At 34.7% G+C, this 57671-nt stretch carries 48 protein-coding genes (1 of these 48 running past the window's edge); 15 read left to right on the top strand and 33 right to left on the bottom strand.

Features of this window, described 5'->3' with window-relative positions:
* The 18 genes from VFM92_RS13915 to VFM92_RS13830 form a co-directional block, all read right to left on the bottom strand.
* On the bottom strand, positions 1–2235 hold the 5' portion of the coding sequence (locus tag VFM92_RS13915; RefSeq protein ID WP_325122838.1) for a hypothetical protein. 1131 nt of this gene lie to the left of the window's left edge; only the first 2235 of its 3366 coding nucleotides appear in the window; its start codon is at positions 2233–2235; its stop codon lies off the left edge, out of view.
* A gap of 65 nt (positions 2236–2300) precedes the next feature.
* Entirely contained in the window at positions 2301–5948 is a 3648-nt protein-coding gene (locus tag VFM92_RS13910) for a sensor histidine kinase (RefSeq protein WP_325122837.1), read from the bottom strand.
* Between the two features lie 98 nt (positions 5949–6046).
* Entirely contained in the window at positions 6047–6319 is a 273-nt protein-coding gene (locus VFM92_RS13905; RefSeq protein WP_325122836.1) for a hypothetical protein, read from the bottom strand.
* 47 nt (positions 6320–6366) lie between these two features.
* The gene (locus tag VFM92_RS13900; RefSeq protein WP_325122835.1) at positions 6367–6954 is read right to left on the bottom strand and encodes a DUF420 domain-containing protein; all 588 of its coding nucleotides are present in this window, start codon (positions 6952–6954) and stop codon (positions 6367–6369) included.
* Positions 6955–7590, bottom strand: a complete 636-nt coding sequence (locus tag VFM92_RS13895) for a hypothetical protein (RefSeq protein WP_325122834.1) — start codon at positions 7588–7590, stop codon at positions 6955–6957. It lies immediately after the preceding gene.
* 62 nt (positions 7591–7652) lie between these two features.
* On the bottom strand, positions 7653–7979 hold the full coding sequence (locus VFM92_RS13890; RefSeq protein ID WP_325122833.1) for a cytochrome C oxidase subunit IV family protein: 327 nt from the start codon (positions 7977–7979) through the stop codon (positions 7653–7655).
* 13 nt (positions 7980–7992) lie between these two features.
* The gene (locus VFM92_RS13885; protein WP_325122832.1) at positions 7993–8739 is read right to left on the bottom strand and encodes a cytochrome c oxidase subunit 3; all 747 of its coding nucleotides are present in this window, start codon (positions 8737–8739) and stop codon (positions 7993–7995) included.
* 23 nt (positions 8740–8762) lie between these two features.
* Complete coding sequence (locus tag VFM92_RS13880) at positions 8763–9359, bottom strand: cytochrome c oxidase subunit 3 (RefSeq protein ID WP_325122831.1); 597 nt, start codon at positions 9357–9359, stop codon at positions 8763–8765.
* Positions 9360–9361: 2 nt separating this feature from the next.
* A complete protein-coding gene (gene cyoE / locus VFM92_RS13875) occupies positions 9362–10264 on the bottom strand; it encodes a heme o synthase (RefSeq protein ID WP_325122830.1) in 903 nt (300 codons plus the stop codon).
* Positions 10251–11351, bottom strand: a complete 1101-nt coding sequence (locus tag VFM92_RS13870) for a COX15/CtaA family protein (protein WP_325122829.1) — start codon at positions 11349–11351, stop codon at positions 10251–10253. Before VFM92_RS13870 ends, cyoE begins: the two co-directional genes overlap by 14 nt.
* Positions 11332–13200, bottom strand: coding sequence for a cytochrome c oxidase subunit I (locus VFM92_RS13865; RefSeq protein WP_325122828.1), 1869 nt, complete (start codon positions 13198–13200; stop codon positions 11332–11334). The genes VFM92_RS13870 and VFM92_RS13865 overlap by 20 nt, the downstream gene beginning before the upstream one ends.
* An 18-nt stretch (positions 13201–13218) precedes the next feature.
* The gene (locus VFM92_RS13860; protein WP_325122827.1) at positions 13219–14265 is read right to left on the bottom strand and encodes a cytochrome c oxidase subunit II; all 1047 of its coding nucleotides are present in this window, start codon (positions 14263–14265) and stop codon (positions 13219–13221) included.
* 24 nt (positions 14266–14289) lie between these two features.
* Entirely contained in the window at positions 14290–15657 is a 1368-nt protein-coding gene (locus tag VFM92_RS13855; RefSeq protein ID WP_325122826.1) for a quinol:cytochrome C oxidoreductase, read from the bottom strand.
* Positions 15658–15682: 25 nt separating this feature from the next.
* Positions 15683–16327 carry a cytochrome c gene (locus tag VFM92_RS13850; protein WP_325122825.1) on the bottom strand — a complete coding sequence of 215 codons (645 nt, stop codon included), beginning with the start codon at positions 16325–16327 and terminating at the stop codon, positions 15683–15685.
* 13 nt (positions 16328–16340) lie between these two features.
* Positions 16341–16865, bottom strand: a complete 525-nt coding sequence (locus VFM92_RS13845; RefSeq protein ID WP_325122824.1) for a DUF3341 domain-containing protein — start codon at positions 16863–16865, stop codon at positions 16341–16343.
* A gap of 2 nt (positions 16866–16867) precedes the next feature.
* Entirely contained in the window at positions 16868–18241 is a 1374-nt protein-coding gene (gene nrfD, locus VFM92_RS13840) for an NrfD/PsrC family molybdoenzyme membrane anchor subunit (protein WP_325122823.1), read from the bottom strand.
* Positions 18242–18259: 18 nt separating this feature from the next.
* Entirely contained in the window at positions 18260–21361 is a 3102-nt protein-coding gene (locus VFM92_RS13835) for a TAT-variant-translocated molybdopterin oxidoreductase (RefSeq protein ID WP_325122822.1), read from the bottom strand.
* Positions 21362–21395: 34 nt separating this feature from the next.
* Complete coding sequence (locus VFM92_RS13830) at positions 21396–22664, bottom strand: c-type cytochrome (RefSeq protein ID WP_325122821.1); 1269 nt, start codon at positions 22662–22664, stop codon at positions 21396–21398.
* Positions 22665–23206: 542 nt separating this feature from the next.
* On the opposite strand from VFM92_RS13830, the gene VFM92_RS13825 reads away from it, so the two are divergent.
* The gene (locus VFM92_RS13825; protein WP_325122820.1) at positions 23207–24157 is read left to right on the top strand and encodes an aldo/keto reductase; all 951 of its coding nucleotides are present in this window, start codon (positions 23207–23209) and stop codon (positions 24155–24157) included.
* Positions 24158–24505: 348 nt separating this feature from the next.
* Positions 24506–26170: a sodium:calcium symporter gene (locus VFM92_RS13820; protein WP_325122819.1), complete on the top strand. Its 1665-nt coding sequence runs from the start codon at positions 24506–24508 to the stop codon at positions 26168–26170.
* Between the two features lie 158 nt (positions 26171–26328).
* On the opposite strand, the gene VFM92_RS13815 is transcribed toward VFM92_RS13820, so the two are convergent.
* Complete coding sequence (locus VFM92_RS13815) at positions 26329–26607, bottom strand: hypothetical protein (protein WP_325122818.1); 279 nt, start codon at positions 26605–26607, stop codon at positions 26329–26331.
* Between the two features lie 210 nt (positions 26608–26817).
* Between VFM92_RS13815 and VFM92_RS13810 the strand changes: the two genes are divergently transcribed.
* The 4 genes from VFM92_RS13810 to VFM92_RS13795 all read left to right on the top strand — a co-directional run bounded on the left by VFM92_RS13810 (position 26818) and on the right by VFM92_RS13795 (position 33969).
* Positions 26818–29874 (top strand): CHAT domain-containing tetratricopeptide repeat protein, encoded by a 3057-nt coding sequence (locus tag VFM92_RS13810; protein ID WP_325122817.1) that lies wholly within the window; start codon positions 26818–26820, stop codon positions 29872–29874.
* A gap of 65 nt (positions 29875–29939) precedes the next feature.
* Complete coding sequence (gene recJ, locus VFM92_RS13805) at positions 29940–31649, top strand: single-stranded-DNA-specific exonuclease RecJ (RefSeq protein WP_325122816.1); 1710 nt, start codon at positions 29940–29942, stop codon at positions 31647–31649.
* Positions 31650–31716: 67 nt separating this feature from the next.
* On the top strand, positions 31717–32448 hold the full coding sequence (gene lptB, locus VFM92_RS13800) for an LPS export ABC transporter ATP-binding protein (RefSeq protein WP_325122815.1): 732 nt from the start codon (positions 31717–31719) through the stop codon (positions 32446–32448).
* Between the two features lie 3 nt (positions 32449–32451).
* Entirely contained in the window at positions 32452–33969 is a 1518-nt protein-coding gene (locus tag VFM92_RS13795) for a GH3 auxin-responsive promoter family protein (RefSeq protein ID WP_325122814.1), read from the top strand.
* A 63-nt stretch (positions 33970–34032) separates the two neighbouring features.
* On the opposite strand, the gene VFM92_RS13790 is transcribed toward VFM92_RS13795, so the two are convergent.
* From VFM92_RS13790 to VFM92_RS13770, 5 genes are all read right to left on the bottom strand, one after another.
* A complete protein-coding gene (locus VFM92_RS13790; protein ID WP_325122813.1) occupies positions 34033–34638 on the bottom strand; it encodes a porin family protein in 606 nt (201 codons plus the stop codon).
* Between the two features lie 186 nt (positions 34639–34824).
* Complete coding sequence (locus VFM92_RS13785; protein ID WP_325122812.1) at positions 34825–35421, bottom strand: thioredoxin family protein; 597 nt, start codon at positions 35419–35421, stop codon at positions 34825–34827.
* A 24-nt stretch (positions 35422–35445) separates the two neighbouring features.
* Positions 35446–35841 (bottom strand): TlpA disulfide reductase family protein, encoded by a 396-nt coding sequence (locus VFM92_RS13780; RefSeq protein ID WP_325122811.1) that lies wholly within the window; start codon positions 35839–35841, stop codon positions 35446–35448.
* 120 nt (positions 35842–35961) lie between these two features.
* Positions 35962–37119: a hypothetical protein gene (locus VFM92_RS13775; RefSeq protein ID WP_325122810.1), complete on the bottom strand. Its 1158-nt coding sequence runs from the start codon at positions 37117–37119 to the stop codon at positions 35962–35964.
* Complete coding sequence (locus VFM92_RS13770; protein WP_325122809.1) at positions 37116–37997, bottom strand: outer membrane beta-barrel protein; 882 nt, start codon at positions 37995–37997, stop codon at positions 37116–37118. Before VFM92_RS13770 ends, VFM92_RS13775 begins: the two co-directional genes overlap by 4 nt.
* A gap of 109 nt (positions 37998–38106) precedes the next feature.
* Here VFM92_RS13770 and VFM92_RS13765 point away from each other — a divergent pair, with 109 nt between their 5' ends.
* Both VFM92_RS13765 and VFM92_RS13760 read left to right on the top strand, forming a co-directional pair.
* The gene (locus tag VFM92_RS13765; protein WP_325122808.1) at positions 38107–39138 is read left to right on the top strand and encodes an RluA family pseudouridine synthase; all 1032 of its coding nucleotides are present in this window, start codon (positions 38107–38109) and stop codon (positions 39136–39138) included.
* Positions 39139–39178: 40 nt separating this feature from the next.
* A complete protein-coding gene (locus tag VFM92_RS13760; RefSeq protein ID WP_325122807.1) occupies positions 39179–39715 on the top strand; it encodes a hypothetical protein in 537 nt (178 codons plus the stop codon).
* Positions 39716–40194: 479 nt separating this feature from the next.
* Here VFM92_RS13760 and VFM92_RS13755 read toward each other — a convergent pair whose 3' ends face one another.
* Positions 40195–41352 (bottom strand): 1-acyl-sn-glycerol-3-phosphate acyltransferase, encoded by a 1158-nt coding sequence (locus VFM92_RS13755; protein ID WP_325122806.1) that lies wholly within the window; start codon positions 41350–41352, stop codon positions 40195–40197.
* Between the two features lie 180 nt (positions 41353–41532).
* On the opposite strand from VFM92_RS13755, the gene VFM92_RS13750 reads away from it, so the two are divergent.
* From VFM92_RS13750 to map, 4 genes are all read left to right on the top strand, one after another.
* Positions 41533–41760, top strand: coding sequence for a hypothetical protein (locus tag VFM92_RS13750; protein WP_325122805.1), 228 nt, complete (start codon positions 41533–41535; stop codon positions 41758–41760).
* 177 nt (positions 41761–41937) lie between these two features.
* Positions 41938–42240, top strand: a complete 303-nt coding sequence (locus tag VFM92_RS13745) for a hypothetical protein (RefSeq protein ID WP_325122804.1) — start codon at positions 41938–41940, stop codon at positions 42238–42240.
* Positions 42241–42333: 93 nt separating this feature from the next.
* Positions 42334–42732, top strand: coding sequence for a BT0820 family HAD-type phosphatase (locus VFM92_RS13740; RefSeq protein WP_325122803.1), 399 nt, complete (start codon positions 42334–42336; stop codon positions 42730–42732).
* Positions 42729–43520, top strand: a complete 792-nt coding sequence (gene map / locus VFM92_RS13735) for a type I methionyl aminopeptidase (protein WP_325122802.1) — start codon at positions 42729–42731, stop codon at positions 43518–43520. Before VFM92_RS13740 ends, map begins: the two co-directional genes overlap by 4 nt.
* A 125-nt stretch (positions 43521–43645) precedes the next feature.
* Here map and VFM92_RS13730 read toward each other — a convergent pair whose 3' ends face one another.
* From VFM92_RS13730 to VFM92_RS13720, 3 genes are all read right to left on the bottom strand, one after another.
* On the bottom strand, positions 43646–44041 hold the full coding sequence (locus VFM92_RS13730; RefSeq protein ID WP_325122801.1) for a VOC family protein: 396 nt from the start codon (positions 44039–44041) through the stop codon (positions 43646–43648).
* A gap of 338 nt (positions 44042–44379) precedes the next feature.
* Positions 44380–45435 (bottom strand): lysylphosphatidylglycerol synthase transmembrane domain-containing protein, encoded by a 1056-nt coding sequence (locus VFM92_RS13725; RefSeq protein ID WP_325122800.1) that lies wholly within the window; start codon positions 45433–45435, stop codon positions 44380–44382.
* Positions 45432–46178 carry a segregation and condensation protein A gene (locus tag VFM92_RS13720; RefSeq protein ID WP_325122799.1) on the bottom strand — a complete coding sequence of 249 codons (747 nt, stop codon included), beginning with the start codon at positions 46176–46178 and terminating at the stop codon, positions 45432–45434. The genes VFM92_RS13725 and VFM92_RS13720 overlap by 4 nt, the downstream gene beginning before the upstream one ends.
* Positions 46179–46447: 269 nt before the next feature.
* On the opposite strand from VFM92_RS13720, the gene dxs reads away from it, so the two are divergent.
* Both dxs and VFM92_RS13710 read left to right on the top strand, forming a co-directional pair.
* Positions 46448–48373, top strand: a complete 1926-nt coding sequence (dxs, locus tag VFM92_RS13715) for a 1-deoxy-D-xylulose-5-phosphate synthase (RefSeq protein WP_325122798.1) — start codon at positions 46448–46450, stop codon at positions 48371–48373.
* The gene (locus tag VFM92_RS13710; RefSeq protein WP_325122797.1) at positions 48370–49140 is read left to right on the top strand and encodes an alpha/beta hydrolase; all 771 of its coding nucleotides are present in this window, start codon (positions 48370–48372) and stop codon (positions 49138–49140) included. The genes dxs and VFM92_RS13710 overlap by 4 nt, the downstream gene beginning before the upstream one ends.
* A gap of 72 nt (positions 49141–49212) precedes the next feature.
* Here VFM92_RS13710 and VFM92_RS13705 read toward each other — a convergent pair whose 3' ends face one another.
* The 5 genes from VFM92_RS13705 to VFM92_RS13685 form a co-directional block, all read right to left on the bottom strand.
* Positions 49213–50400 carry a hypothetical protein gene (locus VFM92_RS13705; RefSeq protein ID WP_325122796.1) on the bottom strand — a complete coding sequence of 396 codons (1188 nt, stop codon included), beginning with the start codon at positions 50398–50400 and terminating at the stop codon, positions 49213–49215.
* Positions 50401–50519: 119 nt separating this feature from the next.
* Positions 50520–51542 (bottom strand): UDP-glucose 4-epimerase GalE, encoded by a 1023-nt coding sequence (gene galE / locus VFM92_RS13700; protein ID WP_325122795.1) that lies wholly within the window; start codon positions 51540–51542, stop codon positions 50520–50522.
* A complete protein-coding gene (locus tag VFM92_RS13695) occupies positions 51542–52534 on the bottom strand; it encodes a UDP-glucuronic acid decarboxylase family protein (RefSeq protein WP_325122794.1) in 993 nt (330 codons plus the stop codon). Before VFM92_RS13695 ends, galE begins: the two co-directional genes overlap by 1 nt.
* A gap of 6 nt (positions 52535–52540) precedes the next feature.
* The gene (locus tag VFM92_RS13690) at positions 52541–53839 is read right to left on the bottom strand and encodes a UDP-glucose/GDP-mannose dehydrogenase family protein (protein ID WP_325122793.1); all 1299 of its coding nucleotides are present in this window, start codon (positions 53837–53839) and stop codon (positions 52541–52543) included.
* Positions 53840–53959: 120 nt separating this feature from the next.
* Positions 53960–56347 (bottom strand): TonB-dependent receptor, encoded by a 2388-nt coding sequence (locus tag VFM92_RS13685; RefSeq protein ID WP_325122792.1) that lies wholly within the window; start codon positions 56345–56347, stop codon positions 53960–53962.
* Between the two features lie 94 nt (positions 56348–56441).
* On the opposite strand from VFM92_RS13685, the gene VFM92_RS13680 reads away from it, so the two are divergent.
* Positions 56442–57095, top strand: coding sequence for a MarR family winged helix-turn-helix transcriptional regulator (locus tag VFM92_RS13680; RefSeq protein WP_325122791.1), 654 nt, complete (start codon positions 56442–56444; stop codon positions 57093–57095).
* The last annotated feature ends 576 nt before the right edge of the window (positions 57096–57671 follow it).

Here is a 57671-nt window from a genome sequence, read left to right as displayed (position 1 = left end):
TTGCTGGATACTTCTTCTGAGTAAATTCATAGAAAGCGTATTCGTTACATCTATTTGAATAGTTGACTTTAACTGAGTATTCTGAGCATTTTCTAATTCAGTCATTTGCCCTTCGAAAGGTCTTTTATCAGAGCGAAATTCATGCGATAAACTAAAATTCCATTTTCCAGAATCTTCTTTGTTGATATACAATTGATGACTATCATAAAACTGGAAACTACCGCTAAGCTCACCATTATTTCGGATTTGATGTTGTTGAGTTCTGAAACTATAGCCAGGCATTAATTTATATTTAGCGAATTTAATATCGACTAAAGCCTTTTTCCAATCGGTATTGAAATGACCATTTTCACTTTCCATCATGAACCCATTAATATTGATTCTTACATCTCCTTCAATTTGATAATTGATAATATGCTGATAACCGTTCCCTATATTTTCTTTATTTCTTAATGCCAAATCATAGCTTAATTCTTGTTTGTTGGTTTTAACGGTAGCCCCAAGATTCACTAAATGCTCTTCTCCTGCCTTGAAAACTTCTGATTCGTCCATTCCCCAATTTCTATTAAAATCCAAAGCTCGGAATGGCTGAACAGGTGTAAAGGCAGAATCTAAGTACTCATATTTAATGAAATAATTAATTTTAGCATTCTCGATGAAATTGATAATCTTAGGGGAGGATTGAAATCCTAAGGACATCGCATTTCCTTTCCACTGTGTATTATTTTTATTAAATCGATTGCTGACAAATTCGGATCCTGCATATTCAAAACTGATATTAGAATTATCCTTAAGATGGTAGTTCAATCCGATGTTAATCAATCTCTGATTTTGAGGTAAAGACATTTTCTTAACAGGCTCATAATTTCCTTGCGGAACATCATCTATCGGTGCAATCCATTCATAAACCACATCATTTTCTGCAGAATTTGATATTCTATAATTCCCATTATTCTCGCCCACCATTGTAAAATTTAGTTGATAATGAGCAACTTCTGGATTTTCGGATGACATGAAAATTTGAAAAAGTTTATTATTCACCACTGTGTCTATCTTGGCATATCTTGATTGATGAGGAGCAAACCCCAAACTATCGATTGCAGGTATTTCAGCATAACGTGAATTCCCTTCTAAGGAAGAAAGTGCGTCCATATCTGCCTGGCTTAAACTTTCAACTTGATTATCTGGCTTATCGACTTGCTGAAAGTAACCAATATTCAAATCCAAATTACCGATTGATTGCTCGTGCTTTAAGGTGGTGACATTTCGGTTATATTGCCTGTCGGAATATTCGAACTCAATTTGAATGACACTATATTTTGAAATATAATGATTTGAATTAAATATAATTTCCGCTGCATTATAATCTACCACATAGTCATGCTCCAAACCTCTTTGCAGTTGCTCTCCATCCAATAAAACTTTTTCAGAACCCGCTATGATGAAAATAAAAGGTTCATTTTGTGGTCCTTCAATCCTATAAGGACCTAAAACACCCTCCAACGGTTCGATATTTTGGACTCCAGTTTTGGTTCTAGCGAAGGAGCTTACCAATTGGGTATTTGATTGGGTAGAATCAAATGAAAGATTAGAAGATGAAACTCCTAAGCCTTGCACTTGTCGGTTATACTTCAAAAAGTTAAGTTGATTGCTCGATTGAATGTTTAAATCACCAGCTTCCAAGCCCCAGTTTTCATGAATTAATTGAACATTCACCCTATCAAAATCTTGTAAGCGTTGAGTATTTCCTTCAGGTTCGAATGGCATTTGCTGATCAGTCATTCTGGCTTGCAGCTTTAAATCATCGGAAATATTCCCAGAAATAGTTAAATCCATAACAGAATGCATCATGGCTGATTGCTGTCCTCCTGCAGAAACAGATCTCATAAAAGCACCTGAAATTTCTATTCCTCCTAATCCTAAGAACTCTTGCGTAGACTCCTGCGCTAAAACATCTGAATTAATTTTATCCGTGAAAATCGCAGTACTATCAAAAAGATGTTCTGGAACTGCAGTAGCAACTATTTCTTGATTTTTAGCTATGTAATTAAAACAAACAGTTAGAAATTGCTCCTTTTCGGATTTCTCTATTTTCAAAAATCCATCTAAATATTTATGTGGAATTCTATTTCCAATATAATTTTTAACAGTAATAGAAGCAGGAATAATAATTACGGAATCAGGCAAAGAAAGAGCAGAATAATTCGTTTGAAAACAATGATTTTGGGCATTCATTAACGATGGACTTAACAAAATGCCCAATACAACAATAAGAATATATTTTTGTACGCCCCTCAATGCTATTTCAATCTCTTTAATTCTATGTAAAAAGTAGTACCTTTTTCAATTTTGGATTCAAACCAAATATCTCCACCTGCATGTTCGATTCCTCTTTTGGCAACTGCTAGTCCAATTCCAGAGCCATTAGACTTGGTTGTAAAGTTAGGCAAAAATACTTTGTTGTAATTATCCTCAGGGATACCCATTCCATTATCTTGAATTGATATGATGACATTATCATCAACCATCTCAACTTTAATGTTTACTTCTACATTTTTATTAGAATCTCCACTTTGCAATGCATTCAACACCATATTATTAAAAGTGCGCTCCATTATTTTAGGGTCTGCTAAAGCATAGATTTCATTTTCAGGGAGTTCTAGATTGATATTAACATTTTCTGCCCTGAAAAAATCTACCACTTTTCTTACTATCTTCGTAATACAAATCTTTTCATTTTCAGGAATAGGCATTTTGGCAAAAGACGAAAATGATGTAGCGATATCGCTTAAGTTTTCAATTTGAGACAAAATACTTTCAATCTTTACCGAAGCATCTGGCATAGGATTATCAGACTTTTGTATTCTCATTTGTAAATGTTGCAAGGAAAGCTTCATAGGCGTAAGCGGATTTTTAATCTCATGAGCTACCTGTTGAGCCATTTCACGCCAAGCAGATTCCTTTTCAGTTTTACTGAGCGCCTGTCTACTCTTCTCAAGTTTTAAAAGCATCTGGTTATATTCCTTAATCAGCAGACCAATTTCATCATCTACCTGCCAACTGATAGGTTTATTTTCAGCCGATAAATTAACTTGTGATAGCTTTTGCTTTAGTAAGTTAAGAGGTGAAGTTAAAATTTTTGTTGCCGTATACGCTAGAAAAATAAATACGATAAATGACCCAACAAAAATATTAAAAACATTATTCAATAAATCTGTAAGCAGTAAATCGTACTCTTTATTCGACTTAAAAAAGGGAGATCCTAAAATGGCCAGCAACTCACCAGTATTATAAGAACGAATTCCTACATATGCTGATTGATAATTCAAATTGCCGATTTGCTCCTCAAGCGTAATCATTTTGTGCCCATTTTGAAAAATAGAAGCATAAGCTTGCGGATTAATTTTATAGGAAAGTAGATTTTTTTCAAATACTTGTGGCTGACTAGTCAAAAATAATTGGCCATTTAAATCATAGAGATTTATATCTGCATTTATGATTTTGGTTATGGTAGAAATTTCATTGTTTAAAGTTGCTTTATCAACAATTCCATTCTCATATTTCATCAACAAAGGAATTAATTGATTCGCCACTCGACTTGTGTTCTCCTCATATTTGGATACGATATCATCCAGAAATGTAGCATTAACAAAACCTAAGGTAGAGATCGTAACTGACAGAAGAGGGATAAGAAAAGCTAGTGAGAAATATAATTGAATTTTAGCACTTAAGCCTATTGTTCTGGTCTTCCAATAAATTTTAAGGAATTGCGTTGCTGAAACTGTAAAAACTAAAACAAAGCAGAGGATAAAAAAGAATGAAATATTAGAAAAAAATCTGTACCAAAATTCATTCTTTTTGCTAAAAATCAATTTCTCATCATTATCAACTACTACATTGAATTTATAATTACCTTCATTTTTAATCTTCAATAGATTTTGGTCATCAATAATCTCTTCTTTTACAACCTCTGGAAAATTTAAATCTCCCACACTATATGATAAGGTATCATTTTTATACAGCGCATAATCATAAGGGATTTCCAGAAAATGGAGAATATTACGATTTTTAACTAATAATTCGGGGAAAACATTATCAGGTCTAATCTTTTTCGGAATGAATTCTATTACGATTTTTGCAAACACAAAATCATAATGTTTAATTTCAAATACATAAATATACTTACGCTGAAGTTGATTTCCTTCAGTATTTCCTACTAAATACAATTTGATATTGCCCTTTCTATTCCGTTCATTCATTTGTTGTATAGGATAGGAAGAGGCCATTGGCAATGTGCCTTTAGGGTATATAGTATTTCCTTCCGCATCAAATATTTTGATCGTTTTTTCATACTTTTCAAAATCGTCATTCAAGTAAAATTTTTCAATTTTATCAACTATAGTTTTGTATGGAGTAAGTGGCATGAGGAATTGCCGTTTGATATACTCGTCATTTTTCAAACTTTCATCTAATTGACCCAACATATATTCGGCAAGAAGATCATTTCCATTTAAAATTCTATCAGCCAAAATATTTCGCTCTCTCGATTCATTTCTTTTCTCTAAAAATTGAACTGAAATAGCACTGATTACTGAAATAGTAGTTATCAGTAGAAACAAATAGATAAAACTTAAGAAGTTGATATGCTCTAAAGCATCTCCCAACTTCACAAGAAAAACTACTGTATTTATAATTAGTACAGCTAAAGCTATCCAAAGAATTGCATATCCAAAGTGAGTAGAAAATAACGAGAAAAGTCCAAAACATATTAGCTGAATGGCTAAAAACTTAACCTCCGCTACTCTTACCAAAAAATTGTAATGGTGAACAAACTTGAAAACTAAAAAGATTAAAAAGCCAAAAAGAAGGACACTTGAGAAGGACAAAATTTGAAAAACACTAAATTCAATAGATGATGTGCTATCTAAACCCCAATTAGAATGTATGTAAATCAAATAAATAAAGTAAAAAATGCCCATACTGGCACAGTAAGACAATAAATTCACAAATAAACTTATTAGCGTACCATTCTTTCCTGAATTAAATATGAATTTTGAAATTTGAAGAATGGAGAAATATCCAATTAAAAAGAAAAAGATACAATTAATAAGAAGATAGCCTAAAGATGGATTAAAATCGGAGGAAGCAAAGAATTTAGAGTCGAATAATTTTAAGTCTTTAGAATGAAATGGAAAATCAAGAATTTCCATACCTGCCCACAAGACCATCATCCCAATTAAAAAAGCAACTATTTTTAAGAAAAGACTTTTACGCCTCTCACTAATCTTCCAAACTAAATAAATTAGCACGCCTATCAGAATGCATTCTAAAAGTAATATTAGATAATGAAGTTCTTTATTGTAGTTTTCAAAATTTTCAGCCAACGAAATAAAGAAAATAGAATTGTCATTTAAGTCTTCTAACTCATAGGTGTTCTCAGATTTACTTTGATACAGACTAATCCCAGATGGAGGTAAAATTTTGGTATTGTAACCTGATTGAATGTATTCATTATTAACATCATAATATTCAAAAAGAGGAATAACCGAAACTAAATTTATTTCTCCATTTTTGGATTTTATGGAATATTCAAGATATTGTCCCGACTGCTTACTTACAAAATGCCAACCTTCCCTCCGTTGCTTTTTAGATTCAGGAGCATAATGCTCATCAGACCAGTACACTAAAGAAGAATTTTTAAAAATGAAAAAAGGATAGGTACTCTCAATTTTATTTAAAGATTCAAAGTCGAGTGAATTATTTTGGGAAAAATAACTTAACCATTTCTCTTTATCTTCTTCAACTTTTTGAAGCTCTTCGGTTAGTTTATGCTGTGTTTTTGTAATAAAATTTTCTTTATCTATTTCTATAGAATGGTAATAATTCCTAAGAGCTATTACCATTATGAGGAAAACAAACAAAAGAATATAAATGGCGTATTTCTTCACGATTTATTGATATGAATTAGTGCTTCAATATAGCAATAATCGTACTGGAGTTTAAGTAATTAAATCGAAATAGCTTACAAGAACATTTTTGAAAAGAATTAGAAATTAGATTTTCTGGAGAGCAGTTCTTTAATATTAATTTTTTTATTCTGTTTTTTACTGTTTCTATACCACAGAAAGCCAATTACCATAACTACTAAATAAGGAGCCGCAAATAAATATAAAATACCAAAGTTAAGGGAACTTGCTATTCCTATCTCTCCATTATTAACATTATTCTCTACTGTGGCTCGACACATGGCACACTGTGCAACTACTTCACCGAAATTGAGGAAAATGAAAGCAAATACTGTTAGCAGAATCTTTTTCATTGAATTAATTTTAAAATAAAACCTAAAAAAGTGGAAATGAGTTCTAATTAATTAGGATAATATGGACTAATCATAATATAAACCACTACTCCTGAAATAGATACAAATAGCCAGATTGGAAACGTCCATTTCACAATCTTTTTATGCTTTTCTATCTTATCAGTAAGTGCATAATAGAAAGCAAAAAGAACAAAAGGAACAACAATAGCAGCAAAAATTATATGAGGTAATAAAATTCCATGATAAAAACCTCTCCAAAACATTAAACTGGAATTTTTTTCAGCCTCATCCAAAATACCATTTCTATCTATATCACCATAAATAGTAGAATCAGCAGAAGCATGATAAATCACATAACTTACCAAAAACAGACTACCTAAAGTAAAGGCAATAGACATCATGCTTTTATGAGCTTTAATATTCTTTTGTTTGATGAAATAATAGCCTAAAAGTAAAACTATCGTGGTAATTGAATTAAACGTTGCATTTAAATGCGGTAAGATATAAACCCAATCTCCTGCACCTTCTATTTTTTCTGGTGCAAAAATGAGAATAGCCACAACCACTGGTATTGCAATTGATAGCACCCAGATTAATTTTATATATGATTTTTGATTAGCGCTAACCTGTTCCATTTATTTATTACTTAATAAAACTCTTATTTCTAATATCAATCTGTCAACTTCTTTTGTTTCGTACCCATCATAATAACCTCTGATCTTATTTTCTTCGTCTAAAAGTACCAAAGTGTTTTCAATAGGAATAGTCTCTTCCGAAGGGTGTTTACCATCCCAAGCTTCTGTTGGAAATGCATAAAAACAATTCACAAAAACATCTTTATACTTTATAGGGTAAAGATAAGTATTTGTTCTTTCAGCTGGCAAAAAAGATGCAGTGCCTAATTGGTCGACTTTTTGGTCCACTATAGGCTGAAAACTTATTATAGTAATAGGTAATTCATCAAATGTATTAAGAATTCTATTTAATTCATTCTTTAAAGTCTGTATCTCAGAATCATGAGTATTTGGAAAATGAATTACCTTATAATCAGCTGTATAAGTATCTGATAGCTTAATCAAATCTTTAGTATCTATATCAATTAACTCTATATCCACTGCTGATATAGTTGAATCGCTACAAAACTTTTTTTCTTCATCCCCAAAAAATACTGGCAAGGCAAATTCATTTTGCCCAAAAGAGCGCAAAAATAAATATAGAATCACAGGTAAAGTTAAGGTAATTAGCAGAATTAGAATTTTTGACTTCTTCATAAACAAAAAAATCAGGCTGATTTAGACCAACCTGATTTAGTTAAAATTTCAAATGATTTGAATTAGTTTCTGATGTTAAATATTGCGGTACCTTCAACCATCAATGCTACTACTAACCATAAAATCAGTATAGTAGGTATCATGATAGACCATACTAAAGCTTTTTGTTCATGCTTTAAGTGCATAAATTCAGCAACTATATAAAAAGCCTTAACAACTGTTAAACCTAAGAAAATAGATACTAAAACAATACCTCTTGGTAATGTGAAAGCAAAAATAAACTCTATAATGGTGACTATCGCCAAAATAGCTGCTACCTTCCAAATTTTCTTTGTCTTTTCCTTATCTTCAGGAATTACCTGAACGTTATTAGTTTCTTCGTGTGACATATCTTTAATAAAGTTAAATCAAGTAAAAAAGTGTAAATACGAATACCCAAACCAAATCAACAAAGTGCCAATATAGTCCAGTTTTTTCAACCATTTCGTAATGACCTCTTTTTTCATAAGTACCTACTACTGCGTTGAAGAATATAATAAAGTTTATCACTACCCCACTAAATACGTGAAATCCGTGGAATCCTGTAATAAAAAAGAATAGGGAGGCAAACAATGGCGGCCCATATTGATTTTCTGTTAGGTTTGCACCGTATATGGTTTCACCCATTGCATTCACAGTCCCTTCAGCAGTTCCATGAATAAAGTGACTCCATTCCCATGCCTGACAAGCTAAGAAAGTTAATCCACCAATGATAGTCCAAAGCATCCATTTGATAACTCCCTTACGATCCATTCTATGCCCAGCCTCAACAGCTAAAACCATGGTAACACTACTTAATATTAATATAAAGGTCATTATACCTACGAAAATCAAAGGTGCATGAACCCCATGCAAAAATGGGACAGCCTCAAAAACCATTTCCGGAATTGGCCAGTATTCTGTACTGAATTCAAATTCAGAAACAGATCCTTGATAAGCAGGATGTGCGTATCGAATTAGACCGTAAGTTATTAATAGAGCTGAAAATGAAAATGCATCCGATAAAAGGAAGAACCACATCATCAGTTTTCCATAACTTGCATTCATGGGGGATACTCCACCTCCCCATTTGCTTGTGGTAGTAGTATCAATTTCTACAATAGTTGCCATAGATTTAACTGTTCAAAAAAGGATTAATGATTTAACAACAAAAATATAAATAAATATACCCAAAGTCCATCCAAAAAGTGCCAATATGTCGTACACATTTCCATTTTCACCATATTCTTAGAATGAACTTTATATTTAAAAGCCGAAAATAACATAATTAAAATAAATATCAGCCCAGAAACCAAATGAAATGCATGCAATCCTGAAATTACATATAAAAATGAGCCCGAAGGATTACCTACAAAATAAACATCTCTATCTACTAATGCTCCCCAAGCTTCATATTGACCAATAAAAAAGGCAATTGATAATAATGTTGTCAATATCATGAACAACTTAAGACTCTTGAAATTATCTTTTTTGGCAGCCAAATAAGCTAAATGCATCGTTACACTACTCGCTACCAAAATGATGGTATTATATAAAAAGATAGTTGGTAATTCAAATATCAACCAATTTCCTTCCGACTGACGCACAATATAAGCACTAGTAAGTGCTGCAAAAATCATCACTACTGTTACGATAAAAAGCCATAATGCAAACTTTAAAGGATGCATAGAAAGTATTTTTATACTGGGCTGTAATTGTTGTTGTTGATCTTTCTTTAGAGAAGTCTCCATAATTAAATTTTATCTAATAGATAAGCTACTTGTACTATTGGTAAGTATAAAAACGAACCAAACATTATCTTCAAAGCCGCTTCCTTACTACACTCTTTCATCAAGTAAAATGTTTGACTTAAAAAAAGCACCCCACAAATGGTAGCTACTAGCGCTGAATTAATTCCAGTTATACCAAATTGAGTAGGTAGTAACCCCAAAGGAATTAAAAACAAGGTGTAAATCATGATTTGAATAGCTGTATTCAAATCCTTTTTACCACCTGAGGGTAATAATTTAAATCCTGCTTTTTTATAATCCTCATCTGCAACCCAAGCAATCGCCCAAAAATGCGGAAACTGCCAAATAAATTGAATTCCAAAGATTATCCATGCTTCAATACTAAAACCATTGGTAGCGGCTACCCATCCTAAAAGAGGTGGTAAAGCGCCAGGAATTGCCCCAGCAAAAACAGCAATTGGTCCAACTCTTTTTAAAGGGGTATAAACGAAGCTGTACAAAATTAAAGATACTAATGATAATATTGTCGTTAAAAAGTTAGTATAGACTAATAGTAAACCCAAACCAGCAAGACCAGTGATTACAGCATAAATGGTAGCTTCTTGAATTGATATTCTACCCGTTGGTAATGGACGATTTTTAGTTCTATCCATTTTTTTATCCAATTCAACTTCTAAAATTTGATTGATGGTAACTGCAGAACCAGAAACCAAGAACCCACCTAATGAAAGAAAAGCCAAAACGTTATAGTTTAATCCGCCACCGCTAAATCCTAAGACGTACCCAAAAGCAGAAGAAAATGCTACTAAAAAGCTTAATCTAGGCTTTAATAATATGAATAGATTCCTAGCGTAACTAAAAATTAAGTCCGAAATAGTTAAATTTTGTGAATTAGGATATTGCATACTCCTTTTTAATTGTCTTTCCAGTAGTATATACTACTTGCAAAAATATATAAAATTGTGCCCCAAAAATCATACTGCCCAAAACCAAATGAATTGGTTGAGCCCAAAATGGTATAGCAAAATAAGCCATTATTGTACCTGAAAGAATTTCTAAAATTATAAGACTCATCAGAATTTTACCATTTCTAAAAATGATCTTCAACTCATCTTTTGCTTTATACAAAATGAACAAAAGATAAATGTGAATAATTGCAATCGCTATAGAAAAAGAACGATGAATATAAAATTCAATTCCCAAACCTTCAATCCAACTTCCTCTTAAGGCATCACCCAATCTGCTAGCCACTATATCTAGAGATTCCCTAACTTGAGTACCTAGAATAATTTGTACAAATATCAGAAGCATAGCAGCAACTAAAACAAAAGTGAGCTTCTTTTGTTCCTGAATTTCAAATTGTTTCTTGTCAGACTTACGATGAACCACAAAATATAAAGCAGTTAAAACTGCAAGAATCACCATTGCCAACATCATATGAATTGTTATTAACCATGAAAGCAAATTTGTGGAAACTACCACAGAACCAATCCATCCTTGAATAAGCACTAAGACCAATGATGAAAAAGCTAAAATAAATATTGGTTTAGATTGCTTTACATATTTTACTGAACCAATAACACATAATAGTATAAGAAAACCAACAACCGCACCTAGAAGCCTGTTTACATATTCTGTCCAGGTCTTAGAAGCATTAAAAGCTGCTTCTTCTTTTATTGATTCATCTTCTAAAATTGCTTTCCCAATTTCAGAATAACCAAACACATCTAAGTATTTAGCAAATTTGATATTCTTTTGATGTCTATATTCAGCGTAAAAGTTCTGATAATCATCAGGTAATTCTTCTACTGAAGTTGGTGGTATCCATTGTCCAAAACACTTAGGCCAGTCAGGACACCCCATACCAGAACCTGTACTTCTTACAATACCACCAGCAAGTATCAAAAGATAAACAGCTACTACCGTAACTGTTACTAAATTACGATAATAGCTGCTTATTTTAAATGATTTATTAGGAGTTTGATTTCGCATCAGCTGTTTTATCAACAACTTCTTTTCTTGCTAACTCAACTTCATGGTCTAAATTAGACTCAGGAGTTTGTGATAATGGAATATGCTGTGGAATGAAATCCTCCTTAGCACCAGGCTTACTGTAATCATAAGGCCATCTGTACACCTTAGGTATTTCCCCAGGCCAGTTCCCATGACCAGGTTCAATTGGCGTTGTCCATTCCAAGGTATTTGACCTCCAAGGGTTTTGAACTGCTCTCTTACCTCTATACATAGAATAGAAGAAATTAAATAAGAATATAAATTGAGCTGCAACAGTCACAAAAGCTGCAACTGAAACGAACATATTCAAATCAGTATAACCGCTAAATGCGTCAAAGTTAGTCCATGAATAATATCTTCTTGGGAAACCTGCAATACCGATGTAGTGCATAGGGAAGAAAATCATATAAACACCAATGAAAGTCATCCAGAAGTGAATATGTCCTAATTTTTCATCCATCATTCTTCCGAATATTTTAGGGAACCAGTGATAAACACCTGCCAATAATCCAAATACTGATAAACTACCCATTACCAAGTGGAAGTGAGCAACTACGAAATAAGTATCGTGTAATTGAATATCAATAACTGAGTTTCCTAAGAAAATACCAGTTAATCCACCTGAAATAAAGAATGATACCAAACCAATTGAGAACAATGTAGCTGGAGTAAATATGATGTTGCCTTTCCAAAGCGTAGTTAAGTAGTTGAAAACTTTAACTGCTGAAGGAATAGCAATAATTAAGGTTAAGAACATGAAAACTGAACCTAAGAAAGGATTCAATCCAGAAACGAACATGTGGTGAGCCCACACAACGAAAGAAAGGACTGTAATACCTAACATAGAGCCAATCATCGCTCTATACCCAAATATTGGTTTTCTTGAGTTGGTTGCAATAACTTCTGATGTAATACCCAAAGCTGGCAACAATACAATATATACTTCAGGGTGACCTAAGAACCAGAACAAATGCTGATACAAAATAGGACTACCACCCATATTTGGCAAGGCCTCCCCTCCAATGTAGATATCAGATAAGTAGAATGATGTACCAAAACTTCTATCGAACACTAACAATAAAGCTGCTGCAAACAATACTGGGAATGATAATAATCCAATAACAGCAGTTAAGAAGAATGCCCAAATAGTTAACGGTAATCTAGAAAAGGACATTCCTTCAGTTCTCAAATTGATAACTGTCGTAATGTAGTTAATACCTCCTAACAACATGGAAACAATAAAGAAGACCATTGCAACCAACCATAGGGTCATTCCTAAACCAGAACCAGCTATGGCCTGCGGTAATGCACTTAAAGGAGGATAAACTACCCACCCACCAGCAGCAGGCCCTGTTTCAATAAATATTGAAGTCATCATTACCACACTAGAGGCAAAAAAGAACCAGTATGATAACATGTTCATGAAACCAGACGCCATATCTCGTGCACCAATCTGCAATGGAATTAAATAGTTACTGAAAGTACCACTTAACCCTGCTGTTAAAACAAAGAATACCATGATAGTACCATGCATAGTTACTAAGGCAAGATAAAATTCAGGATCTAATTGACCAGTTTCAGTTATCCATCCTCCTAATAAAGGTCTTAGCCATTCCATTTGAATTTCCGGAAACCCTAATTGCAAACGGAATATCACAGACATTCCCACTCCAATTAGTCCCCACATAATACCAGTTATTAAGAACTGCTTACCAATCATTTTATGATCAGTAGTGAAAATGTATTTAGAAATAAAGCCTTGTTCGTGATCATGATGTTCATCATGATGAACGTCTTGACCTACATTTACTTCTGCCGTTGTTGACATAACTTTATGATTTATTTTTTAGTCTAACTCTATGTTATCAATTCCTGTTTTCAAAAGTGCTACTTCTTTTAAATCATCAGGAACCTTACTCAATAATTCAGGAGTATTAAGCACTATTGATTCTTGTTTAGCGTACCATTCTCTATACTCTTCAGGCTCCAATACAACTAAATTTTTAGCCATGGAATAATGACCTCTTCCACAAACTTCAGTACAAGCCAATTCATAATTGAATTCAGGATCGTTTAATTCCTCTCTCATTTCCTCTGTAGTTTTTGTGGCAGTAAAAGTAAATGAAGTAGGCATACCTGGAACAGCATCCATTTTTAATCTGAAGTGAGGTACAAATACACTATGCAATACATCTCTTGCTCTAATATTAAAGGTCACAGGTTCGCCTTTAGGAATCACTACTTCTTGATATTTAAAATCATCAAGTGCAGCTTTATCGCTAACATCAATACCAAACTCATTAATAGCACTAATATTTCTGTAATCAGTATTACCTAATTCTCCATCAGTTCCAGGATAACGAACACCCCAAGCAAATTGATAGCCCATGATTTCAATATTATTGGTGTTTTTTGGAGCAGGAGCAGTGATATCAGTCCAAACTCTCCAGCCAGTAAATACTAAAATTGCTAAAACTACTGCTGGAACAAAAGTCCAAATAACTTCTAGTTTATTATTTTCAGGGTAAAAAAGAGCTTTTGTATCTTCTTTGTATTGATATTTCCAAGAGAAATAAAATAACAAGATTTGAGTTAATACAAATACAACACCAGTTACTGCCATTGTGGTCCAAAATAAAAACTCGTATTCCGAACCATGTTCCGATGCAACTGGTAAGTTATAATTCTCAAATTCTTTGAAAGAATACCAGAAAAATAAGAATCCAGCCCCTACCAAAAATAGCATGAACATGGCTCCATTTATCTTATTAGAACTTGTAGCAATCTTATCAGAATCTCCTTTGGCAACGCCAATCAATGAGGAAATCCTAAAGATTAAGAACAAAATTGCTAGTAAAAGTACTATTCCTAAACCTATAGCTAAATTGAACATATATGATATTGTTACTTAATTAAATTAAAATACGTGATGATGTTCTGCTTCTTTAATCATTGGGTGATTTTTGGCTACTAATGGATACTTAGATAAAGCAGTTAAGGCTACAAATAAAAATACAACTCCAAAAATCATAGCCATTCCTATTTCAAGTAATCCAAATCCACCATTTTCTTTCATTACACCAGGCATAATCATTAAATAAAAATCAAACCAATGACCCATTAGAACAATGATCGTAACTATCTTCAAGAAAACTGTATGTCTTTTCGAATCTCTTGGCATGAAAACCAAGAATGGAAAGAAAAAGTTTAGAATAAGATTAACAAAAAATACAATACTGTAATGGTCGCTCGTAAGTCTTTCAATAAAGTAAATTGTCTCTTCAGGAATGTTTGAATAATAGATCAACAAGAACTGGGAGAACCAGATATAAGTCCAAAAAATTGAGAATGCAAAAACAAATTTACCTAGGTCATGTAATACTCCAGTATTTACAATTTTCAAATAACCTTTCTCTTTTAAAATAACAGTAATCAATGTTATTGCAGCTAAAGTAGTTACCCACCAGGAAGAAAAGACATACCACCCAAACATGGTGGAGAACCAGTGTGTATCAATTGATAATATCCAGTCCCAAGCTGAAGTGGAAGATGTTATGGCAAAGAAAACAATGAAACCTGCTGAGATACCTTTCAATTTATAATAATAATTAGCCCCACCAGTTAAATCCTCTTCCAAAGATTTTTGACGCATCCAACGAAACATTAAAAACCATACTACGAAATAAACGACTAATCTTGCCAAGAAAAAGGGAGTATTTAAATAACCACTTTTACCTGCAATAATAGAATCATAACGAGGGTCGTTTACATCATACAAATAATCATGTGTCCAATGAAATATATCATGTCCTCCGACTAAGAATATAAGTAGTGTCAAAATACCACCAATTGGTAACCAGCTTCCGAAAGACATTGGTATTCTGATTAAGGCAGCTGACCATCCTGCCTGAGATACATATTGAATAGCCACAAAGAATACACCTAAAAGTGCTAATCCTACGAAATACATATTGTTAATCCATAAATTAGCATAGATTCTTTTCAACCAAGTAGGATTACCAGCATGTTCACCATGCGCACCTGCTTCTTCATGTTCAGGACCTTCAAAATGATCTTGGTCAACATCTTCTGTTACATTCGCATCCTCTAGGTCTTGTATAATAACAGCAGCATCTTCCATATCTCCATCTCCTTCGATACTTTCGCTATGACTACTAGAAGCAGCGAAAAATGTACCTAGCCCAAATAACACAATGCCTATAATAGCTAAAATGGAAAGTGTCTTTTTTGCTTTTGCTGTAAATTGAAATTTTTCTTCAGCCATGATAAATTATCTTAAAACTGTTATATTAATCTTGTTTTTGTAAAGTTTGTACATATCGTACAATTTTCCATCTGTCTTCCTGTTGCACCTGCGAGCCGTGAGCACCCATTCTTCTGATACCGTGAGTAATCACGTGAAAAATATGACCTTCTGATAATCTAGAAGTAGCCCCAGAACTATATGAGGGAACACCCTGATAAACTTTGCCTACTAAAGCAGTTTCATCCATAGAACCACCACCATTTGCACCGTGACAATGAGTGCAATATTTGGTATATAATACTTTACCTTCCTCCAATATCTTATCAGTATCTGGTAAAGGATTTTTCATGATTCTTGCTGCCAATTCTATACTGTCCTTCGGTAATCTATAAGGAAGCATACCATTTTCATTTCTCGGAACAGTATTTTCAGCAGGAATTCGCATGTTCATGCCAAAAGGGTTATTTGGATTTGAACTGAAATACTCTCCATAGCCATTATCATCGGAATTAACCCATTCACCAGCATCTTCATCAGTAATCTGAATTAAAGGTTCGTAAGAAACAGCATGATACATATTAGGCGCATACTCCGTTCCTGTATCATTTACTCCTGCATCACAGGCACCAAATAACACAGTTACTAAGCCGAAGAATAAGATTTGAAATATTATATTTGTATTCATCATTTGATAATTCAACTTAAAATTTCTTTTCATTTATTTCCACAGCCCCAGAATCTTTCAATAAAGAACTTAATTCGTTAGTGGACTTTTTATTTTTTGCCAAATCAATAGCCATTACATGCTTATCATCAGTGCTTCGTATGTCAAAAGTAACTGGCTTAGCATATGGCTTCAAATTACTAATCACAAAAAATGTTGCAACCATGCCTAATGCTGACAAAAGTACCGTAACTTCAAAAACAACTGGTATAAATGAAGGAATAGCAATGTGGTCTTTTCCACCAATAATCATTGGCCAATCGATTCCCATCATATATATCATCATTAAGAATGCTAGACAAGTTCCAGTAATTCCAAACATAAAAGCAGCTATGGAAATTCTAGATCGCTTATAGCCCAATTCATCATCCAATCCATGCACAGGATAAGGAGTATAACATTCATGAATTTTTACATCGCTTCCACGGATTTTTTTGACTGCGCTTAAGAGCACTGATTCATCATCAAAAATCCCTACGATAAAGTTTTTACCGCTTTCCATAATTATTTTTTGTTTTCGATTTCACCTGAACTAGATTTCAATACTGATTTTATCTCTGCCATATTAATTACTGGGAAGAATTTAGCAAAAGAGAAGAACAGTGTAAAGAATAACCCAAAACTGAATAGATAGATACCCATATCATAAATTGTAGGGCTAAACATTGCCCAACTTGATGGTAGATAATCTCTATGTAGAGAGGTTACAATAATTACAAATCTTTCAAACCACATTCCAATGTTTACCACTATGGATAAAATGAAAGTCGCCCATAAACTTGTTCTAATTTTCTTGAACCAGAATAACTGAGGGGAAATCACATTACAAGTCATCATTGCCCAATATGCCCACCAATAAGGTCCTGTTGCTCTGTTTAAGAATGCATATTGTTCATATTGAACACCTGAATACCATGCCATGAATAACTCGGTTATGTAAGCAACACCTACTATTGAACCAGTTATCATGATGATAATGTTCATCAATTCAATATGGTTTATGGTTATATAATCTTCTAGGTTGTACACTTTTCTGGTTACCAACATCAAGGTTAGTACCATTGCAAAGCCTGAGAAAATAGCCCCTGCCACGAAATATGGAGGGAATATGGTAGTGTGCCAACCTGGAATCACGGAAGTTGCAAAGTCCATTGATACAATAGTATGTACAGAAAGTACTAAAGGAGTGGCTAGACCTGCTAATACCAATGAAACCGTTTCATATCGTTGCCATGTTTTCGCTGCTCCATCCCATCCAAAGCTTAATGCACCATAAATGGCTTTTGAAATCTTATTAGTTGCTCTATCTCTGATTGTAGCAAAATCAGGAATTAAACCTATAAACCAGAATACTAAGGAAACTGTAAAATAGGTAGAGATTGCAAAGAAATCCCACAATAATGGTGAATGGAAGTTAACCCATAAGGAACCCCAAGTATTTGGGATTGGAACAAACCAATAGAAACTTAACCAAGGTCTTCCTGTGTGAATTAATGGAAATAACAAAGCACAGATTACGGCAAAAATCGTCATCGCTTCAGCCGCTCTATTAATGGATGTTCTCCATTTCTGACGGAATAAAAGCAAAACAGCAGAAATCAAAGTTCCTGCGTGACCGATACCTACCCACCAAACAAAGTTGGTGATATCCCAAGCCCATCCTATAGTTTTGTTCAAGCCCCACATACCGATACCATCCCAAAGAGTGATAGCTAAGGCATAGCCTCCGGTGAATAATGCTCCTAAGGATAAGGCCATTGCAGCCATCCATTTTGGATTTGGTTTGGCTTCTACGTGCCTACAGATATCATGAGATACATCATGATAGGTTTTATTTCCTGTTACTAATACTTCTCTTACGGGTGAAGTGACTTCCATATTGCTACAGTTATTAAATTAAGCCTTAGTATTTACTTTATCTTTATTTCTGATTTTGGTCATGTACCAAACGTTTGGTGCTACTCGCAACTCTTCCAATACATGGTAAGCGCGTTCATTATTCACCTCTTTAATTGGTTCACTATCGCTCGCTTCTAATTTCAAGTATTTTGAAATTGAAGAGTTAGGATTATTCAAGTCTCCGAAGATAATCGCATCAGAAGGACAAGCTGAAGCACATGCAGTGTTCACATCTCTATCTTCCAATTCTCTTTTCTCTTTTTTAGCTTTCAATTTACCAGCTTGGATTCTTTGAACACACATAGAGCATTTTTCCATAACTCCACGAGAACGAACCGTTACATCTGGATTCAACACCATTTTACCAAGGGTATTATTCATAGACAAGTTTTTGTCAAAATTGCTATTGTCATGATATTTGAACCAGTTGAATCGTCTTACTTTATAAGGACAGTTGTTTGCACAATATCTTGTACCAACACATCTGTTATAAGTCATTTGGTTTAATCCTTCTGAACTGTGAGTAGTAGCCGCAACTGGACATACTGTTTCACAAGGTGCATTATTACAATGCTGACACATCATCGGTTGGAATGTAACCTCCGGATTTTCAGCAGCTACTTCTAACTCTTTGGATGTCTCTGCCCCTTGCTGTGAACTGTAGTAACGGTCAACACGCATCCACTGCATATCTCTTCTCATTACCACTTCTGCCTTACCAACAACCGGAATGTTATTTTCAGATTGACAAGCAATTGTACAAGCTGCACAACCAGTACATGAATTCAGGTCAATTGCTAATCCCCAATGATGATTGTTATATTTATGCCCATTCCAAAGTGTTAATTTAGATGGTTTAACTTTTCCTTTACTTGTTTCAATGTGAGGTTGGAAATCTCTCTCCCACCCTTTCTTTTTGTAATCCTCAAGTAATGCTTCCTGAATGATGGTCTCGCGTCCCATAAAAGTTTGGTGCGTTTGCGTTTGAGCTAATTGATAGCTTCCAGCTGTCCCATCTACACTAACACCTGATGTTAAAGCATAAGATCTAGTGCCATTAAGTTGAGTTAAAAATGGATATACATCAAATCCTACACCATTGGCAACCTTACCGGCCATATTTCTTCCGTAACCTAATGCAAGACCGATAGTATCAATTGCTTGACCTGGCTGAACCAATGCAGGAACCTCCATAGTCTTACCATTGATAGTTAAGTTGATCATTGAAGTCTTACCTTCAAAGATTTTAATCCCTAAGTCATTCGCCATTTTTTGTGAGATAGTTGCATAGTTATCCCATGTGGCTTTAGAAATTGGATCAGGTAATTCTTGCAACCATGGATTATTTGCGTGATGACCAGTTCCAATAGATACTTTTTGATAGAAAGTTACTTCTAAACCAGTATTGTTTGGCTTATAGTTTTTGTTGATTCTATTTGCAACAGCTGATAAATCTACATTTTGAACAGCTATATCACTACTTTCTACATTGTAGGTAAATACCCCATTATATAAAGTCTTATCCCAGAAAATATCAAATGTTGGTTCTTGACCACTAAAGTGTTCATCTTCCCAATTCTTTCTAAGGAAATTATAATATTCTTGTTTATCGCCTGACCAAGTCAAGAAACTGTCTTGAGCCTGACGAGTTTTGAACAATGGAGAAATAGTTGGCTGAGCTAAACTCAAATGACCTTTCTTAGGCTCAGCATCGTTCCACGATTCTAGGAAGTGATGATCTGGTGCTACATATTTCACTAAATGAGCTGTTTCATCATTTCTATCTGATGTAGAAACTGATAAAGAAATTTTTTCTAAAGCTGATTTTATCTCTTCTCCCATTCCTGTATCATAAACAGGATTAGCATTATAGAAAATAACCGCTTTGATATTTCCAGCATTTGCTTCCTTCACAAAATTGATGAATGAAGCATCATCTCCTTTTCTAGCATTTGAATGTTGATTCAAATCAATGGTAGTTCCATAGTTGTTCAACATGGAGTTGATACCATTTACCAATAATTGAATATCAGTATCATTTGAACCAGCAACCACTAATGATTTACCTCTATTTGAGGCTAAATCTCTTGCCGCATTTGTGATATTCGCTATCTCTACTTTATTTGTATTGATAGGAGCATTTCCAGTCATTTTAGCTACTTCATTATATAAAGCTGCCACTGCCAATCCTTCTTGAGAAGGTTTTACTGTTGTTCTATAATCAGCATTTGAACCCGTTAATGAAAGATAGGCTTCAAATTGATAGTGACGAGACATTGTTTTATCCTCGCTGCTTACTTTTCTGGTTTTGCTATATTGTTTTGTGTTTTCAATTGGAGAAATCCAAGTTCCTAGGAAGTCAGCACCAAAACTAACAATAGTATTTGCTTTACTAAAGTCATAAGAAGGAACTGCTTTTACACCAAACATTGATTCGTTGGCTGCCAACATACCATTTTGAGATACTGCATCGTACATGACGTGCTCAGTATTACCATACTTTTCAGCCATTTTGTTAATAGCTTTTAAAGTTGAAGGTGAAATAATGGTATTTGAAACAATTCTAATTTGACCTCCTTCAGCACTAATGGCTTGAAGTTGTTCTGTAACTTCTTTATCGATTGTATTCCAATCGGTGTTTTTGCCTTCCTTCAACGGACCTACTAATCGCTCCTGGTCATATAAGGAAAGCACGGATGCTTCAACTTGAGCGTTTACACCGCCTTGGGTAATCGCTGAGTTTTTATTTCCTTCTATCTTGATAGGTCTTCCTTCACGTGTTTTAACCACAATACTGGCATAATCACCACCTACTGAATAAGTAGAAGCATAATAATTAGGAATCCCTGGATCAACATCTACAGGCTTATTTAAATAAGGGATTGCTTTTCTAACAGGCGCTTCACAAGCAGCAAGGGATGCTGCAGCTACACCAAACCCCATCAATTTCAAGAAATCTCTTCTGGAAGTACTTCCATTAGACTCTTTACCCTCATTGATTGGTAAGTATTCAGGAAATTCTTTTTCTGCATTTTTAACAAATGAAGGATCATTTGTTAATTGTTCAGTTCCTTTCCAATATGTTTTTTGATTACTCATATCTATGATTAATGAAGTCGATTAAATATTTTAATTAATAATGACATTTTGCACATTCTAAACCACCTATATCCACTACTTTCAAGTCGCCACCATCATGCGCTTTGACTAAATCATCGTAATATGCATTTCCTTTTGTATTTACTTTGGTTTCTCTGTGGCAGTTTATACACCATCCCATCGTCAATGTACTCCATTGTTTCACAACTGCCATTTCCTCAATTGGACCATGACAGGTTTGACATTCAATTTCACCTACATTCACGTGCTGAGAATGGTTAAAATAAGCCAAATCAGGAAGGTTATGTACCCTTACCCACTCAATTGGTTTCACATTATCACCATACTCACCAGTTTCAGGATCGTAATCTATTGCTTTATATATTTTTGCTATTTCTTTTGATTCAGTTTTGATAGCTGAGTGACAGTTCATACAGATATTAGCTGAAGGAATATTTGCACTTTTAGAAATCATAACCCCAGTGTGACAATACTGACATTCAATTTCATACTGCCCTGCATGAATCTCATGAGAGAATGCAATAGGCTGTGTTGGCTGATATCCTTGCTGAACACCAACAGTATAAAGACCATCAATAACTGTTTTAGCTACAACGGCTGTAAATATTAAGATCACAAAGAATAAGAAGCCATTACTTCTCACCAATTTGCTAAGATCTAATTTTTGGTTTACAAATTCTTTGTCTCTCTCGTCAATATCTTCTTTTTGATTGATGAATTTGGTTAAGACCGTTACGATCAATACCAAAACCACCAAGATTAAGATAAGTACGATCACAAATCCAACAATGATCAGGGTTAGGTATTCCGATGGAATTCCTCCACCACCTGATCCTGCTTCAGTAGATGTTCCACCAGCATCAGCAGTAGCTTCTTGTGGTGGGTTTTCAGTTTGGTCTTTAATATAACCTAAAATATTTTTGATTTCTTCATCAGCGAAGTAATCAAAAGGAGGCATTACTGCCTTTCCATATTCATTATAAAGGTTAACTGCATATTCATCTCCACTTTGGATTACTTTTTGAGAATTTTTGATAAAATTCAATAACCATGGCAACTCTCTTCTTTCGTAAACGTTTTTGAGAGCAGGTCCAACCATTTTATTTTGGATCTGGTGACAAACAGCACAATTATTTTTAAATAGTTTTTCACCATTAGCAAGCGCTTCTTCACTTGTAGGCAATTCGCCATCCTGTGCAAAAGAGTTGTTGGGTAATGATAAAAAACTCACTAATAGGAATGCTATAAAAGATAAGCGAGTAATATACGTTTTCAAGGACATATTTATTTGTTCATTTAGCATCTGGGAACACCAATTATTAATTGGGTACAAATCTACTGCCCAAAGCCATTATTTCAAATACATTTGCAATACAAATTTGCCAATTTTATATTCCAATTCATGAAAAAGGGTTTAAACAACTGATATTTAGTTGTTTGTGCTATTTTTTTTATAAAATTCATGACTAATTTAGAAAAATTATAAATAGAGTTAGGATTGAACTATTTATACATCTAGTGGAATTTAACGGAATAATGCAATGAATTCACTGCTAAGTGTTGAAAAAAGCACTATCCATATTCCCTCACCAAATGCCACATCCTCAATCTTTCCCCCAAAGGAAAGGAAGATGAGATAGTAAGTGGCGTTGATTTTAGTAAGCGCCACTTGGCTGATTAATTGGATTTTGTAAGCAATAATAGCGCAGCCTAATAACTTTACCAGTGTATTTTCAGCAGATACTTAAAAAGGAGTTTTTACATTTTATTCAACATAATATATTCTTAGCAGTATAATAATGTAGACTAACCCTTAACATTTACATGAGAAAATTAACGTTTAGAAATGGAGATATTTTACCCGCTTTGGGTCTAGGAACTTGGAAATCAGAGCCTGGAGAAGTTTTTAAGGCAGTTTTGGAAGCTCTTAAAGTAGGGTATCGACATATCGATTGTGCCTACATTTATGGCAATGAGAAGGAAATAGGTGATGCACTCCAAAAAGCTTTTAAAGAGGATATTTGCACCCGTGAGGAAATCTTTATTACCTCAAAATTGTGGAATAATGCCCACTTACCAGTTGATGTAGAGCCTGCGCTTAAACAAACTTTAAAAGACTTACAGTTAGACTACTTAGACTTATATTTGATGCATTGGCCTGTAGCTCAAAAGCCTGAATCGGAATTTCCAAAATCAGGAGATGACTTTTTAGGGCCAGATCATGCTCCGATCCAAAAAACATGGGAAGCGATGGAAAAATTGGTGGGAAAAGGACTCACCAAGCATATAGGCGTAGCAAATTACAACATCGCTAATTTGAAAAAATTACGGGAAATTGCCTCCATTAAACCTGAGATGAACCAAGTAGAATTACATCCACGATTGGTTCAAGAGGAGTTAGTTGAATTCTGTAAAAAACATGATATTTTAATGACAGCCTATTCTCCACTTGGCTCAAAAGACCGGGCAAGTCAAATGAAAAAAGATGATGAACCCGATTTGTTTGAATTAGATGTCATCAAAAATATTGCGGATAAATATAGTAAAACTCCAGCGCAGATTTTGATAGCTTTTGCCTTAAATCGTGGCATTTCTGTTATTCCAAAATCAACCAATGCTGGTAGGATAAAACAAAATCTTGAAGCTGATGCTATTGATTTAAGCGCAGAGGAAGTAAAAGCCATCAGTAAAGAGGATAAAAATTATCGATTTGTTGATGGAAGCTTTTGGACACAGGAAGGATCTCCTTATACGATGGAAGATCTTTGGGGATAATAATTAAGAATTAGGAATTGTTTAATTACGAATTCTAATAGCAGAACGTCATACCTGAAAATTAAGACTTAATTTTTCAAAAGTCTTAATTTAGCCGGCATCTCTTACTAATTACCACCATTAGATTTCGGACAATTAGAACAGCCAATGGAAAAAGATTTCACTGGCTGTTTTTTTTTTCAAAGCTGAAATATTATGTTCATTTACCTCCAAATGAAGTATAATAATCTGCCGAAAAACAATTTCAAAATATATTTAAAATAAATAGTTTAGCAGTTGTGAATATGACAATTATATATCATAAATTCCGCATTATTTCGAGCATGTAATCTACATGACCATTAAATTATGACTATAAAAAATGAGGCTTGGGGCAGCCGTTTAGGCTTAATTCTAGCCATGGCTGGTAATTCTGTAGGACTGGGTAATTTTTTAAGGTTTCCTGTTCAAGCTGTTCAAAACGGTGGCGGGACTTTTATTATACCTTATCTCGTATGTTTTATTCTAATGGGTGTACCATTATTGTGGATTGAATGGTCCATGGGTCGATTTGGAGGCAAAAAAGGACATCACTCTACTCCTTTTATCCTCAGTAGCATGAGTAAAGGCTCCCTTTGGAAATACATTGGGGTTTTTGGTATTTTCACTAACATAGCCGTAGCCGCATATTATTGTTACATTGAATCCTGGACACTTTCCTATGCTTTCCATAGTATAAAAGGCACTTTTGTAGGACTTTCTCAGTCGGAAGTAGCCCAATACTTTGGGAACTATATTAATATGTCTACTTCCTTTTTGGGCATACCTAACGAAGCAATTTTTTTCTTCGTCATTTGTATTCTCATTAATACCTACATATTAAGTAAAGGTCTGGCAGGTATAGAAAAAGTAGCTAAGATTATGATGCCTTTACTCATACTCTTTGGTATTTTCTTGGCTGTTCGCGGTTTAACTTTAGGCACTAGCATGGCATCAGACCAGTTTCCATTGGCTAATGCCTGGGATGGCCTTAATTATTTGTGGACACCTGAGTATGATTCGCTTTTAAAACCAGGCGTGTGGTTAGCAGCTGCAGGACAGATATTCTTTACCCTATCCGTGGGAATGGGAACTATCCATTGTTATGCTGCTTATTTGGATAGCCGAGATGATATTGCACTTAATGCCGCTACTGCTGGTTTCACCAATGAGTTTGTGGAAGTAGTGTTAGGTAGTTTGATCGTAATTCCAATTGCTGCAGGTTATTTTGGTTTGGATTGGGTAAAAGAAAATATAAGTTTCGGAGTAGCTTTTCAATCTATGCCCTTCCTTTTCGGACAATGGGGTGATTTATTGGCTGCACTAGCAGGTGTATTCTGGTTTGGATTATTATTTTTTGCGGGTATTACTTCTTCTCTGGCCATGGGTACACCGTGGATGGGCTTTATGCGTGATGAATTTGGATGGGGAAAAATCAAAGGAGCAGTTTCCTTTGGTACCTTAACCTTGCTACTCGGTTTACCATGTGTTTTATTCTATCAATATGGCTTTTTCGACCAATATGACTATTGGGCCGGAACAGTATCGCTCGTAATATTTGCCTTGGCAGAAACCATTCTTTTCGCATGGGTTTTTGGTATGAAAAAAGGCTGGAAAGAAATTAATGATGGCGCAGACATTGTCATTCCTGGCTTTTTCAAATGGGTTATAAAATTTGTAACACCTTTATTGCTAATCAGTGTATTTTTAGGCGCACTATTCACTCCTGAAAATAACAATTGGACTGAGGCTTTTGCACAATTATCTTCAGGAGAAGGTTGGCCATTGGACAATAGCTCTCTGATTTTGCAATTAAATAACACAGGTTTAAAAGAAAGCCTTGCTTTGGCTACTGATGCCTCAGAAAAGGAACTATTGAGCCAACAAATATTTTACGCTAATATGGCCAGAGGAATATTACTGCTTTTATTCGCGGCAATCAGTTCACTGGTTTATGTGGCATACAGAAAACGAAGAAAATCATCCACACTATGAATACGGAACCTTTAATTATTATGCTGGTAGTACAGCTTTCAGTAACTGCTGTTATGATTTACTGCTTTAGAAAAGTATTGAAGAAAAGTTGACATATATTATGAATGTGCTAATTACGAGTTAGGCAATCATGAAATAAACAGCTCATTTCCGTTGTCCTAGCTACTGCTTTTTACAATAAATCCATCAATATAAGAAATGGAATATTCATTATTATTCCAGCTATCTCCGTACGTATCATAAGCTTCAAAGCGATAACTAACTCCTGTTGATAGACATAATGTATCTCTTTCAATATTTATACCTAAAAATCCTGCGGTAGTAGATGCTACTAAAGAATCATTATCGACTATATATAATTCCCATAATACTTCTTCCTGAAAACTGCCTAGTGGATTTACCTCAATAACAACCTGTGTATCAAATATCTTACACATTGCTTTTGCGTTGCTACTAATGAAAATACTCATTAGCATTGTTAATAAAATATACCTCATTTTTTTCTTCTTAGTTGAAATAATTACTAATTTAAATCCTATATGAAGTATCTACAAAAGAAAATAAATTATTACATGAATCCTAATTATTACTTTTTTATTACTATTTAATTGTGCTAACTTTAATTTCTGAACGAATAAAGAAGAATTATGAAAAAGACAATTATCCTGATCTTGCTTTCCCAAATTTGTATTTTTCAATTCCTAACCGCTCAGGACGGTAATTCGAAGCTCTTTAATGAAATAGAAACTGCATTCAATTCAGAGGATTTTGAAAGAATTATCGCTAATAAAGGTGAAATCCTTAATCATGCTGAGGTATATGGTGACACCACATCAGCTGAAATGTTATATTTCTTAGGTGATGCATACTTAGTTTATGATAGCTTGGAATCAGCATTAGTTATTATGCAAAAAGAAGTGGATTTGAGAAAAAAGATCCCCTCTACAGACCCAATTTTGATTGCGGATGCGATTTATAATTTAGCTTACATTCAGCAACTTGCAGATAATTTTAGTCAAGCAAAAGTTAATATAACCGAAGCTGCAGAGCTTTATAAAAACAATTTAGGAATCAGTAGCCCTGCTTATGTAGAAAGCCGTATAGAACTTGCAAAAATCCATGGAGTATTGGGAGAGCACAAAACGGCAATGGATATACTTGAAAATTTGTTGAAAATTGATTTCGTTTTAGAGCAATACCAACATGTAGTCAATAAAGAGTTAGGAATGGCTTATTTTGATATTGGTTACTATTCTAAGTCGGAAGATATCTTAAAGGACAATTTAATTTTTATTGAAGAAAATTTTGGAAAACAAAGTATTGATTATGCAGAAGCATTAGTGACTCTTGCAATTCCTTATTATTACCGCTCCCAATATTCTGATGCAGAATTATTATATACTCAAGCACTGGATATAATTAATAAAATTTCAGGAAATGAATTATTGGAAGAGAATACCAAAAATAATTTAGCCCTGCTATATTGGAAAATCGGCTTATACGAAGAGTCAGTTAATATTTTTCAAGAAATTTTAGACAAGGAAGAAACGCTAAATAATGCCATTACATTTAATAATTACGCACAGAATTTGATCGAAATTGGAGAACAAGATTCTGCGCTTTATTATTTTGATAAATCACTGAAGGTTATAAAATCTCAATTAGGAGTAGAAAGCGAACTTTACATACGTGTATTAAAAGAAAAAGCATTAGCACTAAACAAGGCAAATGACATAGAGAATTATTATAAACTAATGAATGAAAGTTTTTTAGCTTCACAAAAGATTTTGGATAAAAGTAATCCCGAATATTCTAAATATGAACTGAAATGGGGTATAGCCAATTTCAGAATGAATAATATCAAACAGGCTGAGAAACATATTAATTCTGCTCATCAACTACGAACCAAATATCTCAATAAAAAGCATCCACTTTATGCAGAAACGAGTAAGGAGTTGGCAGAATTAACTTGGTTTAAAGACGATCCTAAAAAGGCAAAAAACTACTTTAAAGAAACATTTGATAATTATTTCGCTCAAATTGAAGCATATTTTCCAGCATTAAGCGAGCAACAAAAAGCCAATTTTTATACTCACACTTTACGTTCCACATTTGAAGAATTTAATTCATTTGCAATTGCTTATAAAGACCAAGATGCTGCACTTTTAGGTGATATGTACGATTATCAATTGGCCACCAAGGGCCTTATTATGTATGCAACGGCCAAAGCTAGAAAAGATATTTTGGCTAGTGATAATGAAAAATTAAAACAGCAATACAAAAACTGGATTAGCACGAAAGAATTAATCTCTCAGCTATATTCTATGTCAGAGGAAGAATTAAAGCAACAAGATTTAAAATTAGATTCTTTAATTGAATATTCTTCAGTTTTAGAAAAAGAGTTAAGCAGGGCATCATCTGAGTTTGAAGAAGCTTATGCAGCCAAAAACTATAACTGGAAGGATGTTCAAGCAAAGCTGAAAGACAATGAGGCGGCAATTGAAATGATCAGATTTAGAGAATTTACACCTGATAGCAGTGGATTATTCAAAAATAAAATTAATTATGCTGCACTTTTAATCGATAAAAAATCAAAATATCCTGAGTTAATTTTATTTGAAAATGGTTTTGAATTAGAAAACAAATACATTAAAAACTATAAAAATGCTATTCGCTTTAAGGTGCAAGATAAATATAGTTACGACTTCTATTGGAAACCCATTGCAGCAAAAACAAAAAAGTATGATAAATTGTACTTTTCACCAGATGGAATTTATAATCAAATCAGTATAAATGTACTCTTCAATAATGAAACCGATAAATTCGTTTTAGAAGAACAAAACATACAGTTGCTGACCAATACAAAAGATTTAATAGCTTATCGCGAGGGAAAACCGACTTCTAATTTAGCCTCCGCACCTACATTATTTGGCTTCCCAAATTATAATAAAGGAATAATCGAAGAAGGGATAAATGACAATGGCTCGGCTAGCGATATTGTTGAAAATGCAAGTTTAAATAGAGGATTAAGAGGTAGTTTACAAAGATATATAAGAGGTAATTCATTAGTTACAGCACTCCCAGGAACAAAAGAAGAGGTAAACAAAATAGAAACCTTGTATGAAAACAGTGACTTATCTCAACCCAAAACATATTTGGCAAACGAGGCTGATGAAACACAAATAAAAAGCGTTCAAAACCCAAGAGTACTTCATATTGCAACTCATGGGTTCTTTTTGGAAGATAATCAAGTGAACAACAGTGAGGAAGAAGATAAATACAGTGAAAATCCTTTATTAAAATCCGGCTTAATTATGGCAGGGGCAAATTCTTTTATTACTACAGGATTAAGTCAAGGAACCAGACAAGATGGTATTTTAACTGCTTATGAAGCCATGAATATGAATTTGACTAATACGGAACTTGTAGTGCTTTCCGCTTGCGAGACTGGTTTGGGTGAATTAAAAAATGGCGAAGGGGTTTACGGATTAAGAAGAGCTTTTCAAGTTGCTGGAGCAGAAGCAATTATCATGAGTTTATGGTCTGTAGATGATGAAGCAACGCAAGAGTTAATGACTGCCTTTTATGAAAATTGGATTGGCGGAAAAGACAAATTATCTGCTTTCAACGATGCTCAAAAAACAATTAAAGATAAATATAAAGCTCCATTCTATTGGGGTGCTTTCGTAATGGTAGGAGAATAAAACTATTTATAAAATCATTTTACAGAAGGCTTCGGATTTATTCGAAGCCTTTTTATTTTTGTGACATGCCGAAAGAAAAAAAATGGATTTTAGCTGAAGAACCTAACTCCAAAAAGGTTGATGAATTAAGCCAGGCTATAAATATTAATTCTGTTTTATCTAAAATTTTGGTTGGCAGAGGAATCAACAATTATGACGAAGCGAAATCTTTCTTCCGCCCTTCTATAGAAGATTGTCATGATCCATTTCTAATGAAAGATATGCCACAGGCAGTCGATAGATTGATTAATGCAATTGAAAATAAAGAATTCATTTTGGTATATGGCGACTACGATGTAGATGGCTCCACATCAGTAGCTATGATGTATAGCTTTTTAAAAAATTATTGCAGCAATCTATTTTATTACATTCCCGATCGATATCTCGAAGGCTACGGCATTTCCATGCAAGGAATTGATTATGCAAACGAACATAATTGCAGTCTTATCATTTCATTAGATTGTGGTATCAAAGCAGAGGATCAAGTGGATTATGCCAATTCATTAGATATTGATTTTATCATCTGTGACCATCACAATCCCGGTGAAAAGCTACCAAAAGCCGTTGCCATACTAGACCCAAAACGAAAAGATTGCGATTATCCTTTTAAAGAATTATCAGGCTGTGGTGTTGGTTTTAAATTCATTCAGGCATTCTGCATTCAAAAAGAAATTCCTGAGCATCATGCCTTTGAATTATTAGATTTAGTTGCCATTAGCATCGCAGCGGATATAGTTGCAGTTACGGGTGAAAACAGAACGCTGGCTTTCTACGGTCTGGAAAAAATAAATTTTAATCCACGACCAGGGATAAAAGCATTACTACAGGCATCGGGCTTAAAAGATAAAATCACTATTTCTAACTTAGTTTTTCAGTTAGGACCCAGAATTAATGCCGCAGGAAGAATTGACCACGCGCATTTGGCTGTGAAATTATTAACCGCTGTCCATGAGGATGAAGCAACCATAATAGCCGAAAATATTTCCAATAAAAATAATACCCGCAAAGATTTCGATCAAAACATCACTACTCAGGCCTTATCTGCAATTGAGGAAAATGAAAAATTATTGACGGCAAACAGTACAGTACTATATAATAAAAACTGGCATAAAGGCGTAATAGGAATTGTGGCTTCCAGATGTATTGAGCAATATTATCGACCAACTATCATTTTAACAGAATCTAACGGAAAGGCGACCGGATCTGCTCGTTCAGTTGAGGGTTTTGACCTATATTCTGCAATAGAATCATGTAAGGAACACTTAGATCAGTTTGGCGGTCACATGCATGCTGCAGGTCTAACGCTCTCAATTGATAAAATCCCTGATTTTTCAGCTGCTTTTGAGCAAATCGTAAAAACAAACATTACCGAAGACCAGCTTATTCCAAAAGTAAAAATTGATAGTTATATTTCTTTAGACCAAATTACCGATAAATTTTATGCTATTTTAAGTCAGATGGATCCTTTCGGACCAGGCAATATGCAGCCCGTTTTCGCAGCAAAAGATTTGACCATTATAGGAGAACCTTTAATTCTAAAAGAAAAACATCTAAAACTAAGCGTAAAAGATAAAGCTGGAACTCAAAAACTTTCAGCGATAGGATTTGGAATGGCAGAATATAAAGACCTACTTACCAATTCAAATACTTTTGAATTGGCATTCACGATTCAAGAAAATCACTTTAATGGCGTAAAATCTTTACAGCTTTATCTGAAAGATATCCGCATTGATTGATTATTTTCGTTAATTTGCTAATTAGGTATGTTTGTTGCTAACAGACTCCCAAACAATCAATACAAAAATGATATTAAAAGCAGAAAATCTAGTCAAGACGTATTCTAAAAGAACCGTAGTCGATCATATTTCACTAAGTGTAGAACAAGGCGAAATTGTTGGTCTTTTAGGCCCGAATGGAGCAGGAAAAACCACATCTTTTTACATGATAGTTGGTTTGGTAAAACCTAATTCAGGTCAAATATATCTAGATGACCAAAATATCACAAAGCTGCCAATGTACAAAAGAGCTAAAAAAGGCGTAGGATATTTGGCACAGGAGGCTTCTGTTTTCAGATCGCTCACGGTTGAAGAAAACCTGATGGCCGTTTTAGAAATGAGAAAAATCAGCCAAGCAGCAAGAAAAGAAAAAATGGAAAGTCTTTTAGACGAATTCAGTTTGAACCATGTAAGAAAAAATAAAGGAATGGTGTTGTCTGGTGGGGAAAGAAGAAGAACAGAAATTGCAAGAGCACTAGCGATGGATCCAGCTTTTATTTTGTTAGATGAACCTTTTGCAGGCGTTGACCCTATCGCTGTGGAAGAAATTCAAACAATTGTAGGCAAGTTGAAACAAAAAAATATTGGGATTCTTATTACTGACCACAATGTAAATGAGACTTTATCTATTACTGACAGAGCTTATTTAATGTTCGAAGGAAAGTTATTGAAGGCAGGAACTGCTGAAGATTTAGCCAATGACGAACAAGTAAGAAGAGTTTATTTAGGTAAACATTTCGAATTAAAGCGAAAATTATAATCTATGGAATTCCTGCACTCTATCATGACTTGGGTAATGAAAAAAAGAATTCACGAAGTGGAGCTTTTCATGAAATACCCAAACGAAGTACAAAGCGAAGTGCTTCAAAAACTAATTTATAGAGCGAGGAATACGAACTTCGGTAAAGAATATCATTTTGATGATTTAAAAAACTTTAAAGACTATCAAGAACGAGTTCCACTTCATACATACGAAGAATTATTTCCTTATATCGATCAGCTTTTAAAAGGAGAGCAAAACATTTTATGGCCCACAGAAATTCGGTGGTTTTCAAAATCTTCAGGAACTACAAATGATAGAAGCAAATTCATACCCGTTTCAGATGAATCTTTAGAAGATTGCCATTTTAAAGGCGGGAAAGATTTACTATCCATTTACTTAAATAACAATCCGGATTCAAGACTTTTTACAGGCAAAAACTTAAGCATAGGCGGAAGCCAGCAAGTCAATCAATTTGATAATAATTCCAACTCCTTTTATGGGGACGTTTCAGCTGTTATCATGAAAAACCTTCCTTTTTGGGTGCAAATCATCCGAACACCTAGTCTTGAAATAGCACTGATGGACGAATGGGAAGGTAAAATTGAAGCAATGGCTAAAGCCACTATGAAGGAAGATGTGACAAGCCTTACAGGTGTACCTACCTGGACTGTGGTACTATTGCAACGAATATTAGAGCTAAGCGGAAAAGATGATATCTCAGAAGTATGGCCTAATTTAGAGTTGTTTATTCACGGGGCAGTCTCCTTTGTTCCCTATCAGCCACTTTTTAAAGACTTAATCAAATCTCCGAAAATGAATTACCTGGAAACCTATAATGCCTCAGAGGGCTTTTTTGGTATTCAGGACGTTATGAATTCAGATGAAATGCTGCTCATGTTAGATTACGGCATTTTTTATGAGTTCATTCCTTTAGAAAATGCTGACCAAGAACAGCCTAAAACAATACGCTTAGCTGATGTAGAACTTCATAAAGTATATGAAATCGTCATTAGCACCAATGCTGGTTTGTGGCGCTACAGAATTGGAGACACTATTCGTTTTACGTCTATAGAACCCTACAGAATAAAAATTAGCGGAAGAACCAAGCACTTTATCAATGCTTTCGGAGAAGAGCTTATGATTGAAAATGCTGAAAAAGCCATTGCTGAAGCTTGTACTAAAACCGGAGTAATAATTGAAAATTTTACAGCTGCTCCAAAATATTTGGAACATGGAAAAAGCGGAGCACATGAATGGGTGATTGAGTTTGAAAAAGAGCCCACAAACCTTCAGGAATTTGAGAAATTATTGGATGATGAAATCAGGAAAATTAATTCTGATTACGATGCCAAAAGACATAAAGATATTGCCTTACACTGCTTAGAAATTCATCAAGTAGCACGTGGCACTTTTTACGAATGGATGAGAAAAAGAGGTAAATTAGGAGGGCAAAATAAGGTACCAAGATTATCCAATACCCGAAAATACCTGGACGATTTGCTGGAGATGGTATCTTAAAACGAAAAAAGCACAGCTGCTAATCGCAACTGTGCCTTATAAAATCTTGGTATTTTTTATAAATTAAAAGCTAAAGCCAATAAAAAATTGTAATACTGAATTTTTACCATTATCTAAAGCGTCTCTTTCGGGTGCTACTTCCACCAAACCGTAGTTGTATCGAACGCCAGCAGTCCCACCTGCAAAGTCAAAGCCAACCCCTGCAGCAACTCCATAATCGAAAGTATTGAAATCATCACGATCATACTCTTTTACACCATTTACAGAGCCATCGCCATCTAAGTGTTTCGTTTTGGCAGCAATAAGTGTAGCTATATAAGGCCCAGCACTAAAATATAAGCTTTCTCCTACATGGAAATTAGCTAAAACTGGTATCTCTATATATGAAAGATTAAATCGATACTTTCCGTTTCCAAGGACACCATCATAGTTAATTTGAGAACCTTTTAAACTGTAATTAATTTCAGGCTGAATACTTACAAAATCTCCTACGTTTTTACGGAAATAAAAACCGACAGCAAAACCAGGCTTCGAATTTTCATCATCCACATTATCAACATACAAATTTGAAAGATTTAGGGAAGCTCTAATTCCACTCTGATCCTCTTGAGCATTCACAAAAAATGAGCTTAAAATTAAAAAGGGTAATACAAGAATTGCTTTTTTCATTTTATAAAAAGTTTAGTGTTGACTAGCTTAAGCGTAAAAAACAAAAATTAGTTACAAAAGAATGAAATTAGATTCCACATAAAAAACATGGTATAACCTAACTGTACTAACAAACTAATTGAAAATCAATCAAAAAAAGCTGACAATTTTGCCAGCTTTTCATTTAAATAAAATTTAGAAAATTGATCAAGATGCCCACTTGATAGTGCATCCAATTGCTTTAGTTTTCTTCTCAGGAACTTCCTCTCCATTAAGAATTGCATCTACGGCATCCTCTACGTATTTCTTATCTGCAGCTGCAGCTGATTTGGTATTATTATCAATTGCTCCAATGTATCTAACATTTCGGTCAGCATCTAATACATATACATGTGGAGTATTGGTAGCACCATAAGCTTTGGTAATTTCTTGAGTTTCATCATATACATAAGAGAATGGAAATTCTTTTTCTTTAGCTCTCACCTTCATTTTGTCGAATGAATCTTTAGGAGATTTTTCATCATCATTAGGATTGATGGCAATAACAGGCACTCCTTTAGCGGCATATTTCTCATGAAGTTCGATAATTCTATCTTCATATAACACAGAGTATGGACATGAGTTACATGTAAATACAATCATAAATCCTTTAGCATCTTCAAATGATTCCATCGAAACCATCTTTCCATCTACATTTTTAAGAGAGAAATCTGTGGCTTTATCCCCAACGTCATACCCTCCATTTTTAAAACTAAAAGCTACCAAAGCAAGCAGTACAAACGATAATGCAATTAACTTTTTCATATGTATATAATTTAAATTTAGTTCTTATTGAATCAAATCTTCCAATTCCCCTTCATGAAACTCCTTTTCATAAAAGTACTTTTTCCCATTTTTTATAATCAAAGTGGCCGGAATAGCACCAGACCACTCAGGCGAAACCTTATCTATCCAGGAGTTATAATCTACATCATCAATTAAGTAAAGTCCTTCTGGATTCAAGCCCTTTTTAATTGCGAATTTTTCGGCTTTAGCTGCGTTTTCTGAAAAGTCAATACTCATATAAATGAATTCAACATCAGGAAATTTGTTTTGCGCCTTTACAAAATAAGGAAGCTCTTTTATACAGGGTTTGCACCAGGTAGCCCAAAAATTAATGACTTGAATTTTATCATCACTCCCTTCCATGATATCTTCCAATTCGGGTACTCTAATGATTTTCATTTCAGCCCTTTGAGCAAAGAGCTGCAGATTAAGTGTACTGATAAATAAAAGAATGAATAGAAAAGTAGATTTTTTCATAATGGACTGATAACGAGACAACTTTCTAAATGGTTAGCTTTTTTACAGCAAATTTAATAATTCTGATTTCGGTATTTTTACCACATTAATACGCTCTTTAGCCCCTGCAATTGTGATTCTCGATAAAATCGCTAATCCTTCATCAGCAGTAGGAATTAATTTAATGACTTGTAATGGATCAATGCCACCTAAATATTTAATGGCAACTTGATTTCCTGTCGCTGTATCATAAAAATTTAACTTTATTCGACCATTCAAAGTGGTATAGGCATTTATTACATATTCAAAACTACCAATAGTAATGGATGTAGAAATTGCTTTCTGAATTGTTAATCTATCTTCTTGTATTCTTCCCCCTACGACTTGAAGATTGACCGAGTCATTTGCTACAGGATCATAGTTATTAATAAAATAAGGTTGACCATTCAAAATATAATTTACAGCTATTCCCCCAGCATTATCTGGAACGAAGGAATTAATCATATTTCGCTGACCTGTTCTAATTCTTCCCGTTTCGATCCCTAAATCGTTAGTGTAAGTTAAATTCACTCCATTATCTCGAAGTGAATTAAAGTAAATTATACCCCCGGCATTCAAGCTTCCAACAAAAAAATCTGACCTATTATTATTTTCATAAGCTTGTAAAAGCTGATGGGCGTTTTCAAGCTCATCAAATTTTCTCGCCCATTCCATTGCAAATCCCTCCTGAATTTTGCTAAGTACTGTACCAGTAGTATCGTTGAAAGACAGTAATAAATAATCACTTTCTCCTAAAGCACTAAAAGCTAATGGCTTTCGATAGCCATTATAAATTCTGGCCGCTTCAATATTTTGGTTTAAATCATTTATTTTAAATATGGTTGCTGTATTTTGAGGTGCGGTACCCGCCATAAAATAATATTCACCTGCTCTCTGAACCATACTAGCAACTGGATTCTGAAACTGAGTAGATAATTGTTCGCTCCATTGAAAGTCTCCCCTATTCGTTACTTTCAAAATAAAAATACTGCCATTTGCTAATTCTGATAGAACCAAAAAACCACCTTCTTCTGTCTCCATAATATCCAATGGTGCAAAATTTAGACCCTCTGAAGGATTATCAAAAATACTGTTAAACTTCTCAGTAGGAGTAAATTCCAATACCTCTTCCTGACAAGAAATTAATAATACAGCCGATAATAAAATGATAATAGATCTCATATCTCAACCGGTAAAAATTCTTTCTTGCTTAAATATTTTAAAGGGAAAATAAGACTAAAAACGGCCTCTATTGATTGAAAACTAAAATCATCCATGATATCATAAGCCTCATTTTGCAAATTATCATTTTGATAACGCGCATTTGGATTATTAGCATTAGTTAATCCATGTCGATAATTAGCCTCTGCTGTAAGATAAAAAGTACCTAACCTAACTCGAGTACCAGCTCCGATAAAGGCACCTACTGTATAAGGTGCCATGATGGATTTAATATCCTCTGTTTTGTCATATTCCTGACTTTCAATTCCATTTTGAGTAGTATATTTAGAATAATCTTTATTTGCATTTAACAACACAGAAAAATTTAAGCCCGCCTGAACAAATGGGATCACTGGCGGAACTTCGGGTTTTCGGTTTGATTTATCCCAAAATCGACTATTAATCTGCCTAAACATAAATCTGAAAAACACAGGAACATCAAAATAATTAATATTATGACCATGCGTGAAATTAACACTGCGAGTAGAACCTGGCTGTTCCTGTTGATATTGAAAACGAATTTGATTTAGACTGACATTAGTACCCAAAACCAGTCGCTGTTCAAATTGATATAAAAATGATATACCATATATAATACCAATATTCTCCGCTTCCTGATATTTTTTATCATATAAACCTTCATCAAGCGAGTTGGTTGGCTTAATTAAAGAGTAGCGATTTATAACATTAATATTGGTGAGATTTCCCCCTGCTCGGAAGCCAACATATGCTTGAGACGTTTTGAATGGATCATTATTCAATTTGTCCCATACAGATTGTGCTTGGCAAAATACTGCTGAAAACAATAATAATATACTGCAAAAATACTTTAACATCATTTTATTATCATACACCGGAATAAATATCTGACTTTTTAATCTTCAATCAAAATAAATGTTATGTTCGTTCGCACTATCTTTTTGCTAACTTTGCAATCTGAAAGAAATTATGCAGGAAGATATCTCAAAAAATGAACTTGAAGATGATGGATTATTCGAACATCATCAGATAAAAGTAGACCCCAAGCAAGATTTATTGCGAATCGATAAATTTTTAATGGACAGACTACCTAATGTAACTCGAAACAAAGTACAAAAAGCAATTAAAGATGGTTTTGTGCAGGTAAATGGTGAAAGCATAAAACCAAATTACAAAATTCACCCCAATGATAATATACGCATTGCACTGCCTGAGCCTCCACGAGATACGGATGTAAAAGCAGAAAATATCCCTTTAAATATTGTCCATGAAGATTCAGATTTACTCATTGTAAACAAAGAAGCTGGCATGGTGGTACATCCAGCTCATCAAAACTGGGAAGGTACTTTGGTGAATGCATTAGCTTATCATTTTCAGCAATTACCAGAAATGGAAGGCAATGAAGGTCGACCAGGATTGGTGCACAGAATAGATAAAGATACCTCAGGTTTGCTGGTAATAGCCAAAACTGAAAAATCTATGACCCATTTGGCCAAACAGTTTTTTGACCATAGCATTGAAAGGACGTATTATGCATTAGTTTGGGGCGATGTAGAAGAGGACGAAGGTACTATAGACGTAAACCTCGGTAGAAGTTTTAAGGACCGAAGAATCACTGACGCTTTTCCGGAGGGCGATTTTGGCAGAACCGCTATTACACATTATAAAGTGTTGGAAAGATTACGATATGTTACGCTAATACAATGCAATTTAGAAACAGGTCGCACACACCAAATTAGAGCACATATGAAATATATTGGTCATCCGCTCTTTAATGATGCAACCTATGGGGGTGATAAAATATTGAAAGGAACACAATTTTCAAAATATAAATCATTTGTGGATAATTGTTTAAAAATTATTCCAAGACAAGCTTTGCATGCCAAATCATTGGGTTTTGTTCATCCATCGCAAAATAAGGTGGTTCAGTTCGATTCTGAGCTCCCTGAAGATTTCATGACTGTACTAGAAAAATGGAGACACTACATCCAGTTCCATTAATAAGCCGTACCTTTACAACAGAATCAAAATTTTTTAACTTATGAAGCTTAACTTTTTTGCATTAATCGCAGCATTACTATTTTTCTCAGGATGCAATATCCAGGAAACCATCGAGGACATTACGACTTTCAATATTAATAATTCAGTTGAATTTACGGTGCCTGGTGCATCAGGAATAAACCTACCGTTTGATATTGGTACACCTGATGTTAATACCTCTTCTCAACAAACATTTGAGAACAATAATACCAGAGCAGATTTGGTGGAAAATGTAAATTTAAGTGCACTGACACTTACAATTAACAATCCGAATGACAGAACATTCAGTTTTATGAAAAGCTTATCCATTTCCATCTCAAATGATACTGAGGGTCCTACCCTAATCGCAGAAATTACGGATATCCCAGAGAATATCGGCAGTGTATTAGAATTGGAAACAACGGGTGCCAATTTAGATGAATACATCAAAAAAAGCACTTATGACCTCCAGTTCGAAGTTGTAACCCGTGAATCTGTTAGTTCTGATACTGACATAACCGCTGATATGGTGTTTGAAGTAAGAGCAAAGGTTTTGTAGGATTGGATTTGATGTTTTTTATAAATATTAATCTTAAGCCCGTTCAGCATAAAAGTCCTTTTAAGATGAAAAGATACTTTTATAGCTAATAGATAGAAAAGATCGTCATCCCTGAGCAGTCAGGGGTCTGTTAATTTTAATCTCTGATTGAAGTATTAATCAGATTGATTCACTAACAAATTATTGAAACAGAGTTTCAATAAATAGGATCCCCGCCTGCGCGAGGATGACATTCTACTCTAACAATGAAAATGGAAGCACGTAAGCATTCAAACCTAAATGCGTTACCCTTTCAGCTAGTCAAACAAGATCTCTATAATCCCCTCGAGGGCATAGAACTACCAGATTGATAAAGCAGACGAATTGAGGTTTAAACTCATTAATCAGCCTGCATTATAAAAATTTATTTAGGATTAGTCACATCAAATCAAAATGAGAGGAGATTTCACTGTTTTTCCACCTTTGGGGGGTAGGGGGCTTTACAAATCACTCTCCACCAGTCCCTCTACTTTCAGTTTATTCCGAACAGGATTTGCATACATAGCAAGCAAAGGGTCTTTCAAATCATTGAAATTTGCTGAAAAACGGTCTGCTTGCTTATGAAGATAGGCTTCAAATTTTTCAGCCTCCTCTTTGGAATAATGATCAGAAAAACGAGTGTTGTACAACCAATCATAGGCAATGAAATTATTCGGCCAAAGTTTATAGCTTTTATGCACTCGCTGATCAATCAAATCGGCTAGGGCTTGCATTTGGTCATTTTTATTTTTGATTTCGCGAATCTCCTGCAATTTTTCATCTACTACTTTCCCTATGGAAATATGAACTCTCCCCTTCACGCCTGTTATGCCCGCAATCATACTTTGCAAATCATCTTCGGGAGTTTTTTCGACAGGCCGTCCAGCCAGCTTTGAAGTTAACTCTCTTGCTTTCAACACATCACAAGGATCATATTCATAAGAAATAGCCATTGGAGCCATTCTTAAAGGAGCATAATTTTCATAAAACTCTTTTCCGCCACTTAAGCCAATCATTTTTAACAAGCCTTGTTGGGTTTGGTCATCACCATCTTTAGTTCTACCCTCTCGCTGAGCTATCCAAATGGAAGTTTTGCGTTCCAAAAGAGTATGTCGGATGTAAGCAGAAAGCGTTTGCGAGTAAGAATACATCTCCCTTGGCGGGATATTTCGGTTGACAGTGAAATTCTTATTTAATTTTGCCAGGTCTGTTACCCACTGATTAACCAATAAGTTATTTCCAATAGCGACTTCAGTGGTGTTAATTCCTAATTCAAAAAGTAAAACATTTAATATAGTGGAATCCAGCACTATATCTCGGTGATTAGAAATAAAAAGATAAGATTTATCAGGATTAATTTTATCAAAACCATCGTGTGAAATGCCCTCGGAGCTATTGTCGAGCACCCTTCGCGCGGTGGGATACATCATTACTTTCTGAAAATCCTCTATGCTTTTGACCTCAATCAATGCTTCTTTGAGCTTATCAGCTGATTTATCAGGAAAAACTCTTTGAGTTACCTGATCAAAAAATGGATGCTGAATAAAGCGCTGAACGGCTTCATTCACTTCTGAATCTTTATAAGGTCTAATCGAATCAAATGCTTCCAAATACTCCATAAGTAAAAAGTAGAAACACGAAATAAGCGAATTTTATGTTAAAAACCGTGAAATAAACCAAAAATTGACTAATGTAAATACAATTGAACTAATCTTTAAAACTTCACAAACTATTAACAAACACTTAATAGTAAGTCGGTTATAAATTTATACATTTGTAAAAATCAAAAACCCAAAACAATGCTAAAAGCAAGTCCGAATTTCCACCAAGGCATTAATTTCATCCAAATTTCTAGTCTACCTTACGAGCAACAAGAACTTTTTGCGATGTGGGTTCCAACTTCTATTATGATGAAAATGGAAATCAATGATATTTCCCTTCCCGACTGTGTAGAATATCAAGATTACGCCTATTGGTTTGATTTTCAGTATCAAAACCAAAATTCCTTATTGGAGTCCAGCATTTAAACCTCAAATTGAATTTATTAGCTCTCCTTCGCCTATGGTTGTGTCTTCACAACCATATAAGGATCCAAATACAACTGTTTCTTAGCTTTCTTCCTTGCATTTATGGAAGCACAAATGCGGGTGGGTGGGATTTCATAATTGAGCCCATTTTTATAGCTTTGTAGTAAATTCCAATGCATGGATTACCACAAAGAGCTCATTACTGTTTCCCAAAAATTAATTCCTGATTTTGAACTCAGTCCGGAACAATCCTTCCATAAACAACCCTTTATTGAGAAGCTCAGTCCCTATATTTCTCACTTATTAGATTCAGACTTTCAAAAACTCGTGCAGATAATGTACCGTATTGATGTGTCGGAAAAAGAATTTGCCTTAACTTTGCAACCTGGAACGGAAAAAGTTCCTGAAAAGCTGGCGGAAATGATTTATGACCGCCTTTGTTTGAAAGCAGAAATAAGAGCAAAATACAAAGCAAAGTAAACCGGTCTGCGATCGACCTATTATTCGAGAACAGATTTAGCAATTTTTAAATTGATTGCCAAACAAAAATTTTCGAGCAAAAAAATTAGATAGATGAAGATAGCAGTTGATTTTGATGGCACTATAGTAGAAGACCGTTACCCAGGTATCGGGAAGCCTCAGCTATTTGCTTTTGAGACATTAAAGGCTTTGCAACAACAGCAGCACCAACTGATTTTATGGACAGTACGCGAGGGTAAATCTTTGCAGGAAGCAGTAGAATTTTGCAAAAAGCATGGCGTTGAATTTTATGCTGTCAATAAAAACTTCCCTGAAGAAGAATTGGAGCTGGGACAAAGCCGAAAGCTTAATGTGGATTACTTTGTCGATGACCGCAACGTAGGCGGATTTTTGGGCTGGAGTAAAGTCTGGGAACTATTAGGCAATAATCCAGTTGAATACACACTTCCTGAAAAAAGCTTTTGGGAAAAATTAAAAGATTTGATGAAATGATTCATTTAAAAAATAAAGAAGAGATTGAATTGATGCGCAAAAGCGCTTTGCTAGTTTCCAAAACCTTGGGACTGATGGCTCAAATGCTTGAGCCGGGCATCACTACGCTGGAGATGGATAAAAAAGCGGAAGAATTCATCAGGGATAATGGTGGTGAACCAGGTTTTTTGGGCATGTATGATTTTCCAAATACGCTTTGTATGAGCCCCAACGAACAAGTGGTGCACGGATTCCCTAATAAAAATCCTTTGAAAGAGGGTGATATCATTTCTATTGATTGCGGTGTAAAAATGAATGGTTTTTATGGTGACCATGCCTATACCTTTGCGGTTGGTGAAGTAAAACCTGAAATAGAGAAATTGCTGAAAATCACGAAAGAATCTTTGTATTTGGGAGTGGAAGAATGTAAAGCAGGTAATAGAATTGGCGATATTGGTTTTGCTATTCAAAATCATGCGGAGAAACATGGCTACGGTGTGGTAAGAGAGTTAGTAGGCCATGGTTTAGGTAGAAAAATGCACGAATCTCCTGAAGTTCCCAATTATGGTAAAAGAGGCAGAGGTGCGAAGTTGAAAGAAGGAATGGTATTGGCCATTGAGCCAATGATTAACCTGGGCGGAAGAAGCATCAAGCAACTAGCGGATGGCTGGTCAATCGTAACAGCAGATGGAAGATATTCAGCTCACTTCGAACATGATGTAGCGATTGTTGACAGCAAACCAGAACTACTTTCCACTTTTGACTATGTGGAAGAAGCTTTGAAGAAAAAAGGAGCGCTTTTGGTTTAATTTTAAATTAGGTAATTAAGAATGACATTCTAGATATGCAGCTAATTAGTATGTCTAGCTAATATCAATCTATAAAACAGTGATTTTATAAAAACCTGAAAGGTTTAATTTGCTTTTAGGATAAATTAAGCTTTGTCCCAAAGTCCAGTCGGTACAATTTCTAACACATGTCCTTCTGGGTCTTCAAAATAAGCAGATAATTTACCGTTTGGCCATTCGTGTTCATAAGATATCATTATACCTTTGTTCTCTAGTTCTACTTTAGCAGAATCATAATCCTCAGCTGGAATTTCAAAGGCAATATGCTGCTTCCCTCTTGCAAAATGCGGTGGCGGAACTTCTTGATCCTCACTAAAGACAGGATTAAAGCAAAGCAAAACTGAACTTCCCGACCGAAAAAAAATCAACTTATCTGGAGCATGAGTAATAATGGGCAATCCAAGTTTACCATGATAAAACTCCTTTGCTTTTTCTAAATCTTTGATGTAAAGACAAGTCTCTTTAATTTGATTGATTTGCATAAAATCAAGTTATAGAATTTCAATTATACTTATGGATTACGAATGGTGGGATTAGGAGTTGTCGCACATTAGCAAAACAAGCTTAACATAAAACTGGATACGTTTGGTATGAAGCTGAAAATGTGAGGCAGTTTAAAGGCTTTTGAAGGTCTAATCTCTTAATGTTAATACATTAATTTATCTGTAATTAGCATATGAAATCTTATTTAAATACTGATTATGAATCCAGTTAATACATCAAAAGTTTAATTAAGTACACTTTAAACTAAAGGAAATACCATGCTGGCACACCCGTTTTGAATATGCCTTTGACAACATTAAAACTACCAAAATCTAAATTATTTCTTCTTCTTCTTTTTAAACACTTTTGTAATCCATCTAGGTAGTACAAGTGCACCCAAAAACAGATAGGGATAATATGTCATCAAACGCCAAAAAATATTAGTAATAAAAGTGACAGAACCTAAATCTTCTTTGAAGAATTGCGTAAAAATAAATTCAGCTGTTCCGCTGCTGCCAGGAGTTGGAGAAACCAGCATCGTGATCCAAATCACCACATGGCGTGCAAAAATCACAATATGGTCAAAGAAACTTTGATTAGAAAATGCTTCTATAACACAATTCAGCATAGCATAACGTGCAGTCCATATAAAAATGGTGGAAAGTGATATTTTTAACCAATAAGAAAAATCCCTTCCCCTTAATTCTTTGGAGGCCAACATAATTTCTGACCCTTGCTCATAAGCTCCGTGCCTCCATCTTCTTAACCATTTTATGGACGTAATTTTTAATAATATCCACCTGAACCATCTCGGATTTACTAAAACAGCAAAAGCCATTACAAAAGTATAAGCCGCGATAAGAGAATAACTAATGATAAACAATGTAGGCAAGCTTCTACCCAATTGGCTTTCAATCATGGAATTTTGAGGGAAAATATGACCAGAAGCAATCAGATATACGATGGGGGCCATCACTACAAAATATAAATTATCGAAGATGGCGGTAATCATGGTATAGGCGAGTGCCTTCCCAAATTTCAAACCTTCTTTCATTAAAATAAAAACTGCAACAGCAGTTCCTCCTACCACTGAAGGTGTTACAGCAGAGGCAAATTCCCAAAGAATGATAACATAAACACTGCTTTTCCAGGTCAGTTTTTTGCCCGTAATCATTCGAATTCGGTATACATAACCAACATCACGTGCAAATAACACAAAAAAAGCAAGAGTTACAGGAACAATTTCCGCCTCGAAAATCAAAAAAAGATTTTCCAAGGTCACAGAATCATCCTGATAAAATAGAAAAGCAACTATTGAAACGCCCAATAAAACTGGAATCCATACCTTATTTGGATTTAAGGTCTTGAATATTTTATCCTTTTCTAACTTCATTCAGCAATAGTTTCGGTTTTCTCCAGCCAAAAATTATTAAATCCCTCTCCCACCGTAATGCTAATCAATGAACTTTGCAATAATTCTAAGATGGCTAAAAAATTAAAAATCACAGCTATCTTTTCAGGCTTCTCTTCAATAAAAAAAGTAAATGCTATTTTTCCATCTCTTGCCAATTTTCCGATAATGTGATCTTTCTGTGCTTCAATGGTGTAAGGATATTGAACTACCTTGTGGGAAGGCTTATTTTTCTCCAATTCATAGCGAGCCATCACATCTCTAAAAACTCTTAAAAGTTTATATAAATCTACATTCTGAAGTTCTGCTTCCACATTTACCGTTTCCGAAAGCATTTTTACTTCTTTCTTAACATTTCCACGCTTCTCTTTCTCCTGCATCTGACCTTCCATGTCTGAAAGCTCCTGTAAAACGGATTTGTACTTTTTATATTCTAGTAGATGTCTAACCAGTTCTTCTCTGGGGTCAATCTCATTTCCTTCTTCATCCATTTGGGGACGAGGTAAAAGCATTTTTGCTTTGATACGCATTAGGGTTGAAGCCACCAAAATAAATTCACTTGCTACCTCAATATTCATTTGCTCCAAATGCTTAAGGTAATCTAAAAAATCATTGGTGATTCTAGAAATTGGAATATCATAAATATCCAATTCATCCCTTTCAATGAAGAAAAGAAGCAAATCAAAGGGGCCCTCAAAAAGCGGCAGTTTTATTTCAAAACTCAATGCTGATGGTTATTTAAGTGTTCTAAGATTTCAAAGATAATCGAATTTGAAAAGATTGCAGATGTTCGGCAGTATTTTATTGGAATTTTGCGTTTATAACATAAAAAATTCGGTAATTTGTAGATTGAAATGATTCATAATCTATTTGGTAATGATGAACTTTCAACACAATGATTAAATTCAAGCCCGAAAAGATTTGAGGCAAAATTTAATTAGATAGAAACATTTACATAAAGTATTTGTTTTCTGCATTAAACGTTAGAAATAATATGCTTATTCAACCCGGAGAACTTTTATCAAAGATTGACAGCCCTGCTGATCTCAGGAAACTCAATCAATCTCAATTAGTCCAATTAAGCCAAGAATTACGACAATTTATCATAGATAATGTATCAATTTATGGTGGGCATTTCGGTGCAAGTTTAGGAGTTGTTGAATTAACTACAGCCCTTCATTACGTCTTTAACACACCTGAAGATCAGGTAATCTGGGATGTAGGTCATCAGGCATACGGACATAAAATTCTAACAGGAAGAAAAGAGCAGTTTCATACCAATCGGGTATATAATGGAATCTCAGGTTTTCCAAAAAGAAAAGAGAGTGAATATGATGCGTTTGGAGTAGGACACTCTTCTACTTCAATTTCAGCAGCTTTGGGTATGGCTTTAGCTTCAAACCTAAAAGGCGAATTTAACAAACAACACATTGCCGTAATTGGAGATGGCGCTATGACAGGTGGAATGGCATTTGAAGGCATGAATCACGCAGGTGCTTCTGATGCCAATATGATTATCATTTTGAATGATAATTGCATGTCAATTGATCCCAATGTAGGTGCCTTAAAAGAATATTTGACGGATATCACCACTTCACATACTTACAATAGAATGCGTGATGATGTTTGGAAATTATTAGGTAAGGTAAGCGGATTCGGAAAAAGTGCTCAAGAAGTTGTTGGAAAATTAGAAAACAGCATAAAATCATTTTTATTAAAGCAAAGTAACTTATTTGAATCCTTAAATTTAAGATATTTCGGTCCTGTTGATGGCCATGATGTAAATCACTTAGTTCATGTTTTAAGAGACTTAAAAGACATCCCAGGTCCTAAGGTATTGCATTGCGTCACTACAAAAGGGAAAGGTTTTGGCCCTGCTGAAAAAGACCAAACTAAATGGCATGCTCCGGGAAAATTTGATAAAATAACGGGAGAAATCCAGAAAAAGCCTGTCGACAAACCATCTGCACCAAAGTATCAAGATGTTTTTGGTCATACGATAGTTGAATTAGCAGAGCAAAATGATAAAATTGTAGGGGTTACTCCTGCAATGCCGTCTGGTTCTTCATTAAATATTATGATGAAAGCCATGCCTGACAGAGCCTTTGATGTAGGTATCGCGGAGCAACATGCTGTTACTTTTTCAGCTGGATTAGCAACTCAAGGCTTAATTCCATTCTGTAATATTTACAGTACTTTCATGCAAAGAGGTTATGATCAGGTAATTCATGACGTATGCATTCAAGATTTACCCGTAAATTTCTTTTTAGATAGAGCTGGTTTTGCAGGAGCTGATGGACCAACTCACCACGGAAATTATGACATCGCATTTATGCGATGTATTCCTAATATGATTGTGGCTTCCCCAATGAACGAATCGGAATTAAGAAATATGATGTTCACTTCTCAGTTACCAAGAGAAGGGAAAGCGTTCACTATCCGATACCCAAGAGGAAAAGGTGTCATGCCAGAATGGAGAACGCCCATGGAGGAAATGGAAATTGGAACGGGTCGGCAAGTTAGAAAAGGTAAAGATATTGCAATATTGAGCATTGGCCATATAGGAAATTATGCAATGGAAGCTGCTGAAAGGCTTGCAAAAGAAGGGATCGAAGCGGGCGTTTTTGATATGCGATTTGTAAAACCACTAGACGAAAAATTATTGCATGAAGTGTTTTCTCAGTATAAAAAGGTAATAACCATAGAAGATGGATGCCTTATGGGAGGATTTGGTAGTGCAATACTTGAATTTATGGCAGAAAATGATTATTCTTCACAAGTGAAACGTTTGGGTATTCCAGATAGAGTTGTAGAGCATGGTGAACAACACGAATTACATGCAGAATGCAACTTTGATCCGGAAGGCATTTTTACCACAGCGCTTCAGATGGTTGAACAATCATTACATGCTAAACTATGACCATTCACTATGAAGTATCCGGAAAAGGTTATCCGGTAGTTTTTTTGCACGGTTATGGGGAAACCCATAAAATTTGGAATCATTATAGGGAAAAATTATCTCAAAAATATAAGGTAATAACTCCTGATTTGCCTGGATTTGGGCAAAGTGACAGTCTTCCCTATGAGCTAAGTCTTGATATGGTGGCCAATTCAGTTTATGATTGTCTCAAAAAACTGAATGTTTCCGAATGCATCATTATGGGACATTCGTTAGGTGGATATGTCACTTTAGAAATCGCCAAAAGATTTTCTAACATTGTTTCTCACATTGGTTTAATTCATTCCACAGCATTAGCAGATACAGAAGAAAAAAAAATAGGTAGAGAGAAATCTATCGAATTTATTCAAAAGCATGGTGTATCGAAATTTATTGAGAGTTTTGTACCAATGCTCTTTGGCGAAAAGCACAGAGATCGACTAAAAGAAACCATTCAATCTATAGTAGAAGAAGGAAGTAAAATCCCTGAAAAAACACTCACCGACTATATGTTAGCGATGAGAGATCGAAGTGACAGCTTAGATTTCATTAAAGAATTTCAGGGATCTATTCTTTTTGTATATGGTGAAAAAGATAGCAGTATTCCAGTAGCTTTAAGCAAATCTCAAATCAAATTTATGAACCATCCTTACCTAAAAAACCTTCCTGAATCAGGTCATATGGGGATGTTCGAAGAAGAGGAAGAGGTATATAATGCGATTTCTAAGTTTATTGAAGTCACTCATTAATGAGATAATAGACATTTAGATTCTAGAATCAATATAACAGACAAAAGCTAAAATCTATTGACAATCAGATAACTATCTCTTTTCAACCAATTTAGCTTTATAGAAAACAGCATAGTCATCTTCTATATTAAGCGCTTCGTTATCTTTTTTGAACCAAATAGCATTATCTTTCACATATTCAACATGTGAAAAGGCTAATCTAGCTTCCAATGGCTCTCCGTACTTCTTGCCGTTTCTAAATAGTTGAAATTGGTCTGGCGGCATTTCGTTTTGGTTGGTGTTTGTCAGTTCGTTCATTCCTGTCTTCTCAATTTTAGGCTTCAATCGCTCAGATTCTTTGATACCAATATTATACTGCACCAAAATTAAATCATTGTCAAGTAACCATGCCCCCTTTATTTTCCCTTGATGTATCTTCTCCAAAATGATAAAGCTGGAATTATCCTTAAATGATTCTCTTTCCTTAGGTTCATCCAGATAAAATGGTGAAACAGTTAGAGAAAAAGTGTCTTTTAAATGAAATGATAAATTTTCCCATTCATATAAATAAATTAATTTATCTCTTTTATAACTAACGAGTAATTTATTTTCTCTCTTATGAATTGTTGGAAGCATACTAATTGCAGGATACCCTTTTCCATCCAAAAAGCGGCCAAAAGTCTCTAGGGAAATCACAGGTTTAGATTTTCTAGACTCTTTATTCATAATTTTTAAAATCTGATGGTTTTCGTATAGACTATCATTAGAAGGGTTTACAGCTAAATCATCATAATTAATAATCGTAAAATATTTTGACGGAGATAATAAGTACATGCTTCGTTCAGATAATCTACCAAGCCACAAATCTGGATTTTCTTCAGTGCTAATTTTCCAGATATTTTCACCGGTAAAATCGTATGCAAAAACACCTTTTAGACCTCTGGCAATAACAGTCTGATTATCATAAAATATTGGTTTGTCTGCAAGTATTCCTGGATTATCTGGAATATCACCTTCTTTAGTAAATTGACTAATTATTTCTCCTTCAGAATCGGTGATAATAAATTCAGTATTTCTACTATTAAATAAAAGCACACGCTCTTTACTGGGGGAGAAATCGCATAAGAATGGCATTCCAAGATAATCAACTGTTAAAGAGTCGACTATCTCAAACTTAAACTCTATATCAGAATCGCTAATATTTTCATTTGTCTTTTCAGATGAGCAGGATGTAAAAATTAAGGCTATAGATACACCAAAAATAAATAGAAGTTTCGTCATGCTAGTTTTTGTGGAAAACTAATAAGAATTTAGTTAAATTTCAATAAAATCTATCTAATTCTAAAAAGCTATAAGATTCCAATAGTCTATTTCGTAATCAACCAATTCGTAATTGGTAATTACTCTTTAGCTAAAGCTTGCTCCCAATCCCATGCAGATTTTAACATTTCATCCAGGCCTCTTTTAGTTTTGAAACCCAATTCTTTGGAGACTTTAGTAGTATCTGCATAGACTGCTTCCACATCACCTGGGCGTCTATCCACTATCTCGTAAGGAACTCTCATACCGGTAGTTTTTTCGAAGCTTTTTACCATTTCTAAAACAGAATAACCATCTCCAGAGCCGACATTAAATACATTAAAAGAATTATTGGCTTGTTTGGTAGCAAATTCCATTGCATTGATATGTGCTTCCGCTAAATCAGAAACATGAATGTAATCACGTACACATGTGCCATCTGGAGTATTCCAGTCGCCACCAAAAATATTTAACTTTTCCCTTTTACCTGTAGCAGTTTCCGTAATAAAAGGCACTAAATGATGAGGGGGACCTGATTGAAACTCCCCTATTAAAGAAGATTCGTGAGCACCAATAGGATTAAAATATCTTAAAGAAACTACTTTGATGGGGTGAGCTTTACTTGCATCCTTCAAAATATCCTCGCATACCTTTTTAGTATTTCCATATGGAGAAATTGCTGGTTTAATGGGAGCATTTTCGCTTACAGGAAGCTGGTCTGGATTTCCGTAAACTGTGCACGAGGATGAGAATACGATGGATTTCACATCAAACTCATTCATGCATTCTAATAAATTGATAGTAGATGTCAGGTTATTAAAATAGTAATGCAACGGCTGTTCAACAGATTCTCCTACCAATAAGACAGCTGCAAAATGGATAACTCCTACGATTTGATTATTGTTACTCCAAAAAACTTCTTGAAGCTGCTCTTTATCACGCATTTCAACTTGATGAAATTCAGGTCGAGTTCCAGTAATTTTTTCTATTCTATCCAAAACAGAAACATCACTATTGGAAAGATTATCAATAATCAAAGGTTCATAACCTTGGTTTATTAATTCAACTACAGTATGAGAACCTATATATCCTAATCCACCCGTAACCAGTACTTTATTTGCCATTATTTCACTATATATTTTTCAAAATCTTTATGTTCCTTTTGGAACAATTTGTCTTTATCCAGAGACTTAAAGTATTCATAGGTAATCTTTAACCCTTCTTGCCTGCTGACTTTTGGCTCCCAGCCTAACAATTCTTTTGCTTTGGTGATGTCTGGCTGGCGTTTCTTCGGATCATCTTTTGGCAAAACTTCGTACACCACTTTTTGCTTGGTACCTGTTAACTTAATGATTTCCTCCGCAAATTCAGAAATCGTAATCTCATCAGGATTGCCAATATTTACCGGTTCGGAATAATCACTCAAGAGTAATCTATAAATCCCTTCTACTAAGTCATCCACATAGCAAAAAGAGCGAGTTTGAGAACCGTCTCCAAAAATAGTTAAATCTTCACCTCTTAATGCCTGACCGATGAAAGCGGGCAATACTCGTCCATCATTCAGTCGCATTCTTGGACCGTAAGTATTGAAAATTCGTATAATCCGTGTTTCTAATTGATGATAGGTATGGTAAGCCATTGTGATGGATTCCATAAAGCGTTTAGCCTCGTCATATACTCCCCTCGGCCCAATTGGATTTACATTTCCGTAATAATCTTCCCTTTGTGGATGCACCAACGGGTCACCATACACTTCGGAAGTGGAGGCTACTAAAATCCTTGCTTTCTTATCTTTGGAAAGCCCCAACAAGTTATGGGTACCGTGCGCACCCACTTTCAACGTTTGGATAGGGATTTTTAAATAATCAATTGGGCTAGCGGGTGAGGCAAAATGCAGTATATATTTCAACTCTCCTGGTACATGCACATATTTACTTATATCATGATGGTAAAATTCGAAATCTTCATTTCCCATTAGATGAGCTATGTTATCCATAGAACCTGTAATCAGGTTATCCATCCCAATTACCTCATAACCTTCCTTAATAAATCGATCACATAAGTGTGAACCTAAAAACCCTGCCGCTCCGGTAATTAATACTCTGTCCTTAGCCATAATTAGTTATCGTCCTATGCTGAAATATGTAAAGCCTAATTCTTTCATTTGCTCTACTTCATATAAATTCCTTCCATCTAGAATCAATGGCTCCTTCAATTGCTTTTTAATCTCACTAAAATCAGGCGTTCTAAACACTGGCCACTCGGTCATAATCATTAATGCATCTGCACCTTTTAAAGCCTCATTAGGATTTTCACTGTAGGTTATTTTATCTCCTATTTGTTCTTTAACATTCTCCATGGCTTCTGGGTCATAAGCCTGAACTCTTGCGCCTGCTTCTATCAAAGCCTCTATATTGTATAATGCTGGTGCTTCTCTGATATCATCTGTATTCGGTTTAAAGGCCAATCCCCACATTGCAATGGTTTTGCCTTTCAAATCATTTTTGAAATAACCGTTTAAATTATCCATCAAACGCGTTTTTTGTTTGGCATTTACATCCATCACCGCATTTAATATCTTGAAATCGTAATTAGCATCTTTAGCAGATTTTGCCAAGGCTTGTACATCTTTTGGAAAGCAACTTCCTCCATATCCTATACCTGCAAAAAGAAATCTTTTACCAATTCTGGTATCGGTTCCAATTCCTTTTCTTACCATATCTACGTTAGCGCCTAGAAGCTCACATAAGTTGGCAATTTCGTTCATGAAGGTAATTTTGGTTGCCAGAAACGCATTGGCTGCATACTTGGTCAATTCAGCCGATTTCTCATCCATAAAAATGATTGGATTTCCCTGGCGAACTAGTGGAGCATACAATCTTTCCATTATTTTGATGGCTTTAGGAGATTGGGTTCCTATTACTACTCTATCAGGTTTCATGAAATCGTCTACCGCCACGCCTTCTCTTAAGAATTCCGGATTGGAAACTACATCAAAATCTACTTTAGCATTTTTGGCAATAGCAGCATGCACCTTATCAGCAGTGCCCACAGGAACTGTACTTTTGTCCACTACTACTGCATAATTTTCCAAGATATGACCTAAATCATCTGCTACTTTTAGAACAAATCTCAAATCTGCTGAACCATCTCCACCCGGGGGAGTTGGCAATGCTAAGAATATAACTTCAGCACCTTTTATTCCTTCTCCAAGATTGGTGGTAAAATGCAACCTGTTTTGTTTGACATTTCGCTCGAAAATCACCTCTAAGCCCGGCTCATAAATCGTCACTTTACCAGACTGTAATTTCTTTACTTTGGCTTCATCAATATCTACACAGGTAACTTGATTACCCGTTTCTGCAAAACATGTACCTGTTACTAATCCTACGTAACCTGTTCCTACTACTGTTATTTTCATCTACTATTATAATTTTTGGTCAATTGACATCAAAACCTAACATGAAATTAGATTTCAGAATAAATCGTAGTTCAAAATTAAGCTAATATTTGGTAGAAATTAAGATAAGAAAGGTTTAATTTAAAAATCAATTACTATCCCCAAATTCGGCAATAAGGAACTATTACTTACATCTGCAATACGTACCAATTGCCGAGGTTGTTGTATTTCTCCCTCATCATTTCGATTAAGTCCAAAACTGGGCTCTGAAGGCAATTTTTGAGCAAATGCATTTTGTACTTCTAAAAAGATATTGAAAGTCCAATTATCAAAATTCCATTTTTTATCAATCCTAATATCAGTTTGATTGAAAGGGTCTAATAACAAATCACCTTGTCGGGAATAATCTCTGATTATGGTTGGATACGATTCTAATGTTGCTTCTTGGTCGACAGGTGCCAATGGTGTTCTTCCCAAGTAACGGACTCTTGCACTAAACTCCCAATTATTACCAAATTTATAGCCTCCGGTAAAAGTCAATAAGTTTCGATTATCCCAAGTGGAACGCAGATATTCATCTTCATTAAATCCAGTGAATTCACTTCTATAAAGCGTATAAGCTAAAATTGCATAGAAATCTTTGGTCAGCTTTCTCTGGTATAAAAATTCCAATCCATAAGTCCTTCCCAATCCTACGCTTTCAATATTTTCATTCCCCAAAACGGAAAACCCACCACCTAAATTAGCCAATGAAACACTATCCACTACAGATACGGGATAGTTATCATATTTTTTATAAAAACCTTCAATGCTAAAGCGAGATGAAGGGGTAACCAAATATTCAATTCCAGCTACCAAATGATCACTTTGGATATATTCAGCATCCTGATTCGCATAATTACCATTTTGGTCTGTGAATCCAAGAATTGTATAAGGGGGGATTTTGTAATATCTACCGACAGAAGCGTTAATAGTCCATTTCCGTTTTTCATCAAAAGTATAAGAAGCTGAAAACCTGGGACTGAATGTTCTATATATTTCATTCCCTGTTTCTGTAAAAGTATTTCCATCCACTCTGAAACCAGCCGACAAGCCTAATCTATCATTTACAAAGTTGCGAGAGGCTTGTCCATTCAAACCGTAGCGAGTAAAGTTTAAGCTGTTCTCATAGCTAAAGCCTCTGTTTTCATCTATCAATTCAGAATTATTGGAATAAATGGCTTCTTGCACGATAAAACCTGTATTGAAAGTCCAGTCATTCAAAAATTTGGTTAAGTTATAACGCAGTTTCACTTCCTGTTCCTGAGAGTTATTACTAAATATCAATCCTTCCTGATTCACATTATCTTCAAACTGTTCGAATTGATTATTCAAAATATTAGTGCTTAAGGCTGTAGTCATATAACCAGAATTATCTTGAAATCTGCGTTTCCAGCTTAAACCAGATGTAGTGCTCCATTGCTGAATGACGGGGATTTGATCTAAAACAGCTTGCTGTTCTGCATCAAAATCATCAGGGGCATTGATAGTCAAATCATCAAGTGAACCCACACCCGTGAAAATCAACTCATTATAATCATCAAATTTATGAGAGACTTTATATTGATAGTCCCAATAATCAGGTAAAAAAGGTAAGTCTATGGCTTGAAATAATAATTGCAAATAAGACCTTCTAACTGAAGCTATGAAAGATGTATTACTGCTTTCTTCATCTTTCTTTTTAAATAAGGGACCTTCTGTGGTGATAGCAGCTTCACTACTACTCAACCTAAAATTATTTCTAAATTCTCTTCTGTTTCCATCTCTTTGGTCGAATTGCAAGACCCCAGAAAGCACGTTATCATACTGACTTGCAAAAGCACTGGAAGACAAGGTAACGCTTTCAAAAAAGGAGACATTTAATAATCCAACAGGTCCACCTGCACTTCCTTGCGTACTGAAATGATTAATATTGGGTATTTCAATTCCATCCAGATAATATACATTTTCATTTGGTGCACCTCCTCGAATAATAATATCATTTCTAAAACCACCAACTGAGCCACTTACTCCAGGTAAAGATTGTGCAACTTTGGCTATATCGTTATTTCCGCCTGGATAGGTAGCTATTTCTTCTCGCGATAATTTTTGAATAGAAAGTGGAGTTTCTTCATTTTTATTAAATGGATTAGCCCGAACTGTTACGCCTTCCAACTGCTCCACGTCTTCTGATAATTCAAAATTAACATTGGGAATACCACCTGAACGTACCGTAACATTAAATTTTGAGCTTTTTTGATATCCTACATAAGAAGCCGTAACCTTATAAGATTTGGGCTCAATATTTTTAATTTCATAATAGCCTTCCACATTCGTGACTGCTCCTAATTCTGTTCCTTCTATAATTACCGTTGCTCCAATAAGGGCTTCCTCCGTTTTGGCATCTCTTACATAACCACCAAAACTAGCCTTCCCTTGTGCAAAAAGTGATTGAGACAAGGTCGTAAAAAGTACAACAGCACCCATTAACTCAAAAATGTAACGTTTCATTTTTAATATTTAAGTTTAAGATTTAATATTATTACAAATTCATAACATTTTTGTTACAAGGTTGTTTTAATATTAGAATAAAATTTTTCAGAAAATGTTAGATAACGGAATTAAACTGCTTCAACTCTACCAGGATTTCTTAAAAAAGAATCCGAATGCCACGATGGGTGAGTTTGGAGAAAGTTTGGTCGAAAGCGGGAAGAAAAAAGAAACAGGAAATGAATTAGAAGAAATGAGCAAAAAAATGCCTTTTCCATTTCCTGCTAATTCACTAGACGAATATATCGGTTGGGTTTGGGGTAGAATGATGAGTTTTACCCAAATTTGGGAAAAAAAAGCATTTGCAAATCAACCCATCCATAACTTAACTGAATTTGGGGTGGCTTTATTTGTGATGAGCCACGAAGGCTGTAGTAAATCAGAAGTAGCCAATCATTCGCTGCAAGAAAAAACCACCATATTTGAAACTATTAAGAGATTAGTCAAAAATGGAATAATAGAAGAAAAATCAAACGAAACCGATAAAAGAAGTAAGCACTTGAAATTGACTGAAAAAGGAAAAATAGCTAGTTTTTCAATAATGAATAGAGCTAATGAAGTCAGCCAACACTTAGTGGGAAATTTGAATAAATCAGAAAAAGTAAAACTTTTTGATTCGCTGATAAAGCTCGATGGTTATCATCAACATTGTTATCAGAAGTATAAAAATGAGGATTGGGAGAAGTTGAAGGAAGAGATGTTGGATTAGGCTTTTTTTATTTTGATAATAAATTTCATATTTTCAGTTAAAAAACCATATACCATTTAAATACTATTAAATGCCATAGAATCTATCAAAATGATATTTTTAGACGTAATTTTCACTTGCTTCATTTTCTCCCAATCTTTTTTCTACTCTAAAACAAGACTTCTTGTTTTAGAGGGGACACCTTCAGATTCCTCTAACAACACCCCTATAATCCCCTCGAGGGGATAGTTCTCACAGATTTAAATTAGCAGTGAACTTTAAGTTTTATAACTTTTATCAATTATCAAGCAAAAAAAATAGAAAGCGATATGTTCAATCAATTCAAAGAATCAAGTATTTCCGTGCGGCTCCCCCCTTGAGGGGGGCCACGGGGGGTGTTAAAATCTGCTTAAACTTCAAGTCAACTCATTTTTGAATCAGTTCTTAAATTGCTACTACTTAGTCAGCCCTTAAAAACCCCATAATATATCCCTTTTAATGGTAAAAAATTTTGATAACAGATGAAACAGCTTTGATACATCTTTTGTAAATAGAGCCAAAGAGATGATTTCCATATGTTCATCATCCTTTTGAAGT

Source organism: Marivirga sp., from assembly GCF_035704835.1.
GTDB lineage: Bacteria > Bacteroidota > Bacteroidia > Cytophagales > Cyclobacteriaceae > Marivirga.
Note: the sequence above shows the minus strand (reverse complement) of the source record. Positions and strands in the feature narration are given on the sequence as shown.

Bases quoted from the DNA above. Each gene is read 5' to 3' on its own strand.
- VFM92_RS13905 (WP_325122836.1), bottom strand. From the start codon at position 6,319: ATGAAAAAGATTCTGCTAACAGTATTTGCTTTCATTTTCCTCAATTTC.
- VFM92_RS13900 (WP_325122835.1), bottom strand. From the start codon at position 6,954: ATGGAACAGGTTAGCGCTAATCAAAAATCATATATAAAATTAATCTGG.
- VFM92_RS13895 (WP_325122834.1), bottom strand. From the start codon at position 7,590: ATGAAGAAGTCAAAAATTCTAATTCTGCTAATTACCTTAACTTTACCT.
- VFM92_RS13890 (WP_325122833.1), bottom strand. From the start codon at position 7,979: ATGTCACACGAAGAAACTAATAACGTTCAGGTAATTCCTGAAGATAAG.
- VFM92_RS13885 (WP_325122832.1), bottom strand. From the start codon at position 8,739: ATGGCAACTATTGTAGAAATTGATACTACTACCACAAGCAAATGGGGA.
- VFM92_RS13880 (WP_325122831.1), bottom strand. From the start codon at position 9,359: ATGGAGACTTCTCTAAAGAAAGATCAACAACAACAATTACAGCCCAGT.
- cyoE (WP_325122830.1), bottom strand. From the start codon at position 10,264: ATGCAATATCCTAATTCACAAAATTTAACTATTTCGGACTTAATTTTT.
- VFM92_RS13870 (WP_325122829.1), bottom strand. From the start codon at position 11,351: ATGCGAAATCAAACTCCTAATAAATCATTTAAAATAAGCAGCTATTAT.
- VFM92_RS13865 (WP_325122828.1), bottom strand. From the start codon at position 13,200: ATGTCAACAACGGCAGAAGTAAATGTAGGTCAAGACGTTCATCATGAT.
- VFM92_RS13860 (WP_325122827.1), bottom strand. From the start codon at position 14,265: ATGTTCAATTTAGCTATAGGTTTAGGAATAGTACTTTTACTAGCAATT.
- VFM92_RS13855 (WP_325122826.1), bottom strand. From the start codon at position 15,657: ATGGCTGAAGAAAAATTTCAATTTACAGCAAAAGCAAAAAAGACACTT.
- VFM92_RS13850 (WP_325122825.1), bottom strand. From the start codon at position 16,327: ATGATGAATACAAATATAATATTTCAAATCTTATTCTTCGGCTTAGTA.
- VFM92_RS13845 (WP_325122824.1), bottom strand. From the start codon at position 16,865: ATGGAAAGCGGTAAAAACTTTATCGTAGGGATTTTTGATGATGAATCA.
- nrfD (WP_325122823.1), bottom strand. From the start codon at position 18,241: ATGGAAGTCACTTCACCCGTAAGAGAAGTATTAGTAACAGGAAATAAA.
- VFM92_RS13835 (WP_325122822.1), bottom strand. From the start codon at position 21,361: ATGAGTAATCAAAAAACATATTGGAAAGGAACTGAACAATTAACAAAT.
- VFM92_RS13830 (WP_325122821.1), bottom strand. From the start codon at position 22,664: ATGTCCTTGAAAACGTATATTACTCGCTTATCTTTTATAGCATTCCTA.
- VFM92_RS13825 (WP_325122820.1), top strand. From the start codon at position 23,207: ATGAGAAAATTAACGTTTAGAAATGGAGATATTTTACCCGCTTTGGGT.
- VFM92_RS13820 (WP_325122819.1), top strand. From the start codon at position 24,506: ATGACTATAAAAAATGAGGCTTGGGGCAGCCGTTTAGGCTTAATTCTA.
- VFM92_RS13815 (WP_325122818.1), bottom strand. From the start codon at position 26,607: ATGTGTAAGATATTTGATACACAGGTTGTTATTGAGGTAAATCCACTA.
- VFM92_RS13810 (WP_325122817.1), top strand. From the start codon at position 26,818: ATGAAAAAGACAATTATCCTGATCTTGCTTTCCCAAATTTGTATTTTT.
- recJ (WP_325122816.1), top strand. From the start codon at position 29,940: ATGCCGAAAGAAAAAAAATGGATTTTAGCTGAAGAACCTAACTCCAAA.
- lptB (WP_325122815.1), top strand. From the start codon at position 31,717: ATGATATTAAAAGCAGAAAATCTAGTCAAGACGTATTCTAAAAGAACC.
- VFM92_RS13795 (WP_325122814.1), top strand. From the start codon at position 32,452: ATGGAATTCCTGCACTCTATCATGACTTGGGTAATGAAAAAAAGAATT.
- VFM92_RS13790 (WP_325122813.1), bottom strand. From the start codon at position 34,638: ATGAAAAAAGCAATTCTTGTATTACCCTTTTTAATTTTAAGCTCATTT.
- VFM92_RS13785 (WP_325122812.1), bottom strand. From the start codon at position 35,421: ATGAAAAAGTTAATTGCATTATCGTTTGTACTGCTTGCTTTGGTAGCT.
- VFM92_RS13780 (WP_325122811.1), bottom strand. From the start codon at position 35,841: ATGAAAATCATTAGAGTACCCGAATTGGAAGATATCATGGAAGGGAGT.
- VFM92_RS13775 (WP_325122810.1), bottom strand. From the start codon at position 37,119: ATGAGATCTATTATCATTTTATTATCGGCTGTATTATTAATTTCTTGT.
- VFM92_RS13770 (WP_325122809.1), bottom strand. From the start codon at position 37,997: ATGATGTTAAAGTATTTTTGCAGTATATTATTATTGTTTTCAGCAGTA.
- VFM92_RS13765 (WP_325122808.1), top strand. From the start codon at position 38,107: ATGCAGGAAGATATCTCAAAAAATGAACTTGAAGATGATGGATTATTC.
- VFM92_RS13760 (WP_325122807.1), top strand. From the start codon at position 39,179: ATGAAGCTTAACTTTTTTGCATTAATCGCAGCATTACTATTTTTCTCA.
- VFM92_RS13755 (WP_325122806.1), bottom strand. From the start codon at position 41,352: ATGGAGTATTTGGAAGCATTTGATTCGATTAGACCTTATAAAGATTCA.
- VFM92_RS13750 (WP_325122805.1), top strand. From the start codon at position 41,533: ATGCTAAAAGCAAGTCCGAATTTCCACCAAGGCATTAATTTCATCCAA.
- VFM92_RS13745 (WP_325122804.1), top strand. From the start codon at position 41,938: ATGGATTACCACAAAGAGCTCATTACTGTTTCCCAAAAATTAATTCCT.
- VFM92_RS13740 (WP_325122803.1), top strand. From the start codon at position 42,334: ATGAAGATAGCAGTTGATTTTGATGGCACTATAGTAGAAGACCGTTAC.
- map (WP_325122802.1), top strand. From the start codon at position 42,729: ATGATTCATTTAAAAAATAAAGAAGAGATTGAATTGATGCGCAAAAGC.
- VFM92_RS13730 (WP_325122801.1), bottom strand. From the start codon at position 44,041: ATGCAAATCAATCAAATTAAAGAGACTTGTCTTTACATCAAAGATTTA.
- VFM92_RS13725 (WP_325122800.1), bottom strand. From the start codon at position 45,435: ATGAAGTTAGAAAAGGATAAAATATTCAAGACCTTAAATCCAAATAAG.
- dxs (WP_325122798.1), top strand. From the start codon at position 46,448: ATGCTTATTCAACCCGGAGAACTTTTATCAAAGATTGACAGCCCTGCT.
- VFM92_RS13710 (WP_325122797.1), top strand. From the start codon at position 48,370: ATGACCATTCACTATGAAGTATCCGGAAAAGGTTATCCGGTAGTTTTT.
- VFM92_RS13705 (WP_325122796.1), bottom strand. From the start codon at position 50,400: ATGACGAAACTTCTATTTATTTTTGGTGTATCTATAGCCTTAATTTTT.
- galE (WP_325122795.1), bottom strand. From the start codon at position 51,542: ATGGCAAATAAAGTACTGGTTACGGGTGGATTAGGATATATAGGTTCT.
- VFM92_RS13695 (WP_325122794.1), bottom strand. From the start codon at position 52,534: ATGGCTAAGGACAGAGTATTAATTACCGGAGCGGCAGGGTTTTTAGGT.
- VFM92_RS13690 (WP_325122793.1), bottom strand. From the start codon at position 53,839: ATGAAAATAACAGTAGTAGGAACAGGTTACGTAGGATTAGTAACAGGT.
- VFM92_RS13685 (WP_325122792.1), bottom strand. From the start codon at position 56,347: ATGAAACGTTACATTTTTGAGTTAATGGGTGCTGTTGTACTTTTTACG.
- VFM92_RS13680 (WP_325122791.1), top strand. From the start codon at position 56,442: ATGTTAGATAACGGAATTAAACTGCTTCAACTCTACCAGGATTTCTTA.